Below are 57,671 nucleotides of genomic sequence, written 5' to 3' on the forward strand. Positions count from 1 at the left end.
TGCTGATCGCCGCGCGGCCGCGGATCTCGCGCGGCTTGCTCGGCGGATTGTTGCGGTCGATCACCCGCACCAGCGCGTCGTCGGTGTAGAAGCTCGACAAGAGCTTGCCGTCCCGGCCTTCGATCGCCTTCTTGATCGCCGCGCCGTCTACGTTTCCTGTCTTGGTCAGCATGTCATCCTCCATATGCCCGTCTTCGATCGGGCGGTTGACGTGGGAGCTGCCCGGCATTCGCCGGGCAGGATTTCGTTCACTGCGACTTGGCTTTGACTGCCGCGAACAGGTCGTCGGTCTGCTTCTTGAAGGTGGCGAGATCGACCTGGCTGCCGTTGAGCATCGTCGACCAGTGGCGCACGATCGCCGCCATCGCCACGGCCTCCTTGATCTCCTCGTCGCTGGCGCCGTTGGCCTTGGCCGCCAGCGTGTGGAAATAGATGCAGTACTGGCAGGGGATCTGCGAGGCGACCGCCAGACCCATCAGCTCCTTGGTCTTGCCGTTGAGCGCGGTGTTGGGGTTGAGCTGGACGCCCTTGATCTCGGCCCAGGCGCCGGCAACGGCGACGTCGGGAAGCGTCTTGAACATGTCGGGCACCGAGCCGAGCGTGGCCTGGATGTCCTTGTAGGCGGCAGTGGCCGACGCGTCTTCGRCATGCGCCGAACTTACGGCCAGCAATGCGCCCGCGGCAAATGCCAGCAATCCGATCTTGCGACTGAGTTTCAGCATTTCATCCTCCATTCGCAGTGCCGTCACGGCGACATCGCCCGGCCTGCATGGGAAGAATTCGTACTGCTTGCGGCGCTCCGGGCGCTTCCCCCGAAAGCGCCATGGCTTTCATGGCCCGTCCGGGCCAGCATGCCTCGCCGAAAAAGCCGCCGCCGCCGCCCGCGACGGCAGGTCGAGCTTGAGCAGGATGTTGGCGACGTGCCGCTTGACCGTATGCTCGCTGAGGCTGAGCTCGGCGGCGATCGCGGCATTGCTCTTGCCGTCGGCGATCAGGTTCACCACCTCGCTTTCCCGCGCCGTCAGCGCCATCGGCTCGGCCGGCCTTCCCTTGGGCCGGCAGGCCGGCTCCAGATGCTGCTCCGACGTCGCCAGAACCACCGGCACAGGCTCATCCAGCTCATCGAGGCTGACGCGGCCAGCATCGACGAAATGCAGGCCGGAGCCCACCGCGAGATCGGCGACCAGCCGCGAAGCCAGGATGTCGCCGCGCCGCGCATGGGCGGCGAGCTGCATGGTCACCCGCGCGGTCAGCCCGACCGGCTGGCCGCGCGTTTCGATCTCGCCGACATGCGCGCCTTGCGCGCTCGCCACGCCGATCTGCTGCGCCGCCTCGCGCAGCGCCGCGGCGCAGCGTATGGCGCGCGCCGGTCCGTCGAAGCGCGACACCATCAATTCACCATGCGTGCCGGCCGCGCGTCCGCCGTGGCGCCCGACCAAAAGCCGCCAGGTTTCCTGGAAGCRCTGGCTGCGCTCGCTCCACATGCGGTCGCCGAGCTTGGCCGTGTCATAGATCCGCGTCACCAGCAGCGCCGCCAGCACGCGCTCGGTGTCGGCTACCGCAGGTTCCCCGGTGAGACATTCCTCGATCAGGTCGGCCACGCGATCGACATCGCCGGTCCAGATCGGATGATCGCGCCCCGCTATCTCGACCAGCCGGGCATGCGGGATCTTCTTTGCAAGGAAGCGGCTGGCGTCGGGGTCGACCCGCGCGTCGTTGCGGCGATGGATGAGCAGCGTCGGCGCGCTGATCATCGCCAGGATATCGCGCACGTCGACATCGGCGTTCATGCGGGCAAGCGCTGCCGCGGCCGTCGGGCTGGCCGACAATCGCTCGAACCGGGCCCACCATTGGGCGAAATGAGCGTCGTCGACCCGGCCCGGCGCGAAATTGGGCAAGGTCGCGCCAGTGCCCCACGATGTCTCCGCCATCTCGATGAAGGCTTCCAGACGCTCCGGCGGCATCACCCATCTGTGGAAATGCGCATAGCCGCCATAAAGCACGAGCGCCCGCGTCCGCTCCGGATAGGTGGCGGCGAACAGCATCGCCATCGGCGCGCCTTCCGAGGCGCCGAGGATCGCCGCCCGGCCGCTGCCGGCGGCGTCCATCACCGCGCGCACGTCGTCCATGCGGGTCTCCAGACTGGGCAGGAGGCGGCTGTCGACGCGGTCGGAAAGCCCGGTGCCGCGCTTGTCGAACAGGATCAGCCGCGAGAAGGCGGAAAGCCGTTTCAACAGGCGGCTGTAGCCTTCGTCTTCCCAATGCAGATCGAGATTGGAGATGAAGCCCGGCACGAAGACCAGGTCGAACGCACCCTGGCCGACCACCTGATAGGCGATCCGCACCTCTCCGCTGCGCGCGTATCTGGTCTCGATCGGCCTCACGCAAACTACCCGCCCGGCCAGACGATTTCCTGTCGCCGACCATAGCAGAAATGGTCCGTCTAAGGCAGAAGAACTTTAGAAAGCGGGAATATAAGACGTTCGGCGAACGGGAGTTTGTCCGGCCTATTTCCGGGGCGTGGCGCCTGCGGCCTCGGCAGGTCTGACGTAACCCAGGTCCGCATCGGCCTGCTGCGGCGTCTGCGGCCGCTTGATCTTGGGCGAGGCGGCAAGCACCAGCTCGTCGAAATCCTCCGCGTCGCCGTCGAGCAGCTCGAAGAACTGACGCCGCATCCTGGGCTCCCAGAACTTGTTGATGTGCTCGGCAACGCCGGCGATGCCTTCCTCGCGCGGCTTCGAGTGGAAAAAGGTGGCGATCTGGTTGGCCATACGCACCAGCTTTTCCTTGGTGCTGGCGATGTGGTCTTCGTCATGCGACATGCTTGGCAACTCCGGAAACCACCCGTTCGGGGTGGGTGAAAATATCGAAATCGTCCCCGCGCACCAGTGCCACCAGCGTCATGCCGGCGGCCTCTGCCGTGCGGATGGCGAGCGCGGTCGGCGCCGAGACCGCCATGATGATCGAAGCACCAATGGCCGCTGTCTTCTGCACCATCTCGACCGAGACGCGCGAGGTCACCACGACGGCGCCGCTGGCGCCATCGATGCCGGCCTTGGCCAGCGCGCCGGCAAGCTTGTCGAGCGCATTGTGGCGGCCGACATCCTCACGCGCCATCACGATGCCTTTGCCTGGGACGTAGAAGCCGGCGGCGTGCACCGCGCCGGTCTCGATGTGCAGCGGCTGCTGCTTCGACAGGAGCTTGACCGAACGGATGACGTCTTCGGCCTCAAGCGTAAGTTTCGACGCGCCGACCACGTCGACCGAGCGCATCGCCTCCTCGATGGATTCGATGCCGCACAAGCCGCAGCCGACGGGCCCGGCCAGTCGCCGCCGCCGCGCCTGGAAGCGCGTGTTGGCCTGGTCCTTCAGCCGGATCTGGATATCGATGCCGGCTCCGAGCTCCTCGACCTCGATCGCCTCGATCTCCGCCGGGTCGGCGATGATGCCTTCGGTCAGCGAGAAGCCGAGCGCGAAATCCTCGAAATCCGCCGGGCTTGCCATCATCACCGCATGGGTGGTGCCGGCAAAGGAGAACGCCACCGGCGTCTCTTCCGGCACCATGCGGGCCGCGGCAACGGTGCCGCCGGCGCGATGCGCCAGCCGCGATATTTGCGTCGTCGCTTTGCGGCGCGCGGCCAAGACTACTCCGCCGCCGCCAGCGGGGCGATCCGACGGCTCTGCCTGGCCTGTTCGTTATAGTCCTTCTGCCAGTCGGTCGGGCCGTTGGACGGCGCCACCTGCACGGCGGTGACCTTGTATTCCGGACAGTTGGTCGCCCAGTCCGAGAAGTCGGTGGTGATCACGTTGGCCTGCGTGTCCGGATGGTGGAACGTCGTGTAGACGACGCCGGGTGAGACGCGGTCGGTGATCAGCGCGCGCAGCGTCGTTTCGCCGGAGCGGCTCGCCAGCCGCACCCAGTCGCCGTCGCGGACGCCGCGGACCTCGGCGTCATGCGGATGGATCTCCAGCCGGTCCTCGGCATGCCAGGCAATGTTTCCGGTGCGCCTTGTCTGCGCGCCGACATTGTACTGGGACAGGATACGTCCTGTGGTGAGCAGCAGCGGATAGCGCGGGCCGGTCCGCTCGTCCGTCGCCACATATTCGGTGCGGATGAACTTGCCCTTGCCGCGCACGAAGCCGTCGACATGCATGATCGGCGTGCCGAGCGGCGCCTTCTCATTGCAGGGCCACTGCACCGAGCCGACGCGATCGAGCAGCTCGAACGAGACGCCGGCAAAGCTCGGCGTCGTCTTGGCGATTTCGTCCATGATCTGCGACGGATGCGTGTAGTTCCAGTCGAGCCCGATGGCCCGGGCAAGCTCTTGCGTCGCTTCCCAGTCGGCGTAGCGCGCCTTCGGCTCCAGTACCTTGCGCACCATGTTGATGCGGCGCTCGGCATTGGTGAAGGTGCCGTCCTTCTCGAGGAAGGTCGAGCCCGGCAGGAAGACATGAGCGTAGTTCGCCGTCTCGTTGAGGAAGAGGTCGTGCACGACCACGCATTCCATCGCGGCGAGGCCGCCAGCGACATGCTTGGTGTCCGGATCGGACTGCAGGATGTCCTCGCCCTGGATGTAGATGCCCTTGAACGAGCCGTCGACGGCGGCGTCCAGCATGTTGGGAATGCGCAGGCCGGGCTCTTCGTCCAGCTTCACGCCCCACAGGCTCTCATAGATGTCGCGCACCGCGTCGCCCGAGATGTGGCGGTAGCCCGGCAGCTCATGCGGGAACGAGCCCATGTCGCAGGAGCCCTGCACATTGTTCTGGCCGCGCAGCGGGTTCACGCCGACGCCCGGACGGCCGATGTTGCCAGTGGCCATCGCGAGATTGGCGATCGCCATCACCGTGGTCGATCCCTGGCTGTGCTCGGTGACGCCGAGGCCGTAATAGATCGCGCCGTTGCCGCCCTTGGCGTAGAGCCGCGCGGCACCCCGGATGGCTTCCGGGTCGACGCCGGACAGCTTGCCGACAACCTCGGGGCTGTTTTCCGGCAGCGCGACGAAGGATGCCCAGTCCTGGAACTCGGCCCAGTCGCAGCGCTCACGGATGAAGGCTTCATTGTAGAGCCCCTCGGTGACGATGACATGCGCCAGCGCCGTCAGCACCGCCACATTGGTGCCGGGCTTCAGCGGAAGGTGGTAGTCCGCCTCGACATGCGCCGACTTGACCATCTCGGTGCGCCGCGGATCGAGCACGATCAGCTTGGCGCCCTGGCGCAGCCGCTTCTTCAGCCGCGAGGCGAACACCGGATGTGCGGAAGCCGGATTGGCGCCGATGATAACGGCGACATCGGTGTATTCGACGGAGTCGAAATCCTGCGTGCCGGCCGAAGTACCGTAGGTCTGGCCGAGCCCGTAACCGGTCGGCGAGTGGCAGACGCGGGCGCAGGTGTCGACATTGTTGTTGCGGAAGCCCTGCCGCACCAGCTTCTGAACGAGATAGGTCTCCTCGTTCGTGCAGCGCGAGGAGGTGATGCCGCCGATCGCGGTGCGTCCATACTGATACTGGATGCGGCGGAATTCCTTCGCCGTGTGCGCGATCGCCTCTTCCCACGACACTTCGCGCCACGGATCGGTGATCTTCTCGCGGATCATCGGCGACAGGATGCGGTCCTTGTGGGTGGCGTAGCCATAGGCGAAACGGCCCTTGACGCAGGAATGGCCGTGGTTTGCCTGGCCGTCCTTGTAGGGCATCATGCGGATGACCTCGTCATCCTTCACCTCGGCCTTGAACGAGCAGCCGACGCCGCAATAGGCGCAGGTGGTGACGGCCGAGCGCTCCGGCATGCCCTTTTCGAGCACCGTCTTCTCGCGCAGCGCGTCGGTCGGGCAGGCCTGCACGCAGGCGCCGCAGGAGACACATTCGGAAGCGATGAAATCCTCATGCATCCCGGCGACCATGCGCGATTCGAAGCCGCGGCCCTCGATGGTCAGCGCGAAGGTGCCCTGCACCTCTTCGCAAGCGCGCACGCAGCGCGAGCAGACGATGCACTGTGCCGGGTCGTAGGTGAAATAGGGGTTGGATTCGTCGCGGGCGATATAGTCGACGGCCAAGGAGCCGTGGCCGGGCGCGACGCCATTCTCCTGCTTGACGTGGTTGCGGCCCTCGACGCCGTAGCGGTTCTCGGTAAGACCGACCGACTTCGCCACCGCGTCGAACTCGCTGGCGCCGGTGCCGGCCTTCTCGTTCCAGCCGGTCGGATGGTCGGAGACGTAGAGCTCCATGACGCCGCGGCGGATGGCATCGAGCCGGTCCGACTGCGTGCGCACCACGATGCCCTCCGCAACGGGCGTCGTGCAGGAGGCCGGCGTGCCGCCGCGCCCTTCGATCTCGACCAGGCAGACGCGGCAGGAGCCGAAGGAGTCCAGCATGTCGGTGGCGCAGAGCTTCGGGATCTCGATCCCGCCTTCCATCGCCGCGCGCATGATCGACGTGCCCTCAGGCACCGTGATGCTCTGCCCGTCGACGGTGAGCGTGACCTGCTTCGTCGCCTTCGACTCCGGTGTTCCGTAGTCGATCTCTTCGATGAGTGTCGGGAAGTCGGCCTTGATGTTCATCTGCCAGCTCCTATTCAGCCGCCACGCGCGCCGGCGCGGGCTTGAAATCCTCGGGGAAGTGCGTGATCGAACTCATCACCGGATAGGGCGTGAAGCCGCCCAGCGCGCAGAGCGATCCGAACTTCATCGTGTTGCAGAGGTCAGTGACCAGGGCGAGGTTCTTCTCCGCCTCGATGCCCGCGGCGACCTTGTCCAGGACCTCCACGCCGCGCGTCGAGCCGATCCGGCAGGGCGTGCACTTGCCGCAGCTTTCGATGGCGCAGAACTCCATGGCGAAGCGCGCCTGCTTCAGCATGTCGGCCGTCTCGTCGAATACGGTGATGCCGGCATGGCCGATCAGTCCGTCGCGCTTGGCGAATTCCTCGTAATCGAAGGGCGTGTCGAACAAAGCGCGCGGGAAATAGGCGCCGAGCGGTCCTCCGACCTGCACCGCCTTCACCGGACGGCCCGAAGCCGTGCCGCCGCCGATCTCGTCGACGATCTCGCCGAGCGTCAGGCCGAAGGCCGTCTCGAACAGGCCGCCATTTTTGACATTGCCCGCGATCTGGATCGGGATCGTGCCGCGAGAGCGGCCCATGCCGAAATCCTTGTAGTAGGCCGCGCCCTTGTCCATGATGATCGGCACCGAGGCCAGGCTGATTACATTGTTGATCACCGTCGGCTTGCCGAACAACCCTTGGATGGCCGGCAGCGGCGGCTTGGCGCGCACGACGCCGCGCTTGCCTTCGAGGCTGTTCAAGAGCGAGGTTTCCTCGCCGCAGACATAGGCGCCGGCGCCGACGCGGATTTCCATGTCGAAGGCGTTGGGCGAACCCAGCACATTGACGCCGAGCACGCCCGCCTGGCGCGCGATCGCGACGGCCCTGTTCATCGTCGCCACCGCATGCGGATATTCCGAGCGGATATAGACGAAACCCTTGGTCGCACCGGTGGCGATGCCGGCGATCGCCATGCCTTCGATCAGCACGAAGGGATCGCCTTCCATGATCATGCGGTCGGCGAAAGTGGCGCTGTCGCCCTCGTCGGCGTTGCAGACGATGTATTTCTGCGCGCCCGCCGTATCCAGCACCGTCTTCCACTTGATGCCGGTCGGGAAGCCGGCGCCGCCGCGACCGCGCAGGCCCGACTCGGTCACCTGCTTGACGATTTCGGCCGGCGCCATGGCGACGGCGTTCTGCAGGCCGCGCAAACCGCCCAGCGACTTGTAGGCGTCGAGCGACAGCGGGTCGTTGATGCCGCAGCGTGCGAAGGTCAGGCGCGTCTGCTTGGCGAAGAAGGGGATCTTGTCGGGCGCGCCCAGCCAGCGCTTGTGGTGGCCGCCCTTGAGGAAGCCGCTGTCGAACAGGCTTTTGACGTCGGACGGCTTGACCGGGCCATAGGCGACGCGGCCCGTCTCGGTGGCCACCTCGACCATCGGCTCCAGGAAATAGGCGCCGCGCGAGCCGTTGCGCACGATCTTGGCCTCGACGCCGCGTTCCTTGAGCTCGGCTTCGATCGCCCTGGCGACCTTATCGGCGCCGAGCGCGATGGCGCCGGAATCGCAGGGGATATAGATGCGCGGGATCATGAACGCACCTCCGCGACGATCTCTTCGATCTTCTCGTCATCGAGCCGGCCGATGACTTCGCCGTCGAGCATCGCCGACGGCGAGCAGGCGCAAAGCCCGAGGCAATAGACCGGCTCCAGTGTAACCGATCCGTCGCGGGCGGTCTCGTGGAAATCGATGCCGAGCAACTGCTTGACCTTGGCCGCGACGGCGTCCGAGCCCATCGACTGGCAGGCTTCCGCCTGGCAGAGCTTCAGCACGTGCCGTCCGGCAGGCTTGGCGCGGAAATCGTGGTAGAAGCTGACCACGCCGTGCACCTCGGCCCGGGAAAGGTTCAGCCCATCGGCGATCACCGGCAGAGCGTCCTTCGGAACGTGCCCGAACTCTTCCTGTATGCTGTGCAGGATCGGCAGCAGCGGGCCTTCGAGGCCCTTCATCTCGTCAACGATCGCCGCCGTGCGCGACGCGATCTCGGTACTTGCGGCCTGCATGGTCACGCAGCGCCCTCCCTGGTCGTGGCGGCCAATGTATGTCACCCCTGGATATAGAGCGTTTTCGGGGCAACGACATGCATAGGGCGCAATATCGCTAAGTCCTTACGAAATCAGAGGAAACCCCTGAAATCAATAAAGCGCTCCCGTCGCTTGATAGAAATTTTCTATCAAAATGCGGCGGCTCGCATTGTCTAGCCTAGCGATGGGCGCGGAAATCGTCCGCCAGCGCCATCGCCTCGTCCAGAAGCGCCTGCACCAGCGGCGTGTGCGGCTCGCGTGGCGCCGCCACCAGCCCGACCGTGTGGCTGGCATCCGGCTCGACGATGGGGATCGCCCGGATGGGCTCGGAAAAGCCGAATGTTTCCGCAAGGTTGAGCGGCATGATTGACGACCATTTGCCGGTACGGATATGCGAGAACAGCACGATCATCGAATTGGATTCCAGCGTCGGCCGCACCTGCACGCCGGCTTCCGCCAGATGCTGGTCGATGATGCGGCGGTTCTGCATGTCCGGCGTAAGAAGACAGAGCGGCAGATGGCTGATCTCGGCCCACGTCACTTTGTCGCGGTCAAAATAGGGGTTCCCGACCGCCGTGATCAGCTGATAGCGCTCGTCATAGAGCGGCACGCTGGTGACGCGTCCGAGCGGCTCGTTGTCGAGATAGGTGATGCCGGCGTCGACATCGAAATTGCCGAGCAGCGACAGCACCTCGATCGAGGTGCGCGACAGCACCGAGAAGGTGACGCCCGGGTGCTTTTCGCGGAACGGCGTGGTCAGCCGCGCCACCATGGCCAGCGCCGTCGGTATCGCGGCGATGCGGATGCGCCCGGACAGGCCGTGGCGCGCCGCCCGCATCTCCTCGCGCATGGTCCTTGTATCGCCGACGATGCGACGCGCCCAGCCCAGCACCTGCTTGCCTTCCGGCGTCAGGCCCTGGAAGCGCGAACCGCGCAGCACCAGCATGACGCCGAGCTGCTCCTCGAGCTGCTTGATGCCGGCCGACAAGGTCGGCTGGGTGACGCCGCACACCTCCGCGGCCCGGCCGAAATGCTCCTCCTTGGCCAAGGCGATAAAGAATTCCAGCTTGTCGATCATGCCATCCGGTCCGCGGCGTTCGCCCCAAGGTCGGGGAAATCGCATCGCTTCGCAAGACATACGCGCAATCGGATCTCGTCCACATTTTTGAGCCGGCTATCTGTTTTCCCGCGCCGCGCATGGCGCTATGTGGGGGTAGGGCGGATTGAGGAGGACGACGTGCTGGGTTGGTTTCGCAAGCTCTTGCCGCGCGAGGATCGCTTCTTCGATCTGTTCGAGCGGCATTCGCGCACCGTGGTCGGCGGCGCCGAGGCCCTCGAGCAGCTGCTCAGCGGCAACGACATCGACCGCTGGTGCCAGAAGATCATCGATCTCGAAAACGAGGCTGACGGCATCACCGCCGAGGTCCTGCTTGCCGTCAGGCGCTCCTTCATCACGCCATTCGATCGCGGCGACATCAAGGACCTGATCCAATCGATGGATGACGCCATCGACATGATGCACAAAACCGTCAAGACGGTGAAATTGTTCGAGGTCAGGGAGTTCGATCCACTGATGCGAGAAATGGGCGGCGTCATCGTCCAGGCTGCCCGGTTGGTCGCGGAGGCGATCCCGCTGTTGGGCAAGGTGGGCGCGAACGCCGCGCGTCTCAACGCCATCGCCGAGGAGGTGATGCGCGTCGAGGGCCGCGCCGACGACCTGCACGAGCAGGGCCTGAAAGACCTGTTCAAGCGTCACGGCCGCGGCGACGCCATGGCATATCTGATCGGCTCGGAGATTTATGGCCAGCTGGAGAAAGTGGTCGACCGGTTCGAGGATGTCGCCAATGAGATCAGCGGCATCGTCATCGAGAACGTTTAGGCGATGGAAGCAACGATCGCGTTCCCCCTGCTGGTCGGCCTCGTCGCCGTGGCGTTGTTCTTCGATTTCCTCAACGGCCTGCACGATGCCGCCAACTCGATCGCGACCATCGTCTCCACCCGGGTGCTCAGGCCGCATTACGCGGTGTTCTGGGCGGCATTCTTCAATTTCATCGCCTTCCTGTTCTTCGGCCTGCATGTCGCTGAGACGGTGGGAAAGGGCATCGTCGACGCCAGCATCGTCACGCCGGCGGTAATCTTCTCGGCACTTGTCGGGGCCATCGTCTGGAACATCGTCACCTGGGTCGCCGGCATTCCGTCGAGCAGCTCGCACGCGCTGATCGGCGGACTGGTCGGCGCGGGCGTCGCCAAGGCCGGAACCGGCGCCATCGTCTGGTCCGGGCTCGGCAAGACGGTCGCGGCCATCGTGCTTTCGCCGGCGACCGGATTCGTGCTGGCGCTCGTCCTTGTGGCCATCGTCTCCTGGCTGTTCGTGCGCCAGACGCCGTTTGCCGTCGACAACACCTTTCGCGTGCTGCAGTTCTTTTCCGCCTCGCTCTATTCTCTGGGGCATGGCGGCAACGACGCGCAGAAGACCATGGGCATCATAGCCGTGCTGCTCTATTCGCAAGGCGCGCTCGGCCCCGCTTTCTATGTGCCGCTATGGGTGGTCCTCACCTGCCAGTCGGCGCTGGCGCTGGGTACGCTGTTCGGCGGCTGGCGCATCGTCCACACCATGGGCTCGAAGATCACGCGGCTGAACCCCATGCAGGGTTTTTGCGCCGAGACCGGCGGCGCCATCACGCTGTTCGCCGCCACATGGCTTGGTGTCCCGGTCTCGACCACGCACACCATCACCGGCGCCATCATCGGCGTGGGCGCCGCCCGCCGCGTCTCGGCCGTGCGCTGGGGTATCGCCGGAAACATCGTCGTCGCCTGGGTGATCACCTTGCCGGCGACGGCGGCGATTTCGGCGTTGACCTATCTCGCGACGCGACTGGCCGCATGACGCGGCCCGGGTCGCCGCCGCGTCACTATTCGCCCACCAGGTTCAGGATATTGCCGTCCGGATCCTTGAACCAGGCGACCTTCATGCCTTGACCGACATGGATGTCGCCCTCCAGAGTCAGTCCAGGCATTTCGTAGTGCTCGAAACTGACGCCCTTCGATCTCAGCGACTTGACGATCGGCTCGATCCCGTCGCCTACCGCCCACGTCACAGCCGTCGCCTTGTTGGTGCCGGCGAACTGCGAATGATAGACGTTGATGACTGTGTCGCCGCTTTTATAGACGACCAGCTCGCCGCCCATGTCGTCAACTTGTTTGAGGCCGAGCGTTCCTTCGTAGAACGCCTTGGCCTTCTCCAGGTCCTTCACCGCGAGATTGGCTGTCGCATTGCTGTTTTGGAGCATGACGGTCTCCTTCACAGATTGTCGTGGTGACAGTGGAGATAGCGCGGGCGGGTCGTTTGGCCATGGCCAGGCTCGAAGCTCGATCCCGATGCAAATCCGACGTGAGCCGTCGCTTTCCGGGGCACGCTCGGCGGGCCATTGCGCCACGGCTTGGTTCCGCCGGCAAACTGCACTATCTGGAACGCCAAAGCCCCGAGGAAATATCATGACCGTTACCAAGGAATCCGTCGTCGAGCGCCTGAAGACGGTGAACGGGCCGGACTTCACCGGCAACATCGTCGATCTCGGCATGGTTTCGGAGATTTTCATCGCCGATTCCAAGGTCTTCTTCTCGATCACCGTCCCAGCCGCGCGCGCCCAGGAGCTGGAGCCGCTGCGCGCCGCCGCCGAGCGCGCGGTGAAGGCCATCCCCGGCGTCGCCAGCGCCGTCGTCGCGCTGACCGCCGAGAAAAAGGGCGGCGGCATGGAGGCGCCGGTTCCGGCGCGCCCGGCGCCCCCGCGACCCGCAACGCCGCAGCCGGCACCGCAACGTCCCGCGCCGCACGCGCCCGCATCGCAGAGCCACGGCAAGCGCGGCGTGCCCGGCATCGACGTCATCATCGCCGTCGCCTCCGGCAAGGGCGGCGTCGGCAAGTCGACCACCGCGGTTAATCTCGCTCTCGGCCTCGCCGCCAACGGGCTGAAGGTCGGCGTGCTCGATGCCGATATCTACGGCCCGTCCATGCCCCGGCTGCTCAACATCCACGGCCGGCCGCAGACCGTCGACGGCAAGGTGCTGAAGCCGATGCAGAATTACGGCCTCAAGGTGATGTCGATGGGCTTCCTCGTCGACGAGGAGACGCCGATGATCTGGCGCGGCCCGATGGTGATGTCGGCGCTGACGCAGATGCTGCGCGAGGTCGAATGGGGCCCGCTCGACGTGCTGGTGGTCGACATGCCGCCCGGCACCGGCGACGCCCAGCTCACCATGGCCCAGCAGGTGCCGCTCGCCGGCGCCGTCATCGTCTCGACGCCGCAGGACCTGGCGCTGATCGACGCTCGCAAGGGCCTCAACATGTTCAAGAAAGTCGACGTGCCGCTGCTCGGCATCGTCGAGAATATGAGCTATTTCCTCGCCCCCGACACCGGCAAGCGCTACGATATTTTCGGCCATGGCGGCGCGCGCCGCGAGGCTGAGCGCCTCGGCGTCACCTTCCTCGGCGAGGTGCCGCTGGAAATGGGTATCCGCGAAAGCTCGGACGCGGGCGCGCCGGTCGTCGCCTCCAAGCCCGAGGGCGCGGAGGCGAAAATCTACCGCGACATCGCCGCGAAGGTCTGGGAGCGGGTCCAGCAAGAGCGCGGTGCGGCCGAAGCCGCCGTGCCGAGCATCGTGTTCGAATAGCCTTCGGTCAGGCGCCGACCTTCTCGCCAAACGTCGAGAAGAACTGCCCGGCGAGCTTCTTCGACGTCGATTCGATCAGACGGCTGCCGAGCTGCGCGATCTTGCCGCCGACCTCGGCCTTGGCTGCATATTTAAGCACCGTCGAGTCCGGCCCGTCGGCGGTCAGCGTCACGTCGGCGCCGCCTTTGGCGAAGCCGGCAATGCCGCCCTTGCCTTCGCCCTGGATGGTGTAGGAATGCGGCGGCTTGAGGTTCTTCAGCGTCACTTCGCCGTTGAAGGTCGCCTTGATCGGTCCGATCTTGAGCACCACGGTCGCCGCCATCTCGGTGGCCGAATTCATCTCCAGGCTCTGGCAACCGGGAATGGCTTCCTTCAGGATCTCCGGGTCGTTGAGGGCTTCCCACACTTTCTCGACGGGTGCGGCGATCCGCTCCTCGCCTTCGATCACCAAAGCCATCAAGACCTCCCCGATTTGCTGATGCCGATTGGTCGTAGCGCGTGGGCCGAAACAAGTCTATCGCACCAAAGTCCGGGTTCGGGCGGCGCCTGCCTCTTGCTTGCGCTCGCGCGTTGTCATATCGATTTGTCATACAAATACGGAGACCACCATGGCAGGCGCCCCCACCAAGAAGAAGAAATTTCGCTCGCAGGAGTGGTTCGACAATCCAGACAATCCCGGCATGACAGCGCTCTATCTCGAGCGCTACCTCAACTACGGCCTGACGCGCGCCGAACTGATGTCGGGCAAGCCACTGATCGGCATCGCGCAGACCGGTTCCGACCTCTCGCCCTGTAACCGGCATCACCTCGAGCTCGCCAAGCGCGTGCGCGAAGGCATCGTCTCGATGGGCGGCATCCCCTTCGAGTTCCCGTGCCATCCGATCCAGGAGACCGGCAAGCGCCCGACAGCCGCGCTCGACCGCAACCTGGCCTATCTCAGCCTCGTCGAGGTGCTCTACGGCTATCCGCTCGACGGCGTCGTGCTCACCATCGGCTGCGACAAGACCACGCCCGCGCTCTTGATGGCGGCGGCCACCGTCAACATTCCGGCAATCGCGCTGTCGGTCGGCCCGATGCTCAACGGCTGGCACAAGGGCAAGCGCACAGGCTCCGGCACCATCGTCTGGGAATCCCGGCAACGGCTCTCGGCCGGCGAGATCAACTATGACGAGTTCATGGACATTGTCGCCTCCTCGGCGCCGTCGACCGGCTACTGCAACACCATGGGCACCGCCACCACGATGAATTCGCTGGCCGAGGCGCTCGGCATGCAGCTCCCCGGTTCGGCCGCCATTCCAGCGCCCTATCGCGAGCGCGGCCAGATCGCCTACGAGACCGGCAAGCGCATCGTCGACATGGTGCACGAGGACCTGAAGCCGTCCGACATCATGACGCGCCAGGCCTTCGAGAACGCCATCGTCGTCAACTCTGCCATCGGCGGTTCAACCAATGCGCCGATCCACTTGAACGCGATTGCCCGCCACCTCGGCGTGCCGCTCGACAATGACGACTGGCAGAAGATCGGCCTCAACATTCCGCTCCTCGTCAACCTGCAGCCGACAGGCGAGTATCTCGGCGAGGACTACCACCACGCCGGCGGCGTGCCGGCGGTCGTCGCCGAATTGATGAAGGCCGGGCTCCTGCCGCATCCGGGCGCAGTCACCGCCAACGGTAAGACGATGGGCGACAATTGCAAGGACGCCGTCAACGAGAACCACGACGTCATCCGCAGCGCCGACAAGCCGCTCAAGGCCAATGCCGGCTTCATCAACCTCAAGGGCAATCTGTTCGATTCCGCGATCATGAAGACCAGCGGCATCTCGCCGGAATTCCGCGAGCGCTACCTCTCCAACCCGAACGATCCGGAAGCCTTCGAGGGAAATGCCATCGTCTTCGACGGACCGGAGGATTACCACGCCCGCATCGACGATCCGGCGCAGGGCATCGACGAGCACACCATCCTGTTCATGCGCGGCGCCGGCCCGGTCGGCTATCCGGGCGGCGCCGAGGTGGTCAACATGCAGCCGCCGGCCTACCTCATCAAGAAGGGCATCCATTCGCTGGCCTGTATTGGCGACGGCCGCCAGTCCGGCACCTCCGGCTCGCCGTCGATCCTCAACGCCTCGCCGGAAGCCGCGATCGGCGGCGGCCTGGCGCTGCTCAAGACCGGCGACCGCGTCCGCATCGATTTGAAGAAGGGCACGGCCAACATTCTCGTCAGCGACGAGGAGATTGCCAAACGGCGCGCCGCGCTGCAGGGCAATGGCGGCTATCACTACCCCAAGCACCAGACACCGTGGCAGGAGATCCAGCGCGGCATGGTCGACCAGTTCTCGGCCGGCATGGTGCTGAAGCCGGCGGTGAAGTACCAGGACGTCGCCCATACCAGCGGCGTGCCGCGCGACAATCACTGAGCATGTAGCCGGCTAAATCATGAGGGCGGCTTGCCGATGGCAGGCCGCCCTTTTTCGTGCCCTTGTTTCGGCTACGTTCAACGCACAGATAAGGTCGATCCCGGCAGGCTGCGAAGGGTAGAGACTATTTTGGCGAAACGGCATTCTTCCCTGGGCTTCCTCGGCATGTTCGGCCGCTCCAGCGATCTGCGCCAGCTCGACGAGGCGCTGCGCGCGGCCGATCTGCACCCGGCCCTGGTGCCGGAGGGCGTGAAACTCACCATCGTCAATCTGATGAACGACCGCTGGCCCGATGAGCCGCCGGCACAAGCCTATCATTCCGTGGCGCAGCTCTGCGGCTATTGCGTCGCCGGGCCGCAGGTGTTCGAGCAGGCCAATGGTCGCGAGCCGACCTTGGCGGTCGAGCGCCGCATCGAGGCGGCGCTGGAGGCCGGCGACAGTTTCGACGCGCAGATCGTGCTGATGACGCTGCATGCCAAGCTGATCAACGCCGAGGTCGTCGAGCGCTACGGGCTGAGTGTGGAGTAATCAGCCGCCCATCTTGCTGCGCGGCAGCTTGATCATCTCGCCGAAGCGGGCGCGCAATTTGTCGTCGAGAACACGCGAGACGTGGCGCGGGAAACGCTCGGCAAGCACGCGCTTCTTCTCCGCGATCGCCCGCGACAGGATATCAGGCCGGCCCTTTTCGTTCCATTCCTTGGGCGAGAACCGGTCGCCGACGGCGGGATAGAAATACTCGGTCTGCATCAGCTTCAGCGTCTGATCGTTGCCGAGATAGTGTCCGGGACCCTTGAGGCAGACATCGGCGATGGTGTCGATCGACAGCGCGTCGTCGGTCACCTCGATGCCGCGCACGCAGCGCAGGCAATGTCCGAGCATGTCGTTGTCGATGATCAGGCTTTCGAGGCAGAAGCCGAGCAGCGAGGCATGCATGCCCGCCGATTCATAGACCAGGTTCAGGCCGGACAGGCCCGCCATGACATTGGTGATGCCCTTCTCGTAGCCGGCCTGGATGTCGGGCAGCTTGGAGTCCGACATGCCGGCGGCAGACCCGCCGGGCAGGTCGTAATATTGCGCCATCTGCGCGCAGGCCGCGGTCAGCACCGCCTGCTCGGCCGAGCCGCCGGACATGGCGCCGGTGCGGAGGTCCGAGACGAACGGCCAGGTGCCGAAGATCGCCGGATGTCCGGGCTTGATGGCGTTGACATAGACCAGTCCCATCAGCACTTCGGCCACCGCCTGCACGACGGCGCCGGCAATCGCGGCAGGTGCCGTGGCGCCGGCCTGGCCGGCCGACAAAAGCAGGATCGGAATGCCGCCTTCGACGCAGGCCTCGAGAACGCCGCAGGCATCCTCGGCGAACTTCATCGGCGGCACCACGAAGCAGTTCGAATTCGACACGAATGGCCGCGCGCGGAAATTCTCCTCGCCGCCGGCGATCGCATAGAGCATTTCCAGCGCCGGCTTGACGTTCTCGCGCACGGTGAACGAGGTGCCGACATGCTTGGACGTTCCCATCACGCAGGCATAGAGCGTGTTGAAATCCATATCGAGCGGATCGGGGATGTCGCGCGGCACCATGGTGCGCTGGAAGAAATGGATGTTGTCCAGCCCATCGACGATGCGCGCGGCATCGTAGAGATCCTGCAGCAGCGACTCGCGATACTCGCGCTTCTCGACATCGACCAGATGCACCGCGGCGCCCGCCGTGCCGAAATGCACGCGCTTGCCCTGGATCGTCATGTCGTGCTTCGGATCCTGGCCGTAGAGGGTGAAGTTGCGTGCAGCCTTCTTGATCGTGTCCAGCACCAGCGCGCGCGGCAGCCGGATGCGGCCATCGTCGCCATAGGTGCCGCCGACCCGGGTCAGCGCCTCGATGCAGGACGGAATGGCATTGGCGAAGCCGACCGTCTCCAGGAGGGTCAGCACCGCTTCGTGGATGCGCTCCTGGTCGTTCTGGCTCAATGGGCCATAGCTGCCGCCTTCAAGCCCCGGCCGCACCGGACGGATATCGTCTGCCAAGGGCGCCGCCCGCATCGCGCGGCGCGCTTCGCGCCCGCCGGATCGCCGCGAACGCTGGTCCGACGACGATTCCTGCTTCTCGAGAGCCACTGACATGGAAGCACTCCACCTTTTGTCTAAACTGCGAGGCGGCACGCGGCGGTTGGTCCACCATCGTCTGCCTCGTCCCCTTCTGGCCCCGACTATGCCGCCGGCATTGGTACAGCCTATGGGCCAAGCAATCCCGTCGAATATGCCAGGATCCTAAAGCAACGGGGTGTGTGCCAAAACAAAAAGAGCCGGCGCGGCGCCGGCTCTTTTTAGGAAATCAGTGGCGATCAGGCGGCAGCGGGCCTACGGCCGGCGGCGGTGGCGAGTTCGCGGATGCCCGGCTCGATATGCTGCAGCGAGATCGAGGAGATGCCCAAGCGCATGAAACGAGAGGGCTTTTCGCTGCGATCGAAGAACCGGTCGCCGGGTTCGATGATGACGCTGCGCGAAGCGGCCGCTTCCGCCAGGCCACGGGAATCGGTGCCGCGCGGCCCTTCCAGCCAGAGCGAGGTGCCGCCCGCCGAGTCGGTCGAGCGCCATTCTGGCAGGAAAGCGGAAATCGCATGGACCAGACGCTTGCGCCGCTCGTCGAAGGCAGCGGAGAGCCTGCGCACCAGCGCCTCGTGGTGGCCGAGCGACAGGAACAGCGCCACCGCGCGCTGGTTGTTCGCCGGCGGGTGCCTCAGCATGAAGCGGCGCAGCGCGCGAAGCTCGGCGATCAGTCCCGCCGAGGCCACGATGTAGCCAAGCCTCAGGCCCGGAGCGAGCGTCTTCGACATCGAGCCGACATAGATGACGCGGCCGGAGCGGTCGAGGCTCTTCAGCGCCTGCTGCGGCGCCTCGTCGAGCAACTGGCTGTCATAGCCGTCCTCGATGATGATCTGGTTGTTGCGGTTGGCRCGCGCCAGAAGGTCCTGCCGCCGCTCCGCCGACAAGGGCACCATGGTCGGGCAGTGGTGGCTGGGCGTGACGAAGACGAAGCCGGAATCGCTCGGGATCGACGAAGTCACGATGCCCGACTGATCGACCGGAACCGGCTGGATATCGGCGCCGGCCAGCCGGAAGATCGAGCGGGCGTCGGGATAGCCGGGGTCCTCCATCGCCACTTTCGAGCCCTTGGTCATCAACAGCGAAGCGAGCATGTAGAGCGCGTTCTGCGCGCCCAGCGTCACGATGATCTCGTCCGGATTGGCGAAGATGCCGCGCCGCGGCAGGAGCCTGGCCTGGATCTGCTCGATCAGCAGCGGATCGTCGCGATCCACCATGTCGGACGCCCAGTTGCGGATCTCCAGCACCGCCAGTGCCATGCGGTTGCACTCGCGCCATTCGGCGGTTGGAAACAGCGCCGGATCGAACTGGCCGTAGACGAACGGATAGGAGGACTTGATCCAGTTGTCGTGCTTGGCCGGCGGCGGCATGTCGCTTGCGGCGATCTGCCGGCGCGCCTTCCAGTCGATCTCATTCTGCTGGTCCGGCGCCTTCTGGTGCGGCTTTGCGGGGGTGGCCAGCACGTCAGGGTTGACGAAATGGCCGCGCCGCTCGCGCGCCACCAGGAAACCCTGGTCGACCAGTTGCTGGAAGGCGAGCACCACTGTGCCGCGGGCAACCCCAAGTTTTTCCGCGAGAATTCGGCACGACGGCAGCGGCATCGAGGCGGCGATCTGTCGGTCGAGAATGGCCGCGACGATCGCTTGGCGGATTTGCGCCTGGAGGGTTTGGCCGGATTCAGCCGAAATTCGGAACAGACCGGACCATATGGCCGTGTCATTGCGCTGTGGCATGGGAAATCTTCCTCGGATGGCCAGCTGTTTTCACTTGGCTGGACCAGTGGAGTGTATGGGTGGCATAAGGGGTTGCGCCAATCAATTTTTCTGATCGCTGGGATTTATGCCAGTGATCTATCAGGGCGCGATGCGAAGCATCGTCGCCCGCGACGCGCAGCGTCGTCGCCCGCGATGTAAGCGCGACGCTCAGCATCGTCGCGGCACCAACCCAAGGCGCGACGCGCAGCCTCGTAGCCCCGGCGCACGGCACCTTCACCATCCAACACTCCCCTCATCAAAGCGTGATGCAGTGCGGCAAAGCCGCGCTTGAACGAAATGGAAATCGGCTAGATAGAATGACGCGCCGACACGCGCCGGAAACATCCGGCCTGCTAAAATGGTCTAAAAACCCGCCAGGAGCCCGCCAGTGGACCAGCCAACCTTCGACAAGCAACTTGCCGCCTTGCGCGACCAGCGCGCGGCGGCCAAGGGCTCGATGCGCGAGGCCTTCGCCGCCGATCCCAGGCGCTTCGAGACATTTTCCGCCACCGATGGCGATCTTCTGCTCGACTGGTCGAAATGCGCGGTCGACGCAAATACGATGACGATGCTGGAAAAGCTCGCGGATGCGGCCGATCTTGCGGGACGCCGCGCCGCCATGTTCGAAGGCAAGAAGATCAACATCACCGAGAACCGCGCCGTGCTGCACATCGCGCTGCGCAACCTGACCGGCAAGAGCGTGATCGTCGACGGCCAGGACACCAAGGCCGACGTGATCGCCGTGCTCGACGCCATGGGCGCCTTCGCCGACGCCATCCGCTCCGGCAAGGCGCTAGGTGCCACCGGCAAGAAGATCACCGACATCGTCAACATCGGCATCGGCGGTTCGGACCTCGGCCCGGCGATGGTGACGCTGGCGCTTGCGCCCTATCATGACGGGCCGCGCGCGCATTATGTCTCCAATGTCGACGGCGCCCATATCCATGACACGCTGAAGGGCCTGTCTGCGGAAACCACGCTGTTCATCGTCGCCTCCAAGACCTTCACCACCGTCGAGACGATGACGAATGCCGAGACGGCGCGCGACTGGGTTCAGAAGGCGCTGGGTAAGGAAGCGGTCGGCAAGCATTTCGCCGCCGTCTCGACCGCCCTCGACCTGGTTGCGAAGTTCGGCATCGAGCAGGACCGCGTCTTCGGCTTCTGGGACTGGGTCGGCGGCCGCTACTCGGTCTGGAGCGCCATCGGCCTGCCGGTGATGATTTCCGTCGGCCCGCGCAACTTCCGCGCTTTCCTAGACGGCGCGCATGAGATGGACGAGCATTTCCGCTCGGCACCCATGCAGAAGAACCTGCCGGTGCTGCTGGGGCTGATCGGCTGGTGGCATCGCGTCGTCTGCAAATATCCGGCCCGCGCCGTCATCCCTTACGATCAGCGCCTGTCGCGTCTGCCCGCCTATCTACAGCAGCTCGATATGGAATCGAACGGCAAGAGCGTCACGCTGGACGGCGCCGCCGTCGCCACGCCGACCGGCCCGCTGGTCTGGGGCGAGCCCGGCACCAACGGCCAGCATGCCTTCTTCCAGCTCCTGCATCAGGGCACCGACTTCATCCCGGTCGAGTTCCTCGCCGCGGCGATAGGCCACGAGCCCGAGCTGAAGCACCAGCATGATCTCCTGCTCGCCAACTGCCTGGCGCAGTCGGAGGCCTTCATGAAGGGGCRCACGCTGGAAGAGGCGCGCGCGCAGATGCTGGCCAAGGGCATGAARCCGGCCGATGTCGACCGCATCGCGCCGCACCGCGTCTTCTCCGGCAACCGCCCGTCGCTCACCATCCTCTACCGCAAGCTCGATCCGCGCACATTGGGCCGCATAATCGCTCTCTATGAGCATCGCGTCTTCGTCGAAGGCACGCTGTTCAACATCAATTCCTTCGACCAATGGGGCGTCGAACTCGGCAAGGAACTGGCGACAGGTCTGCTGCCTGTCGTTGAGGGCAAGGAGACTGCCGCAAAACGCGACGCCTCGACTGCCGGACTGGTGGCTCATATCCACCAATTGCGTGGCGTGGAGTAAAAGGATTGGCGGATATCAAGGGAATATTGTTCGACAAGGACGGCACGCTTGTCGACTTCAACGCGACCTGGCTCGGCATAGCCGACTTCATGGCGATGGACGCCGCCGAGGGCGACCGCTGGAAGGCCGACCGGCTGCTGGCGGCCGCAGGCTTCGACTTCGCCACCAAGCGCTTCAAGCCCGATTCGATCTTCGCGTCCGGCTCGAACATGGACGTGGTCGAGCTCTGGTTCCCGCGTCTGTCCGACGAGGATCAGCTGTTGGCCGTTTCGCGCTTCAACGAGATCACCTCTGTGCAGGGCTCCTCGATGGCGGTAGCGCTTCCCGGCATCATCGATTCGCTGCGCACGCTGCATAAGCAGTCCTACCGCCTGGGCGTCGCCACCAATGATTCCACCAGCGGCGCCGAGAAGACGCTCGCCACGCTCGGTGTCGCGCAGCTCTTCGAAGCCGCCTTTGGCTATGATGCGGTGGCGAGTCCGAAGCCGGCGCCGGATACGGTCGTCGCCTTCTGCGATCTGACCGGGTTGAAGCCGGGCGAGATCGCCATGGTCGGCGACAACCGCCATGACCTCGAAATGGCGCGCGCCKGCGGCTGCGGCCTGGCGGTGGGCGTGCTCTCCGGCACCGGCACGCGCGATTCGCTGGCGCCGATGGCGGACGTCGTTCTGGACTCGGTCGCCGACCTGCCGGATTTCCTTGCCGCGCGGGTGAACGTGCCGGCGGGCTAGACCGGTCGCCGCCTCAGGAAAAACGCCTCAATCCGGCATTCTCCGATGTGAGTGCTTCTTGGCGCGGTTGCCGCAGCTGTTCATGTCGCACCAGCGTCGCGAACCGTTTTTCGTGCGATCGATAAAAAGCCAGCGGCAATCTTCCGGCGGGCATTGTTTGAGACGCGATAATTCGTCGCCGCGAAGCAGATCGAGGGCCGCCCACGCGATTGCTCCGGTGATGCGGTTGGCGCCTCGGAAATGCAAGGACACCGGCGATCCAGCGAGCGCTCCGGTCCTGAGTGCTTCGGCTGCATATGTTCGGATGGTGTCGAGCGCAGCAGCAGGAGGTTCGCCGCCATGAGCGATTGCCGAGCCGGCGTCGCTCACAGCCGCGCGAAGGGTGAGAACGTCTTTGACCAACCCCTTGTGGTCGGCCGAACGAAGAGCGAAATCATCGTCGATCAGGCCCGTTTGCCTTGACCACGCCAGGATGTCCGCCGCCGTCGCGAGATGGTCGACTTCCCGGTCGGTGCCGCGCCGACTGATGGTGTTGGCGAAGTCAAGGGCCAGATTGCCTGCGATACGATGAGGAAGTGACATTGGCGATCGCTTTCAATTCCTCGTTGGGTCGGCGCTGTCGCGTCTGGACAGCGCCAATCCTGCCGCTACCAGCAACAGCGCGGCGCCGCCGATCTCGGCCGCGCCAACCTTTTCGCCGAAGAGCCAAACGCCCACGGCCAGCGCAACGATGGGCGAGATGAAAGCGTAAAGCCCGGCACGGGCGGTGCCCCATTTTTCAAGCAGACGCAGATAGATCGTGTAGGCCACGATGGTTCCGAGAAGGGAGAGGAACAACAGGCTGGCCGCGGCGGGAGCAACATCGATCCTTGCCGGCAGGGTCGCCGATAAGTCGCCCAAAAGGAACGACACAGCGATCAGCGCCGCGCCGCCGAGAACGGCATGGATCGCCGTGAGCGTCAGAGGCTTGATCGGGCCGATCAGCGGCCGTGCGATGACGCTCCCCACGCAGTAGCACGCCGTGCCGGCCACGATCGCGGCAAGCCCCAGCCCGTTTCGGGATTCCTGCTCGACAAGGCGCGTCCAGAAGAGGCCTAGGAGACCCGTGCAGCCAAGCACCAGCGCCAGGCAGTGCCGCCAGGTCGGCCGCTCTTCTCCGAGCACGACCGCCAAGCCAAACAGAAGCACCGGGACCAGGGCGAGATTGACCAGGCCGGACAGGCCGGACGGGACCGTTTGCATGCCCCAGAACAGCAGGCCGTAGGTTCCCGCATTCGTCAGCAGGGCCGATATGATGACACGCATCGGTCGGCCTTCGGCAAAGGCCGACAAGGCCCCATGTGTCCAAAATGCCAGGATCCCCGCAGTCAGCAGATAACGCAGACCCGCCAGAAGGATCGGGGGAACGCCCGCATCGAGGCCGATCTTGATCGCCGCCCAGGTCAGTCCCCAGATCAGCGCCATGAGGCCGAACAGACCGAGATTGCTCATCGTGGCGATCTCAGCGCAGATCCTGATCGTCGACGAGGATGCGGTGGATCTCGATGCGTTCGGGCAGTTCCATCAGAAATTCGGCGTCCCGGTCCAGGTGATGGACTTTGATCGGGTCGCCTTTGGTGAAAGCGGTCATAGCCTCGATGTCGGGCCAGTAGGAGATTGTCGTGAACCAGGTCTCCTCTTCCCGGTCTTCTCGAAAGAGTTGGACGCCGAGCGCCACCTGCTGAAGCGGAGGAATTCCCTCTGCCTTCAAATAGGGTTCGTAGCTGTTCGCGACGTCACGACGGGTTCGGCCGCGCCAGATGCGTGCGATGGTTGGCTTCGTGACCATATTCGTCTCCTTAGGTTCTGGATTTCGTAGGGAGCCGCCTTACGGGCAGCGTTCGCGAGAGGAAGTCGCRCACGAGCCGCAGGGCTTCCTCGAAATGTGTTTCCAACAGCCAATGGCCGGCATCATCGAGGATATGGAGTTCTGCATCCGGGAGATCGCGCCGATAGGCGAGCGCCGACTGCTCGGGCATATAGCTGTCCTGCGGCCCCCACACGATCAGCGTCGGCGGCTGTTGGTCGCGCAGATAGGATTGGTATCGCGGGAACCATTCGAGGTTCTGTTCGAGCTTCTCCATCAACTGGACCGACACCGTCTTTCGGATCGGCGTATTCATCAGCGGCCAATGAAGCTTCCACAGATCGGGAGGGACGCGGCTGGCGACGTCCTCGGAGACCTCGCCGATGAACTCCTTGCGGAATCCCTCCTCGCTCACCGCTTCTTCGAGCGGACGATGCCGCGCGGCGGATTTGTCCGCCCACCACGCTTTGATCGTGTCGTATTTCGGCCCGAGGACGTCCTCGTAGATGTCGCCGTTCTGGATGATCAGCGCCGCGATCCTGTCCGGATGCGCTATCGCGTGGCGGAGGCCGATCTGAGAACCGTAGTCGTGAAGCCAGAGCGCGTAGCGATCCAGCTGCAGCGCATCGGCAACGTCAGCGAGAACATCGGCATAGGCGTTGAAATCATAGTCGAACTCCGTGGGATCCGGTGTGTCGCTGTAGCCGAATCCAGGCCAGTCGAATGCTACTGTCCGCCAGCGATCGGCCAGGCCCGGCATAAGGCGCCTGAACTGGTAAGACGAGCACGGGTAGCCATGCGGCAAAAGAAGGACAGGAGCATCGGGCGGCCCCGCTTCCCGCATGAATATTGTGTGATCACCGATTTTCGTTCGACGGTGACTTGTGTCGTTGATTTTCATGGTCGCTCCGTCTTTTCGTCCCATCGGTTAGAACTGGTAAAACGGATTTAGCTGGTTCTTGTTCCGAGCTTCGCTCGCGGAACGACAACTGAGAAAGTGCCGTATGAGCCCTAGCCTTCGATATGAGGCGAGGGCGGATTACTGGACTTTTTAACAGGCGTTTGTCGGGACAAGGGTGAACACCGCGCTGGGCCTGGGATCGCTGCCGCCGTTTCCGCCGACATCCGGCACGTGATATTCACCGAGCAGGCAAAGCCGAGGTCTCGGCAGCCAGGCGCGGCCCGGATCGCCGACCAGCACATCGATGCCGGCGGCGAGGCATCGATCGAGGAACGGCATCATTCGCCGCCCGACATCCTGGGCGTAAAAGACGTCGCCCGCGAGCACCAGCTCGACTGCCGGCGGCGGGCCGGCGGTGACGTCCTCATCGCGTATCTCGATGGCGACGCCATTGGCTTGCGCATTGAGGCGCAGCGCCACCACACCGTTGCGGTCGATCTCCGACGCGATCACCGCGCGCGCTCCCGCCTTTGCCGCGGCGATGCCGACCAGCCCCGAGCCGGCGCCGAGGTCGAGCACCCGCTTGCCGGCGACGATCGACGGCCTGTCGAGGACATAGCGCGCCAGCACCGCGCCGCCGGCCCAGGCATAGGCCCAATAGGGCGGCTGCGGCTCAGGCAGGCTTTCGCCGCCGCTGTCGTCGTCCGGTTCCAGYAGCCGCCGCAGTCCGCTGCCGGGATGCGCCTGATAGAGCCGGACCTCCGGCACTGACGGCACCGGCGCCAGCCGCATGTTCGCCTTGATGAAGTCCGCCGGATCGAGCCGCTTGCCTCGCTCCCGTGTCTTGCCGGCGGAATGATCGGTCAAGCCTGGTCCCGCAGCGCCCGCCGCAGGATCTTGCCGACCGGCGTCTTCGGCAGTTCGGTGCGGAATTCGATGAATTTCGGTCGCTTGTAGCCGGTCAGGTTCTCGCGGCAATAGGCCATCAGGGTCTCGACGGTGAGCGCCGCGTCCTTCTTGACCACGAACAATTTAGGCACTTCGCCGGAATGCTCGTCCGGCACGCCGATGGCCGCGACTTCCAGCACGCCCGGGTGATGCGCCACCACCTCTTCCAACTCGTTCGGATAGACGTTGAAGCCGGAAACCAGGATCATGTCCTTCTTGCGGTCGACAATCTTGGTGTAGCCGCGCTCGTCCATGAAGCCCATGTCGCCGGATTTGAAGAAACCGTCCTTGGTCATCACCTTGGCGGTCTCGTCGGGCCGGTTCCAGTAGCCGGCCATCACCTGCGGGCCGCGGATGCAGATCTCGCCCACTTCGCCGAGCGGCACGTTGTTGCCGTCGTCGTCGCGGATGGCGATTTCCGTCGAAGGCAGCGGCAGGCCGATAGTGCCGGTGAAGTCGGCCGAGCTGAACTTGTTGGCGGTCGCCACCGGCGAGGTTTCGGACAGCCCGTAGCCTTCGCTCACCGGACAGCCGGTCAGCGCCTTCCAGCGTTCGGCGACGCCCTTCTGCACCGCCATGCCGCCGCCCAGCGTCAGGATCAGCGGCTTGAAGTCGAGCTTGCGGAATTCCTCATTGTTGAGCAACGCGTTGAACAGCGTGTTGAGGCCCGGGAAGATGTGCATCGGGTATTTCGCCAATTCCTTGACGAAGCCCGGAATGTCGCGCGGGTTGGGGATCAGCACGTTCTGCGCGCCCTGCTGCATGCCCATCAGCGCGTTCACCGTCAGCGCGAAGATGTGATAGAGCGGCAGCGCGCAGATGAAGTTGAGATGCGCCGGCTTGGGCTTCACCGTGTAGGCGTCCTCCACCCACAGCGAATTCTGYGCGACGTTCGAAAGCACGTTGCGATGCAAAAGCACTGCGCCCTTCGAGACACCGGTGGTGCCCCCCGTATATTGCAGGAAGGCGATGTCGTCGGCCGAGACCGTGGGCGGCTTGAAGGCGATGGTCGCGCCGGTCTTGAGCACGGCGTTGAACTTGACATGGCCGGGCAGTGACCATGCCGGCACCATCTTCTTCACCCGCCGCACGACGAGGTTGACGATGGCGCCCTTGAGGCCGCCCAGCATGTCGCCCATGGCGGCGACAATGACGTGCTTGACCGGCGTCCTTGCGATCACCGCCTGCAGCGTGCCGGCGAAATTCTCGAGGATGACGATCGCCTGCGCGCCCGAATCCTTCAGCTGGTGTTCCAGTTCGCGCGGCGTGTAGAGCGGGTTGATGTTCACCACCGTGTAACCGGCGCGCAGGATGCCCATCATCGCCACCGGATATTGCAGCACGTTAGGCATCATCAGCGCCACGCGCGCGCCCTTCTCCAGGCCTCTCGCCTGCAGATAGGCGCCGAACGCCGCCGACAGCCGCTCGAGCTCGGCATAGGTGATCGACTTGCCCATGCACACGAAGGCCGGCCGCCCGGCGAATTGCTTGCAGGCGCCGACCAGGAACTCGCCGATGGACTTGTAGGGCAGGGCGCCGATCTCGGCTGGCATGTTCTTGGGATAGCTTTTCAGCCACGGCTTTTCCGGCAGGCCGGCCGTGAGTTCGGTGATGGCCTTCGGCAAGCCCTTCGAGGCAGGCTTGGCGGCCTCCGCTTTTGCGGTGGCCGGCTTGTCCTTTTTGGCGGCCGCGGCCTTGGTCTTTGCCGCTGCTGGTTTGGCGGCTGCCTTGGCAGGCGCCGCCTTGGCGGCCGTCTTCCTCTTCGGCGCGGCGGCCGCCTTCTGAGCCTTGGGCGCATCGCTTTCGGCGGCGGTCTTGGCCTTTGCTTTCGCCGGGGCTGTCGTCTTGGATGCTTTTGCCAACTGTCTCTCCCTGTCGCCTTCTTGTCTGGCGCCGCCTCCGAAAGAAGCGTCCCTCCACGCCGGTTCGGATTTCCGGGAAATCCCGCCCATCGTCTATGTATTGCCTCTATCCGCGACCGTGCAAGCCTTGCCCCTGCGGCAACACGGGGAAAGATTTGCCGCCGAATTCCCGTGCTTCGATCGCCTTCCGTATCGTGCCTGGGCGGCGGGGCGAACTTGGGCAGGGAGGCCTCGCGCCGCCATTTCGAAAGATGGCCAATCAATAAAAAATTTCCATCATTAACAATGTCGTGAGAAGAAAAAACTACTCGTTTTTTCCGATATTTGAGCAAAGGATAGATTCTTTTCCTGCTTCCCATGGGGCACGCAAACGAGGTGTTCCAAAGGCGAAGAAACGGTGCTTATATGCGCCCTTCGCGAGCCTGATAGAGGGGCTTGAGAGAACATCAGGGAGTGCTCAATGAAAAAGACAATGGCTTTTGCAGCCGCGTTGCTGGCTGCAAGCGTCCTCAGCGGCATGGCCAGTGCCAAGACGCTTGTTTATTGCTCGGAAGCGTCGCCGGCCAATTTCGATCCCGGTACGACGACCGGCGGTAACGACTTCGACGCGTCTTCGCGCACCGTCTATTCGCGACTGGTCGAATTCAAGCACGGTGGCACCGAGATCGAGCCCGGTCTTGCCGACAAGTGGGAAATTTCCGACGACGGCCTGGTCTATACTTTCCATCTGCATCCGGGCGTGAAGTTCCAGACCACCGACTATTTCAAGCCGACGCGCGACCTCAACGCCGATGACGTCGTCTTCTCCTTCGATCGCCAGTTCAACAAGCAGAATCCATGGAACGGCGACAAGTATCTGCCGAACCTCACCTGGGACTATTACACCGGCATGGACATGCCGAAATATGTCGCCAAGTGGGAGAAAGTCGACGACCTCACCGTCAAGCTGACGCTGACCGAGCCGAACGCGCCGATGCTGGCCAATCTCGGCATGGACTTCGCTTCGATCGTGTCGAAGGAATATGCCGATCAGCTCGAGAAGGAAGGCAAGATGGCCGACTTCTCGACCAAGCCGGTCGGCACCGGTCCGTTCCAGTTCGTCGACTACCAGCTGGATTCGGTCATCCGCTACGCGGCCAACCCCGACTACTTCAAGGGCAAGGAAAAGATCGACGATCTCGTCTTCGCCATCACGCCTGACGCGACCGCCCGCATCCAGAAGGTGCTGGCTGGCGAGTGCGACGTGACGGTCTATCCGAACCCGGCCGACATCGCCACCATCAAGGCCAACAAGGACGTGACCCTGATGGATCAGGCCGGCCTGAACATCGGCTATATGAGCTACAACACCACGATCCCGCCGCTCGACAAGCCGGAAGTGCGCCATGCGCTCAACCAGGCGATCGACCGGGAGGCGCTGATCAAGTCGCTGTTCCAGGATGCCGGCGCCACGCCGGCCGAAAACCTGATCCCGCCGACCATGTGGTCGTGGAACAAGGATGTGAAGACCGACGCCTACAATCCGGAAGCGGCCAAGAAGGTGCTCGAGGCTGCCGGGCTGAAGGAGATCCAGCTCTGGGCTTCCGACCGCGCCCGTCCGTACAATCCTAACTTCCAGCGCGCCGCCGAGCTGATCCAGGCCGACTGGGCCAAGGTCGGCGTCAAGGCCAACATCGTCAACTACGAGTGGACGAAGTACCGCGAGGAAGGCAAGAAGAAGGATCGTCCCGGCGCCTTCCAGGTCGGCTGGACCGGCGACAATGGCGACCCGGACAATTTCTTCGCCACCCTCTTCGCCTGCTCGGCCATCGGCGTCTCGAACTATTCGAGCTGGTGCGACAAGGACTTCGAGGACCTGATCCAGAAGGCCAAGAAGACCAGCGACCAGGCCGAGCGCACCAAGCTCTATGAGCAGGCGCAGGTGATCTTCGCGAAGGAAGCGCCCGCCTTCCTGCTGGCGCACAGCCAGGTTTACGCGGTCGTTCGCAACAACGTCACCGGCTTCAAGATGGACCCGCTCGGCATTCACCGTTTCGACGGTGTTGACAAGTCCGAGTAATATTTGCGAACGGGGCGGCGCGAATTCGCGCCGCCCCGTTTCGACTTGACGATGCTCCGATATCTTCTCAACAAAATCGCCCTCCTGATCCCGACCCTGGTCGGCATCACCATCTGCGCCTTCGCCTTTGTCCGTCTGCTGCCCGGCGATCCGATCCTCGCCATGGCCGGCGAACATGGCGTCGCCCCCGCCCGCTACGAAGAGCTCAAGGAACAGTTCGGCTACAATCTGCCGATCTGGCAGCAGTACGCGCGCTATGTCGGCGAGGTCGCCACCGGCGATTTCGGCGTCTCCATCTCGTCCAAGCGGCCGGTCCTCGAGGAGTTCAAGACGCTCTTCCCGGCGACGTTGGAACTGTCCTTCTTCGCCATGGTCTTCGCCATGGTCATCGGCATTCCCGCCGGCATCTTCGCCGCCGTCAAGCGCGGCTCATGGTTCGACCAGTCGCTTATGGGTACCGCGCTTGTCGGCTATTCGATGCCGATCTTCTGGTGGGGCCTGCTGCTCATCATCTTCTTTTCCGGCTATCTCGGCTGGACGCCGGTGTCGGGCCGCATCGGCCTGCAGTTCTTCTTCAAGCCGATCACCGGCTTCATGACCATCGACAGCCTGCTTTACGGCAAATGGGACGCGTTCCGCTCCGCGCTCAGCCACCTGGTGCTGCCGTCGATCGTGCTCGGCACCATTCCGCTGGCGGTGATCGCGCGCCAGACGCGCTCGGCCATGCTCGAGGTGCTGGGCGAGGATTATGTCCGCACCGCCCGCGCCAAGGGGCTTTCGGCGGCCCGCGTCATCGGCGTGCACGCGCTGCGCAACGCGCTGATCCCGGTCGTCACCACGATCGGCCTGCAGGTCGGCACGCTGCTCGCGGGCGCCATCCTCACCGAGACCATCTTCGCCTGGCCGGGCATCGGCAAATGGATGGTCGATTCCATCTTCAAGCGCGACTATGTCGTCGTGCAGTCGGGTTTGCTTTTGATCGCGCTCATCGTCATGGCGGTGAACCTCATCGTCGATGTGCTCTATGCCGTCATCAACCCGCGCATCAGGGCAGCGTAGATGAGCCAGACCGAAATCGCCCCGATGGCCGCCGGCAGCCCGGATCGTCTCACCGGCCTGAAAACCTTCTGGCACTATTTCTCCGTGAACCGCGGCGCCGTCATCGGCCTGTTCGTGTTCATCCTTCTGGTGCTCGCAGCACTTTTCGCGCCGCTGCTCGCGCCTTACGCGCCCGACATTCAGGACAAGGCCGCGTTCCTCAGGCCGCCCGCCTGGCAGGAAGGCGGCTCGACGCAATATCTGCTCGGCACCGACCCGGTCGGCCGCGACATCCTCTCGCGCCTGCTCTATGGCGCCCGCTTCTCGCTGCTGATCGGCGCGGTGGTGGTCACGCTCGCGCTCACCGGCGGCATCACGCTCGGTCTGCTCGCCGGTTATTTCCGCGGCTGGGTCGACGTCGCGATCATGCGCGTCATGGACCTGATCCTGGCCTTCCCGTCGCTGCTCTTGGCGCTGGTCCTGGTCACCATCCTCGGTCCGGGTCTGTTCAATGCGATGCTGGCGATCGCGTTGGTGCTGCAGCCGCATTTCGCGCGCCTGGTGCGCGCCGCCGTGATGGCCGAGAAGAGCCGCGAATATGTCGTGGCGGCGAAGGTCGCGGGCGCCGGACATCTGCGTTTGATGCTCGCCACCATCCTGCCCAACTGCCTGGCGCCGCTGATCGTCCAGGGCACGCTGTCCTTCTCCAACGCCATTCTCGAAGCGGCCGCTCTCGGCTTCCTCGGCCTCGGCGCGCAGCCGCCGACGCCGGAATGGGGCACGATGCTTGCCTCGGCGCGCGAGTTCATCCTGCGCGCCTGGTGGGTGGTGACCTTCCCGGGCCTCGCCATCCTCATCACCGTGCTTGCCATCAACCTGATCGGCGACGGCCTGCGCGACGCGCTCGATCCCAAGCTCAGGAGGTCGTGATGGCGCTGCTCGACATCCAGAACCTCGTCGTCGAATTCCAGACCGCGTCCGGCCCGTTCCGCGCCGTCGACGGCGTCTCGCTTCATGTCGACGAGCGCGAGGTGCTCGCCATCGTCGGCGAATCCGGCTCCGGCAAGTCGGTCTCGATGCTGGCCGTGATGGGCCTCCTGCCATGGACGGCCACCGTCACCGCCGACCGCATGACCTTCAACGGCCGCGACCTGTTGAAGATCAGCCCGGCCGATCGCCGCAAGATCATCGGCAAGGACATCGCCATGATCTTCCAGGAACCGATCGCCAGCCTCAATCCCTGCTTCACCGTCGGCTTCCAGATCGAGGAAGTGCTGCGCTTCCATATGGGCATGGACAAGGCCCAGCGCCGGGCGCGCGCCATCGAGCTTTTCAAGCAGGTCGGCATCCCCGATCCGGCTGACCGGCTCAATTCCTTCCCGCATCAGATGTCGGGCGGCCAGTGCCAGCGCGTCATGATCGCGATGGCGATCGCCTGCAATCCGAAGCTCCTGATCGCCGACGAGCCGACCACGGCGCTCGACGTCACCATCCAGAAACAGATTCTCGATCTGCTGGTCTCGCTGCAGGCCAAATATGGCATGGGCCTGATCATGATCACCCACAATATGGGCGTGGTGGCCGAGACCGCCGACCGCGTCATCGTCCAGTACAAGGGCCGCAAGATGGAAGAGGCCGACGTGCTGTCGCTGTTTGAATCGCCGAAGAGCAACTACACGCGCGCGCTGCTCTCGGCCCTGCCGGAAAACGCCGTCGGCAACCGGCTGCCGACCGTCTCCGACATGCTGTTCGAGGCGGCGCCCTCCGGAGCCGGTGCATGACCAAGGTCGTCGAAGGCAAGGACATCAAGCGCGACTATCACGTCGGCGGCGGCCTGTTCCGCGGCGCGCGCACCGTGCATGCGGTGAAGGGCGTCTCCTTCAGCGTCGAGAAGGGCAAGACGCTGGCGATCGTCGGCGAGTCCGGCTGCGGCAAGTCCACGCTCGCCCGCATCATCACGCTGATCGATCCGGCCACCTCCGGCGAGCTCTTCATCGACGGCAACAAGGTCGACATCGCCAGGGACGGGCTGACCAAGGAAATGCGCCGCAAGGTGCAGATCGTGTTCCAGAACCCTTATGGTTCGCTCAATCCGCGCCAGAAGATCGGCGACGTGCTCGGCGAGCCGCTCCTGATCAACACCGACAAGCCGGCCGAGGAGCGGCGCGACCTGGCGATGAAGATGCTGAAGAAGGTCGGCCTCGGACCCGAGCATTACAATCGCTATCCGCACATGTTCTCCGGCGGCCAGCGCCAGCGCATCGCCATTGCCCGGGCGCTGATGCTGAATCCGAGCCTCTTGGTGCTGGACGAACCGGTCTCGGCGCTCGACCTCTCGGTGCAGGCGCAGGTGCTCAATCTGCTCGCCGACCTCCAGGACGAGTTCCAACTGACCTATGTCTTCATCAGCCACGACCTCTCGGTGGTGCGCTACATCGCCGACGACGTGATGGTCATGTATTTCGGCGAAGCGGTCGAATACGGTCCGCGCGACGAGGTCTTCTCCGACCCCAAGCACGCCTACACCAAGACGCTGTTCGCCGCGACGCCGCGCGCCGACATCGCCAGCATCAAAGCGAGGCTGGCGAAGAAGAAGGCGGCCTGACGCAAGGCGTCAGGCGCCGCTCCATTACGACAGCTTCGCGATGATCGCCCGCAGCGCTTCGCCAAACCGGCGCACTTCCTCGACCGTGTTGTAATGCACCAGCGAGGCGCGGATGGCGCCGCTGTCCATCGACAGGTTCAGCCGCTTCATCAGTCGCGGCGCATACATATGCCCGTCGCGGATGCCGATCTGCATCGCCGCCATCTCATCGACGATGCGCTGCGGCGAAAGCTTGCCGATGTTGAAGCAGAAGGTCGGCACGCGCTCGTGGATGCGCGCCTCGTCGGCGACGCCGTAGATCGTGGCGCCGCAATCCTTCAGCACCTTCATCATCTCGCGCGCCAGCATAAGCTCGTAGTCGCGGATGGCGTTCATGCCGGCGACGATGTTGTCGCGGCGCGAGCGGTTGTTCTGGGCTAAGAAGTTGCGGCCCACCGATTCCAGGTAGCGCACCGCCGCGTCCATGCCGGAGACGTTTTCGTAGATGAAGGTGCCGGCCTCGACCTTGTAGGGCGGCTCGTCCGGAATGAAATCCTCGCGGAAGGTCGGCAGCCGCTTCAGCGTGTCGAAGCGGCCCCACAGGAAGCCCATATGCGGCGAGAAATTCTTGTAGCCGGAGCAGACTAGGTAATCGCAGTCCCAGGCCTGCACGTCGATCAGTCCGTGCGGTCCGTAATGCACGCAGTCCAAAAACACTTCGGCGCCGGCCGCATGCGCGATCCTGGCCACCGAGGCGACGTCGACGATCGAGCCGATCGAATGCGCCGTCACCGTGCAGGCGACGAGCCGGGTGCGGTCCGACATCAGCGGCTTGAGGTCGTCGACATGCAGATTGCCGTCCTCGCGCATGCGCCACCATTTCAACYTGGCACCGGCGGATTCCAGCGCCAGCCAGGTGGCGATGTTGGCGTCATGGTCCATGTCGGTGACGACGATCTCATCGCGCTCTTGAAGCATCTGGCCGATGCCGAGGCTGACCAGGCGGATGAACGAGGTGGCGTTCATGCCGAAGCAGATTTCGGAGGGGCTGTAGGCGTTGATCAGGAGCGCGACGCTTGTCCGGGCTTCGGCGACCGACTGGTCGACCATGACGCTGCGGCCGTAGCGCCCGCCGCGCTGCACATTGTGCCCGACCAGATGGTTGGTCACCGCATCGAGCACGCTTTGCGGGATCTGCGCGCCGGCGGCATTGTCCATGAAGATGAAGTCGCCGGCCTGGCTGAGCGCCGGGAACATCGCGCGGATCTTTTCGACCGGGAACGAGGCGGCGCCGTCCTGCGCTTTCGAAACATGGTGCTGGTTCACGAGGCGTCTCCTTCAGGTCATCGATTCAGGTGGGGGATCAGTGCGCGGCGCGGGCCTTGCCGCGCTCTTCGAGGTAGCCGACCAGCCGCACCAGCGGCCACAGGAAGGCGAGGTAGATGATCGCGGCGCCGATCAGCGGCGTCGGGTTGGCCATCAGCGCCTGCGCGTCTGTCGCCTGCTTCAATAGGTCCGGCATCGCCACGACCGAGGCGAGCGCGGTGTCCTTGAAGACGGAGACGCAATTGCTGGTCAGCGGCGGGATGACGACACGGATCGCCTGCGGCAGGACAACCTTGCGCATGGCGACCCAGAAGGGCAGGCCGAGCGCTGCCGCCGCTTCGAACTGGCCTTCTGGGATGTTCTGGATGCCGGCGCGGCACACTTCAGCGGTGAAGGCGGCAAGCACCAGCGACAGCGCAAGTGCTGCCGACACGAAGGACGAGAGCCGAATGCCGACGAAGGGCAGGGCATAATAGATCAGGATCAGCACCACCAGGATCGGCAGCGCGCGGAAGATGTCAATATAGAGCGTCGCCAGCCGCCTCAACGGCTTCGGCGCGTAGAGCCGCACCAGGCAGATCGCCAGTCCGGCGATGGTGCCGAAGACGATTGCGGCGCAGCCGAGCAGGATGGTGTTGCCCAATCCGCGGATGAGGATCGGAAAGGATCGGACGAGGATGCCCCAGTTGAAGAAGGTGTCGATCAGTTCCATCGGCTCACCATGAAGGCAATGCCAAGCCCACCGCCTTCGCGGGCCTGAAGGGTGGAAGCGTGAGCGCCGGTCTGGCCGGCGCTCACGCGGCGACATTTCGCGGGATTATTGCGGGATCGGACCCGGCGTCACGGTGCTGGTTCCGGCTTCCGGGTCGACGCCGAACCACTTCTTGTGGATCGCGGCCATGGTGCCGTCCTTCTTCATGGCGGTGATCGCGTCATTGACCTTCTCGAGCAGCGGATGGCCCTTCTTGGTCATCATCGCGAAGCGCTCGCCGGTCGGGATGCGCACCAGGATCTTCAGCGCCGGCATCTGCTTGATGGCGAAGAGGAAGCCGGCGAGCTCGCCGGCGCGGCCGTCGATGCGGCCGTTCTGCACGTCCAGCAGAAGGTCCTGCTGGGCGTTGTAGCTCTTGGTCTCGGCGACGCCGAGCTTGGCGGCGTTTTCCTTCATATAGGCTTCGCCGGTCGAGCCGGCGATGACGCCGATGGTCGTGCCCTTGAGGTCGTCGAGCGACTTGATGGCGGAATCCGCCTTGCCGACGATGGTGCCGTCGCTGTCGTAATAGGCTTGAGTGAAGCCCTGGTTCTGCAGCCGCTCCTTGGTCACCGAGATCGAGGACACGGCGAAATCGATGCGGCCGGAAGCGGTCGCCGCGAACAGCGCCTGGAAGCCCAAATCCTGGAACTCGACATCGGCGCCGATGCGCTTGGCGACGTCGTTGGCGACGTCGATCTCAAAACCCTCGAAGCCGCCGGAATCGGTCTTGTATTCCCACGGCGGGTTGGCCGGATAGGCCCCCACCATGATCTTGTCGGCAAAGGCGGGCGCCGCGAAGGCCACGCCCGCGGCAATCATCACCCCAATCAGTCCTAGACGTTTCAACATCTTGCTTCCCTCTGGTTCGGTTCCTCTTCCGCTTCTTCCGGCGCCAGCTCCCAGGCGCCGCAGGCGAGGCGGTGCCTGCAATCAGGATGCGCGGCGATGCCGCGAACCGATATGGTCCTGGAGTCTGGCGATCAGCGCATCGACCGCCGCTTCCGTGGTGACAATGCCGGGCGACAGCCTGAGCGTCGTGCCGCGCGCGTCGCAGTAGAGGCGCTCGTTGCGCAGCGAAGCGACAATTTTCGCCGCCTCGACGCCTTGCGGCAAGCCGAGCATGACGCTGCCGCCGCGCTCGCCGGCGTCGAGCGGCGAACGCAGCGCCCAGCCATTGTCGAGCGCCGCGCCGATGATGCGCTCGACGAGCGCGGCGTTCTGCGCGCGGATGGYGTCGATGCCTGTCTTTTCCACCCACTCCAGCCCGGGCAGCGACGCGATGCTTGCGAGGATCGCCGGCGTGCCATGATCGAAGCGGCGCGCGTCGTCGGCATAGGCGAAGGCGTCGAGATCCCAGGAGAACGGGTTCGGCTGGCTAAACCAGCCGCGCAGCTCCGGCCGGCAGGTCGCAAGCAATTCCGGCGCGACCTGCAATATCCCGGCACCGGAAGAACCGCACAGCCATTTGAGCGATGTCGAGACGACGAAATCGACCGGCGTCGCGGCAACCGAAAACGGCGCAACGCCGATGCCTTGCGTGACGTCGACACCGACAATGCTGCCCATGGCGCGGCCATGCGCGGCGAGCCGCTCGACATCGCAGCGATGCGAGGCCGTCGAGGTGACGAAGGTGATGAGCGCGAGCCCGACATCGTCTTGCCAGCGGGCAATGAAATCCTCATCGCGCACCCAGCTTTCGCCCGGCGGCAGCGGCACGGTGTCGAGCGTGAAGCCGAAGCGCTCGGCCAGGCCCGCGAGCAGGAAATGCAGGCTCGGGAAGCAATCGCCGGCAACCAGCAGGCGTTTTCCCGCCAGGCGCTCCGCCGGAAGCCCGCCGATCAGGCTGTAGAGCGCGGCAGTGACATTCTCGGCTGTGGTCAGCGTACCCTTCGGCGCCTCGATCAGCCGCGTCCAGGCGTCGATGAAGCGTTGCCGTGCGGCCAGCGCGGCCGGCCACTGGCCGTCGTCCTCCGCCGACCAGATGGCGGAAAATTCCGCCAGCGCGGCGGCCATCGCCTCGGCCTTGCCGGGGAAAGTGCCGATCGAATGATAGAGAAAATAGCCGGACATTTGCTGTCTCTCGCTCCCTTGTGATCATGTGATCACAAATCCAGGAAGGGATCAATCCTTTAAGGCTGAAGAAAGTCGGCGGGAGTGGTCAAAAAGGGCTACTGCTTGGTCCAGTGCGACTGCGACGGGACCGTTTCCGCGCTTCGGTTACCGCCGTTGAAAAAAATCAGGACGCTTTGCCGAAAGCGGCGAAATCGACTGCCTTGGGCTCGGGCACGTCGGGACAGATCGTGCGCAGCGTCGCTTGAGTCGCCGTGATGTCGGCCACGACCTCGTCGCGGGCGCGCGGAAAATCCTTGTCCCTGATGGCCGCGATGATCGCGGCGTGACGTCCAGAGGGTTCCATCGTGCCGGCGCGCATCAGCGGCGCGACATGGTTGGACAACAGCCGCATATAGGGGCCGAAGCGCAGCCACAGCGTCTCGATCAACTGGAACAGCACGTCGGAGCCGGAAGCGCGATAGATGGTGAAGTGGAACTGCTGGTTCTTGGCGATCAGCTCGTAGATGCTGCCGTCACGGCCGATCGCCTGCTGGTCGTCGGTGACCCTCTGCAAGGAAGCGACATCGGCCGCGGTCAGGCGCGGCGCGCCGAGCTCGGCGGCGAGCCCCTCGACGGCGAGCCGGGCCCGGCAGAGGTCATCGAGCCGCGCCCGCGTCACCACCGGCACGCAGGCCGAGCCATTCTGCGAGATCTCCAGCGCGTTCTCCGCCGCCAGCCGCCGCAGGGCCTCGCGCACCGGCATGTTCGAGGTGCCGAAGGCCTCGGCCAGCGAGGCGATGGTCAGCACTTGCCCGGGATCGAAACTGCCGACCATCAAGGCATGGCGAAGCTGCTGATAGACGCCATCCTGGACGGTGATGCGTCCCGATACGGGTTCGAAGCCCAGAGCCACGCTTTTGCTTTCCTTGGATACCGGCAAAGTCTATGTGCGAAGACATCCCCGCCGAAGCGGGCGTGATCATCTGATCATAGATTGCGGCAGTAGCCAAGCGGGCTGCGGTTTGGTCTCAGGCGTTCGATCGATATCCGCTATCTCACTCCGGAATGACCGCCGTCGCCTGGATCTCCACCTTGGCGCGGTCCTCGACCAGCGCCACCACCTGCATGGCGGCCATCGCCGGAAAATGCCGGCCGATGACGTCGCGGTAGGCCTCGCCGATCCCCTTCAGGTTGGCGAGATATTCGGCCTTGTCGGTGAAGTACCAGGTCATGGAGGTGATGTGCCGCGGCTCGCCGCCGGCTTCGGCCAGCACCGCGACGACATTGGCGAGCGTCTGGCGCACCTGGCCGACGAAGTCGTCGGTCTCGAACTGGCATTGCCCGTTCCAGCCCACCTGGCCGCCGACGAACACCAGCCGCCCTTGCGCGGCCACGCCATTGGCGTAGCCGACCGGTTTGGCCCAGCCTTCCGGCTGCAGGATCGTGTGCATGTCTAGCCTCCCCCTTGGTTGAAATGCGGTCCGCAAGGCATGGTGTCAGACGGCGCCCATCACCTGCCTGGCGATGACCACCTTCTGCACGTCGGAAGCGCCCTCATAGATGCGCAGCGCCCGGATCTCGCGATAGAGGCTCTCGACGATGTGGCCCTTGCGCACGCCGTCGCCGCCATGCAGCTRCACCGCCTTGTCGATCACCTCCTGCGCCTTGTCGGTGGCGAACAGCTTGGCCATCGCCGCTTCGCGGGTGACACGGGCGGCGCCCATGTCCTTGGTCCAGGCGGCGCGGTAGATCAGGAGCGCGGCGGCGTCGACATCCAGCGCCATGTCGGCGATATGGCCCTGCACCATCTGCAACTCGGCCATCGGCGCGCCGAACAGTTTGCGTTCGGCGGCCCTGCTGACGCTCTCGTCCAGCGCACGCCGCGCGAAACCGAGTGCCGCCGCGCCCACCGTCGAGCGGAAGACGTCGAGCACCGACATGGCCATGCGGAAACCGTCGCCCGGCTTGCCGATCTGGGCGGAAGCCGGAACGCGGACATTGTCGAAGGAGAGCCGCGCCAGCGGATGCGGCGCGATCACCTCGAGCCGTTCGGCAATGGCAAGGCCCTCGGCGTCGCCCGGCACGATGAAGGCGGAGATCCCCTTGGCGCCCGGTGCCTCGCCGGTGCGGGCGAAGACGACATAGAGGTCGGCGATGCCGCCGTTGGAGATCCAGGTCTTCTCGCCGGAAAGCACATAGAAGTCGCCGTCGCGGACCGCTGTCATTTCCATGTTGGCGACATCGGATCCCGAGCGTGGCTCTGACAGCGCAAAGGCGGAAATCGCCTGGCCGGCTCGCGTCTTTTCCAGCCAGCGCTGCTGCTCCGGCGTGCCGAACAGCGTGATTGCTCCAGTACCGAGCCCCTGCATGGCGAAGGCGAAATCGGCGAGCCCGTCATGGCGGGCCAGCGTCTCGCGGGTGATGCATAGCGTGCGCACGTCGAGCGGGCCGGGATTGGCGGGGTCGAGCGCTGTCGGCTTCAGCCAACCGTCGCGGCCGAGTTTCGCCACCAGCTCGCGGCAGGCGGCGTCGACGTCGTGATGGTCGACGGGCAGGTTCTTTGCGCACCAGCTGTCGAGGCGTTCAGCGAGCTGGCGGTGGCGGTCTTCGAAGAAGGGCCAGTTGAGGAAGGAACGGTCAGGCATGGGCGCCTCCGCTTTGCTTCAAACGTCGAGCTCTACGGCGCCCCCCTCTGGCCTGCCGGCCATCTCCCCCACAAGGGGGGAGATTGGCAGTTTCGGCGCCGCCGCTTCTCCTGCGGCGCTGGAGATTGGCGAAAGCCGAGATGACAGCTGATCTCCCCCCTTGTGGGGGAGATGTCCGGCAGGACAGAGGGGGGCGCTGTCCCGCCAGCGTCTCCATCAACGCAACCATCCTCAATTCCCCTCGAACACCGGTTTTTCCTTCGCCACGAACGCGTTATACGCCCGCTCGAAGTCGCCGGTCTGCATGCAGATCGCCTGCGCCTGCGCTTCCGCCTCGATCGCCTGGTCGAGACCCATCGACCATTCCTGGTTGAGCTGCGTCTTGGTGATGCCATGGGCGAAGGTCGGCCCGGAAACGATGCGCGCCGCCGTGTCGAGCGCGTCGGCTTCCAGTGCCGCCGCATCGACCAGGCGGTTGTAGAAGCCCCAGCGCTCGCCCTCAGTGGCGCTCATCGTGCGGCCTGTGTAGAGCAACTCGGCGGCGCGGCCCTGGCCGATGATGCGCGGCAGGATCGCGCAGGCGCCCATATCGCAGCCGGCGAGGCCGACGCGGGTGAACAGGAAGGCGGTCTTGGCTTCGGGCGTGGCGATGCGGATGTCGGAAGCCATGGCGATGATCGCGCCGGCGCCGACCGCCACGCCGTCGACCGCGGAAATGATCGGCTTGCCGCAATTGAGCATCGCCTTGACGAAGTCGCCGGTCATGCGCGTGAAGGCGAGCAACTGCTTCATGTCCATCTTGACCAGCGGCCCGATGATGTCGTGGACATCGCCGCCCGAGCAGAAATTGCCGCCATTGGGCAGGAACACCGCCGCGTCGACATCCTCGGCATAGACCAGGTCGCGGAACGTGTCGCGCAACTCCGCGTAGCTGTCGAAGGTCAGCGGATTCTTGCGCTCGGGACGGTCGAGCCGGATCTTCGCGATCTTGCCTTCGACATCCCAAAGGAAGTGTTTCGGCTTGAGCTTGGCGATAGTGCTCATTCGCGTCCCTCCCAGTTGCTGCGGAACGATTTCAGCATGCCGGTCAGCCGGCGCGCCTCGTCCTCGCTGACGGTGCCGAGCAGTTCGCCGACCCAATTCTCATGCGCCGCGGCGATCGCGGCGAAGGATCTCGAGCCTTCCTCGGTCAGCCGCACCATCGAGGTGCGGCGGTCGCCGTTGCGCCGCGCCCGCGTCACCAGGCCTTCGGAAACCAGCCGGTCGACGATGCCAGTGACGTTGCCGTTCGACACCAGCAGGAAGCGCGACAGGTCGCTCATCAGCATGCCTTCCGGCGATCGGTAGAGCGCCGCCATCACGTCGAAGCGCGGCAGCGTGGTGTCGAACTCCTTCTTCAGCCGCTCGCGCAGCTCGGCCTCGATGGTGCGCGAGGCGCGCAGCAGGCGGATCCACAGCCGCAGCCTCTCCTTGCCCGGCCCGGTTGAGGTCGGTCCCGCTACCATGTCTCGCCTCCCGAAACCGAAATCGCCTGTCCGGTGATCGATCGCGCGGCATCGCTGCACAGCCAAAGCACCGCCGAGGCGATTTCCTCCGGCTGGACGAAACGCCCTTGCGGGTTCGTCGCCGCGAGGTTCGCGCGCGCCTCGTCGGCGGAACGTCCCGTCTTCTCGACGATGCGCTGAACGGATTCTTCCAGCATCTCGGTCTCGACGAAGCCCGGGCAGACGGCGTTGACGGTAACGCCCGACTTGGCGGTCTCGGCGGCCAAAGCCCGCATCAGTCCGACGACGCCGTGCTTGGCGGCGACGTAAGGCGCGACATAAGCGTAGCCCTTCAAGCCGGCAGTGGAGGCGACGAAGACAATGCGTCCGACCTTCCGTGCCAGCATGCCGGCCAGCGCCGGCTTCACCGTCAGGAAGGCGCCGGTGAGATTGACGTCGAGCGTACGCTGCCAGTCCGCAAGCGCGGTCTTGTGCGCCGGCGCGCTGCCCGCCATGCCGGCATTGGCGACGACGATATCGAACGGCCCGCGCGCGGCTTCGGCCTTCTCGTGGAGGGCCGCCATCTCAGTCTCGTTTGTGACGTCGGCGGCGAGCCAAGAGATGCGGCTATTCTCCTTCGCGACCTCGGCCAGCGCCGCTTCGCGCCGCCCGCAGATGGTGACGTTCACGCCGGCTTTCGCCAGCGCAAACGCGATCGCCTTGCCGACGCCGGAGCCGCCGCCCGTAACCAGCGCGTGCTTGCCGGCAATTGCCCGCGCGGCGCTCATACTTTGAGCCCCGCTGCAGCTTCGCGCTCGGCCAGCCGGTAGATCTGGTCGCGTCCGCGCAAATAAGGATCCGGCCATTTGACGCCGCGGTCGCCAAGTGTGACCGCCGCATGCAGCGTCCAGTAGGGATCGGTAAGATGCGGCCTGGCCAGCGCCACCAGATCGGCGCGGCCGGCCATCAGGATCGAGTTGGCATGGTCTGGTTCGTAGATGTTGCCGACAGCCATCGTCGCCATGCCGACCTCGTTGCGGATACGGTCGGAGAATGGCGTCTGGAACATGCGGCCGTAGACCGGCTTGGCGGCGATGGTGGTCTGCCCGGCCGACACGTCGCAGAGATCGACGCCCGCCTGATGGAGTAGCCTGGCGATCTCGACCGCATCGGCCGGCGTGACGCCTTCGATCCCCACCCAGTCATTGGCCGAGATGCGCATCGAGATCGGCTTCTCGGCCGGCCACACAGCGCGCACCGCATGGAAGATCTCCAGCGGATAGCGCATGCGGTTTTCCAGCGAGCCGCCATACTCGTCGGTGCGGCGGTTGGTCAGCGGCGTGATGAAGGCCGACAGCAGATAGCCATGCGCGGCATGGATCTCCAGCATGTCGAAGCCGCAGCGCGCGGCCATCTCAGCCGAAGCGACGAACTGGTCGCGAACCATGTCCATGTCGACGCGGTCCATCGCCTTCGGCACCTGGTTCTGCGGCGACCACGGCACGGCCGAGGGCGCCATCACCGGCCAGTTGCCCGAGATGAGCGGCACGTCGGTTCCTTCCCAGCCGAGGCGGGTCGAGCCCTTGGCGCCGGAATGGCCGATCTGGGCGCAGATTTTCGCTTCAGTCTCGGCGTGGACGAAATCGACCAGCCGCTTCCAGGCGACTTCGTGCTCCGGCTTGTAGAAGCCTGGGCATCCGGGCGTGATGCGCCCCTCGGGGCTGACGCAGGTCATCTCGATATAGAGGAGGCCGGCGCCGCCCTTGGCGCGCTCGGCATAGTGAGAAAAATGCCAGTCGGTCGGGCATCCGTCGACGGCCTTGTACTGCGCCATCGGCGACACGACGATGCGGTTGGTGAGCGCCATGTCGCGCAGCTTGAACGGCGCGAACATCGGCGCGCGGCGTAAGCTGTTGCCGCCCGCGCCGGCCTTGCGCTGGAACCATTCCTCGGCGTTCGCCAGCCATTCGGCATCGCGCAGGCGAAGGTTCTCGTGGCTGATGCGCTGCGAGCGGGTGAGCAGCGAATAGTTGAACTGAACTGGATCAAGCCCGAGATATCGTTCGACTTCCTCGAACCATTCCAGCGAATTGCGCGCCGCCGATTGCAGCTTCAGCACCTCGGTGCGCCGCGCATCCTCATATTTGCGGAAGGCCGCCTCCAGATCGGGCTCGGCTTCGACATAATCCGCGAGCGCCACCGCGCTTTCCAGCGCCAGCTTGGTGCCGGAGCCGATCGAGAAATGCGCCGATGCCGCGGCATCGCCCATCAGCGCCAGGTTCTTGTAGGACCAGCGCTCGCACAGCACGCGTGGGAAGTTGATCCAGGCCGAACCACGGATGTGGTTGGCGTTGGTCATCAGCGGATGACCGCCGAGATGCTTTGCAAAAATGCGCTCGCAGACCGCGATCGATTCCTGCTGCGTCATCTGGCCGAAGCCGAAAGCGTTCCAGGTCTGCTCGCTGCATTCGACGATGAAGGTCGCGGTCTCGCTGTCGAACTGGTAGGCATGCGCCCACACCCAGCCATGCTCCGTCTTCTCGAAGATGAAGGTGAAGGCATCGTCGAATTTCTGCGTGGTGCCCAGCCACACGAACTTGCATTTGCGGGTGTCGATGTCCGGCTTGAAGACGTCCGCGAAGGCCGCGCGCGACTTCGAGTTCAGCCCGTCGGCGGCGACCACCAGGTCGTGCGTTTCCATGAAAGGTTTCGGGTCGGAAATCTCGGTCTCGAACATCATCTTGATGCCGAGCTCGCGGGCGCGCCGCTGCAACAGGATCAACAGCCGCTTGCGGCCGATGCCGCAGAAGCCGTGGCCGGAAGACACCGTGCGCACGCCGTCATGGATGACGGCGATGTCGTCCCAATAGGCGAAATGCTTCTTGATCCAGACGGCGCTGACCGGGTCGTTCCTGGTCAGGTTCTCCAGCGTCTCCGCCGACAGCACCACGCCCCAGCCGAACGTGTCGTCCGGGCGGTTGCGCTCATAGACAGTCACCTCATGCGCGGCGTCGCGCAGTTTCAGCGAGATGGCAAAGTAGAGTCCGGCCGGTCCGCCGCCGAGAACCGCAACCTTCATGTCTTGCGATCTCCTCTAGAGCAATTCCAGGAAAAGTGCGTAGCGGTTTTCCGTCCGGAATTGCGTAAACTCCATAAGGTCTCGGGAGCCGCCGGCAAAGGCCGGCGATCCCAACTCTCAGTATCGCGCCGCGCGGCAATTATTTCAAGCTTGAAGTTTTATAATTGAATGATCGCCGCCGATGCGTTTGGTTCGTCACTTGGCCGGGTCCTTCGGGCTCCACAGCACCGTCTCGGCGCCCTTTTCGTAGGCCATGCCTTCGGGGTAGCTGATCGCCTCCAGCTGCAGCCCCCACGGCGCCTGGAAATAGAGGATGGTCTGGCCGGCGGCCGGGCCTTCCTTCACCGGCAACGRTCCCATCCTGGTCTTCACGCCCTTGCCCTCGAGATAGGCCTTCGCCGCGGCGACGTCGTCTACATAGAAGGCGATATGATAGCCGCCGATATCGCTGTTCTTGGGCGTTGCGTCCTTCTGGTCAGGTGCTGTGTATTTGAACAGCTCGATGTTCGATCCGTAGCCGCAACGGATCTGAGTGATCTCCTCGATCACCGCCTTCGGATCGACGCCGAGCAGGTCTTGCATGAAAGTGCCCTTGTCGTCGGCGAACGGCCCGAAGGACATCGCCTTCTTGCAGCCGACGATAGTGGTGAAGAAATCGACGGCCTGCTTCATGTCGGGCACGGTGATGCCGGTATGGTCGTGCCCGCGCATGCCGGGGATCGAATCCGCTGAAGCCGCTCCCATTGCACCAAACAAAGAGGCCGCGAAGACCGCCGCCTGGATTGCGTATTTCATGTCACCCTCCATTGGCGGGCCGACTTGTCCTGGCGCACATCCGAGGCCCGCTGGTCGGCGTGCGAATATCGAAACTCAATTCATGCTGGCACCTTCGGCCGCAGCCAGTCCGGATCGATCTCGGGGAGCGGAATGGCGGCGAGCAGGTCGCGCGTGTAGGCCTCCTTCGGGTTGTCGAACAGTGCGTCCGTGGCGCTGGCCTCCACGATCCTGCCCTCGCGCATGACGATGACCTGCTGGCAAAGCCGCCGGATCACCGAAAGGTCATGRCTGATGAAGGCGACCGTCAGGCCCATCTCGGCCGCCAGTTTCTCCAGCAGAGTCAGGATCTGCGCCTGCGTCGAGACGTCGAGGCCGGAGACGATCTCGTCGGCCAGCACGAATTTCGGCGACAGCGCGAGCGCCCGCGCGATGCCGACGCGCTGGCGCTGGCCGCCCGACAATTCGTGGCGGTAGCGGCTGGCGAAGCTCTGCGGCAGGCCGACGCGCTGCAAGGCTTCAGCAACACGCTCCTTCAGCCGGTCGCCCAGCCCGTTCTGCCTCAAGGGCGCGGCGATGATGTTGAAGATCGTATGGCGCGGATTGAGCGACGACATCGGGTCCTGGAAGATCATCTGCAAGTCGCGGCGCAGCGGCCTGAGCTCTCCCTCCGAAAGATGGCCGATGTCGCGCTCCTCGAAGCTGATCGAGCCGGCGCTCGGCTCGAGCAGCCTGACCAGCGAGCGTCCGAGCGTCGACTTGCCGGAACCGGATTCCCCGACGATGCCGGTGACCGATCCCTTGGGCAGGTCGAAATCGAGCCCTTTCAGGATTTCCGCCAGCGGCGCGCGGCCGATCAACGGCTTGCGCGTCATGTCGGGCAGCGCCACCTTCAGGCCCCGCACGGAAAACAGCGGCTCAGCCATGGCTTGGCCTCCAGTCCTTGTCGGCAGCCGCGATCTCAGTCGCCAATCCGGCAAGCACGCTCTCGTCCACCGGCTTCAGCGAGGCATACGGATCGGTGTAGCGCGGCGTCGCCGCGATCAGTGCTTTYGTGTAAGCGTGCTGCGGCGCCTCGAAGAGCTGCGCGGTCTCGGCCTCCTCGACCACCTTGCCGGCATAGAGCACCGACACTTTCTGGCTGATCTTGGCGACGACGCCGAGATCGTGGGTGACGAACAGGATCGCCGTGCCGTGGTCGCGCTGCAACTGCGCGATCAGCCGCAGGATCTGCTTCTGCACGGTCACGTCCAGCGCCGTCGTCGGCTCGTCGGCGACGATCAGCCTCGGCTCCGCCGCGAAGGCCGCCGCGATCAGCACGCGCTGCCGCATGCCGCCGGAGAGCTCGTGAGGATAGCTCTTCAGCACGCGCTCAGGATCGCGGATCTGCACCTCGTCGAGCAATTGGCGGATGCGTGTGTCGGCCCGCTCGCCGCTCCAGCCGAGGATGCGCACCAGCCGGTCGGTCATCTGCGCGCCGACGCGGCGCGACGGGTTGAGCGCGGTCAGCGGATCCTGCGGGATGAGCGCCGTGCGGGCACCGATCAAAGTGCGCCGCGCCTTGACATCGAGACGGCCGAGATCCTCGCCCTCGATCAGCATCTCGCCTTCGACGACCCGCACGCTTTTCGGCAGCACGCCGAGCACCGCCTTGCCGATCATCGTCTTGCCGGCGCCGCTTTCGCCGACCAGCGCGCGGACTTCACCCGGCTGGACTGTGAGCGAGACCGAGCGCAGCACGCGCTGGCCGTTGGGCAGCACGGCGCTGAGTTCGCGAATGTCGAGGCACGCGCTCATCGCAGCACCGGATCGAAACGCGCCTTCAGCGCTTCGCCGAACTGGCTGAAGGAAAGCACGGTGAGGATCAGCGTGATCAGCGGGAACACCAGCACCCACCAGGCCTGATGGATCGACAGCCGGCCCTCGGCGATGATGCTGCCCCAGGTCGGGTCGTCGGTCGAGATCGACAGGTTGACGAAGGAGAGGATCGCCTCGACGATCACGGCGATGCCCATTTCGAGCGACAGCAGCGCCACCACCGACGGCAGCACATTGGGCAGCACTTCACGCAGCATGATGCCGATGCGGCCATAGCCGGCGATGCGCGCGCTCTCGACATAATCCATGCGCGCCTGGCTCATCGCCTCGGCGCGGATCACCCGGCAGAAGCGCGTCCAGTCGATGATCGCGATGGCGAGGATCACGGAGCTGAGGCCCGTGCCCAGCACCGCGACCAGAAGGATCGCGAACAGCACTGGCGGGAAGGCCATCCAGACATCGACGACGCGCGAGATGATGCGGTCGGCCCAGCCCCCGAAATAGCCGGCGATCAGCCCCAATGCCGAACCGATGAGGCAGGCGGATGTCGCGGCGGCGAAGGCGACGATGAAGGCGATGCGTCCGCCGAAGATCAGCCGCGAGAGAAGATCGCGACCCAGGCTGTCGGTGCCCAGCCAATAGCCGGGCTCGGCGCCATCCAGCCAGAAGGGCGGCAGGCGCTCCAGCATCAGGTCCTGCGCCAGCGGGTCCTGCGGCGCGATCAGCGGCGCGAAGATCGCCGCGAGCAGCGCCAGCAGAAGCCAGCCGCCGGCCAGCCACAGCCGCGGGCTTGAGGCTCGTCGGGCGATGCGCGCCTCATCCATGACGCAGTCTCGGATTGAGCAGCGCATACATCATGTCGACGGCAAGGTTGATCAGCACGAAGAGCAGCGCGAACACCAGCACGATGCCCTGGATCAGCGGCAGGTCGCGGTTGATGACGGCGTCGATTGCCATGTTGCCGAGCCCCTCATAGGAAAACAGCCGCTCGACGATGACGGTGCCGCCGATGAGCAAGGTGAACTGCACGCCGACCAGCGTCAACGTCGGCAGCGCCGCATTCTTCAGCGCCTCGCGCAGGATCACCTGAGTTTCCGAAAAACCTTTCACCCGGGCGAGCACGACATAGTCGAGGTCCAGCACTTCCTTCAGCGACTGTTTCAAGAGCTGCGCGATGATCGCCGCCAGCGGCAGCGCCAAGGCAACGGCCGGCATCAGCATGTGCTTGATGAGGTCCCAGGTGAGGTCGAAGCGGAGTCTCAAGATACTCTCGACCAGATAGAACTGGGTGATGAAAGGCAGGTCCAGCTGCGGCGAGACGCGGCCGGAAATGTCGAAGACGGGCACCAGCACGCCGAAGAGCAGGATCAGCACCAGGCCCCAGAGGAAATCGGGGATGGAGAGTGTCGCGCCGCTGGCAATGTCGATGCCGGCTTCGAGCGCCGTGCCGCGTGAGCGCGCGCCGAGGATTGCTGCGGTGGCGCCGATCGCCACCGCCATCAGCAGTGCCACGGTCGCAAGCTCCAGCGTTGCCGGCAGCCGGTTGGAGACAAGGCCAAGCACGTCCTGGCGCAGCGATATCGAGGTGCCGAAATCGCCATGCAGCACGCCGGCGAGCCAGATGAAGAACTGCTGCACGATCGACTTGTCCAGCCCGTAGAGCGCACGCAGCCGCGCAATGTCGTCATTGCTGGCGCCGGGCGGCAGCATCATGGCGATCGGGTCGCCGGGCGCGACGCGGATGACGACGAAGACGACGATGGCGACGCCGAACAGCGTCACCAGCATCGTCAACAGACGAACGAAGAATCTCTGCAGCAGCATGCTCGCTGAGCCTAATGCACTCGGCCCCTCACCCGGCCTCCGCTTCGCTCGGCCGACCTCTCCCCGAGGGGAGAGGAGCTTGCCGGCGTTGCCCCAGTCTCTTCTCCCCAACGGGGAGAAGGTGGCCCGAAGGGCCGGATGAGGGGGCCTGCGACGTTGAAGGAGGCGCGCTAGCGCGCCTCCTCGATTCGGTCAGGCGGCCGGCGTCATCAGCGCCGGCAACAGCGCGCCGGACACGTGCTGCACGACATTGACCTTCTTCGAGTGCACGATCGGCTGCGCATACTGCATCAGCGGCAGCACATAAGCCTGCTCGGCGATGTACTTGTCGACGGCCTTCCAGCCGGCGATGCGCTTGGCCTCGTCCTTCTCGCCCCACAGCGGGTTGATCATGTCGATCAGGTCCTGGCTGTCCCACACCGAATGCGGGCTCGGGCCGTACATGGCAAAGCCCGTCGAGGTGGTCGGGTCGCCGATCGAGTTGCCCCAATTGTAGAAGGCGGCCGGCGCCAGCTTGTCGGCGGCGCGCAGCTCGTAGTGCTTGGCGATCTCGTAGACCTCGATTTTGGCCTCGATGCCGACCTTGCGCCACATGCCGACGATCGCCTGGATCATCTCATAGTCCTTGGGCTTGAAGCCCTTGGTCGTCTGTATCGTGAATTTCACCGGCTTTTCCGGCGAGTAGCCGGATGCGGCGAGCAGTTCCTTGGCCTTGTCCGGATTGTGCTCGACCTTGATCGACGGATCGAAGGCCGCGTATTCCGGCGTCTCCAGCGTTGCGATCGGCAGGCCGTAGCCGCGCAGCAAGCGCTTGACCAGAAGCTCCTTGTCCACCGCCATCACCGCCGCCTGGCGGACATTCTTGTCCAGCATCGCCTCGATGTCGTTGAAGAAGATCATGCCGATGTCGGAGACGTTCTTGATCGAGCCGGCCAGCCCGTCCTTGGCGATCAGCCGGTCATATTCCTCATAGGGGATTTCGAGCGTCACCTGCGAGGAGCCGGATTCGATCTCGGCAACGCGGCTCGCCGCGTCGGTGACGAATTTGATCGTCACATTCTCGAAGGCCGGCTTCGTGCCCCAGTAATGCGGGTTGGCCTTCAGCCGCAGGAAGGCGTTGCGCTCGAATTTGTCGACCATATACGGCCCGGTGCCGATCGGCGCCTTCTCGAAGCCTTCCGCGCCGACCTTCTCGTAGTAGGCCTTGGGCAGGATGTAGCCCGTCAGGAACGACATCCATTTGAAATAGACCGGGTCGAACTGCACGACGTCGCCGGTGATCTTGTTGCCGTCGATCTTGAAATTGTTGACGTTCTTCCAGACGAACTGGATCGGGTTGCCGGTCTTCTCGTCGCCGGCCCGCTGCAGCGACCACACCACGTCCTCCGCCGTGAAGGGCGAGCCGTCATGCCATTTCACGCCGTCGCGAACCGTCATCATCACCTTGGTGCGGTCGTCGTTCCAGCCCCATTCGGTGAGCAGGCCCGGCGTGAAGGAAAGGTCCGGCTTCTGGCCGATGATCTGGTCGAACACCGACTGATAGAGGCCCTGGATGGTCGGGTTGACGGCCGAGGGGCCGGTCGTCGGGTCCCAGGAGGGCAGGTTGACGTTGTAGGCGATGGTGAGTTCGTCCGCCGCCTTGGCCGCCCTCGGCAGGCCGAGCGTCGCGGCACCGATCGCCGCGGCGCCATACCCAAGCAAGTCACGTCTGTTGATGGTCATGGTCGTTCCCCTTGTTGGTTGTCATTTGTCCGCGCGGCGTTTTTTCATTCGGGTGGTGGGCAACCGCGCCTTGTCCATCCCGGAATCTCTTTGGCTCAACCTCCTCCCAGCTGTTGGGCGAGCATGAAGCCGGAGCCTGCGCCCGTCCCGGCGCCGGGCCATGTCGCGGCGCCGGTGAGGAAGAGGTTCGAGACCGGCGTGGTCCAGCGCGCGAAGCCGCGCGCCGGACGGAAGAGGAAATTCTGCGCCAGATGGTGGCTGCCGCAGACCTGGTCGCCGCCGACGAGGTTCGGGTTCTCGCGCTCGAGGTCGAGCGGCGAGAAGGTCGCGCGGCCAAGGATCTTGCTGCGCAGCCCGGGCGCATAGCTCTCGATGATATCGAGCACCCGTTCGGCATAGGCGTCCTTGACCGCGTCCCAGTGCGCCGGCGCGATCTTACCCGCGGCATCGCCGAGGATCTGCGCCGGCAGCATGCGCACCTGCACCCACAGCACATGCTTGCCTTGCGGGGCGCGCGACGGATCGACGGCCGTCGGCTGACCGACCACGAGCACGGGCTGATCGGGCAGCAGGCCGGCGATTGCCTGCTGGTAGACGCGCGACATGGCGTCGAGCGACGGCGCCAGATGCACATAGGCGAATTGCCGAAGCTCGGCGCCGGCGCTCCAGCCCGGTAGGTCGTCCATCGCCAGATGGATCATCATCGTGCCCGGCGCATGCCGGAATTTTTTCATCGCYGCGTCGAAGCCGGCGTCGCCCGAGCCATTGGGCAGCAGCTTGCCGKGGAGCGCTTTCGGCGCGACGCTGGCAATGACGGCCCTGGTCGCGACATGGGTTTCGCCGGATGCCAGCCTGACCCCGGTCGCCTTGCCGCCGGAAACCATGATCTCGGCGATTTCCGCGCCGGTCGTGATCTTGCCGCCGGCCGCCGTCACCATGCCGGCCAGGGCACGGATGATGGTGTCGGCGCCGCCCTTGCCCAGCACCATGCCGAAACTCTGGTTGGCCATCGATTCCAGATAGGGGAACACGGCGCCCCCGGCGATGTCGGGCGCGAAGTCGAGATGCATGCCCCAGGCCGCGAGCGTCGTGCGCACATGCGGCGTCTCGAAATTCTCCTCGAGCCACGCGCGCGGCGATGACAGCAGCAACCGAGCCGTGTCGAGCGCGCCAGCGATGCCCTTCTTGCGCCACAGGGTCCAGCCTGTACCGGCCAGCGCTCTTGCGCTCATCGGTGAACCCAGCAGGCGGAACAGGTGCTCGGCCTCGCCTGGGAAGGCGCCGACCAGCCTGCGCCATGCGGCTGCGTCCGCCGCTGAGAAGGCGGCCAGCCGCGACGCCGTCTTTTCGAGATCGTTGCTGACGCCGAACCATGTCCCGTCCGGGAAGGCGCTGGCGAAACAGTCGGCGACGGGCGCGAACTCCAGCCCGTGGCTTTTCAATTCATTTGCATATTTCCGGTGGAAGGCCGAGCCGGCGAACAGGCTCAAATTCATCGCGCCGAAATCGTGCCGGAAGCCGGGGAGCGTGTATTCGGCGGTCCGCACCGCGCCGCCGATCATCTCGCTGCGCTCGAAAATCGCTATTTTCCAGCCCTTGAGCGCCAAATGCGCGGCGCATGCCAGACTGTTGTGGCCCGCCCCGACAAAGATGGCGTCGAACTCGCTCACGCCCCGCCCCAAAATGCTTTATGCTTAAAGATAATTGCAGATGCATATGTTTTCGTCTAGTAGGTATATTAAGGGCCGCAACGAGCCTTGATCATCAGAGACAAGAGGGAACAAAGACCATGGATACGCAGAAACTCCTCGGCGAGGTCGCCGGCCAGTTGCTCTCGGGCGCCATCAAGGTGGTCGACCTGACGGCGCCGCTCGGACCGAACACGCCGCTGATCAAGCTGCCGCCGGAGCTCGCCGTCGACACGCCGAAGGTCGAGATCCATGAGATTTCCAAATACGACAAGAACGGTCCGTGGTGGGCCTGGAACTGGCTGAAGCTCGGCGAGCATTCGGGCACGCATTTCGACGCGCCGCAGCACTGGATCACCGGCAAGGACTATCCGGACGGCGCCACCGACACCATTCCGGCGCAGAATTTCATCGGCCCGGTCAACGTCATCGACTGCTCGGCGGAAGCCGCGGCGGACCACGATTTCCTGCTCACCGTCGACCACATCAAGGCCTGGGAAGCCAAGCACGGCGCCATCAATCCCGGCGAGTGGGTGGTGATGCGCACCGACTGGTACAAGCGTAACGGTTCGGAAGCCGAGTTCCTCAACGCCAACGAGACCGGCCCGCACACGCCCGGCCCGACGGCGGAAGCCATCCAGTTCCTGATCAGCAAGGATATCAAGGGCTGGGGTTCGGAGACGATCGGCACGGATGCCGGTAAAGCAGGAGGGATGGAGCCGCCGTTCCCGGCGCACACGCTGATGCACAAGGCCAACCGCTATGGCCTCGCCAGCCTGTGCAACCTCGACCAGCTGCCGCCGAAGGGTGCGATCCTGATCGCCGCTCCGCTCAAGATCGAGCGCGGCACCGGCAGCCCGATCCGCGCGCTGGCGCTGGTGCCTCGGGGTTAAAGCCAAGGCCACGACGATGAGCGACGTCGATCACATCATCGTCGGCAGCGGCATCAACGCCCTGGTCTGCGCGGCCATGCTTGGCGCCAAGGGCGCCAAGGTGCTCGTGCTCGAGCGCAACGACCGCATCGGCGGCTGCATGCGCACCGAGGAGGTCACTGCGCCCGGCTTCGTCCATGACGTGATGGCCACGACCTTCGTGCTGTTCATCACCTCGCCGGCTTTTGCCGCGCTCGGCAAGGACCTCGCGCGGCACGGGCTGGAGTTCTGCCACACCGCCACGCCGACAGGCGTGCTCACGCCCGACGGCAGCCATGCCGTCATAACCACCGACCGCCCAGCCAACATCGCGGCGCTGAACGCAATTGCCTCGGGCGATGGCGACCGTCACGGCACCGATGTCGGCGGCATCGAGCGCAATGCCGGGCTGCTGTTCGGCCTGCTCGGCGGCGCGCTCTGGTCCTATCCGACGACAAAGCTTATCGCCGGCGAGGCCTGGCGGCGCGGCCCGCGCGATCTTGCCGCCTTCATGGGTGAGGCGCTGGTGCCCGCGCGCGGCTGGCTGGAAACGACTTACGCGTCCGAACTCGTCCGCGCGCTCTGGGCGCCCTGGGTGCTGCATGCCGGGCTAGGCCCTGAAGACGCCTTTTCCGGCCAGATCGCCAGGGTCATCGCTTTCGCGCTGGAGGCGGCCGGCGCGCCGATCGTCAAGGGCGGCGCCAGGAACCTGCTCGCCGCCTTCGAGGCGCTGATCAAGGAACGCGGCGGCGAAATCCGCGTCAACGCCGATGCCGCCTCGATCGTTCAGACCGGCGGCCGCGCCACCGGCGTGCGTCTGGCCTCCGGTGAAACGCTGACAGTGGGAAAGAGCGTCATCTGCTCGGTCACGCCGACGCAGCTCTATGGCCGCCTGCTCGGCAAGGATGCGCCGGAGGTGGCAACAAAAGCCACGCAGTCCTATCGCTACGGCAAAGGCAACTTCCAGATCCACTACGCCCTGAACAAGCCGCCCGCATGGCGCGGCGAGGGCCTCGATAAGGTGGCGCTGCTGCATCTGACGCCGGGGCTCGACGGCGTCTCCAAAGCCTGCAACGAGGCGGTGCGCGGCCTGCTGCCGGAAATTCCGACCATCTGCGTCGGCCAGCCGCACGCGCTCGACCCGTCACGCTGCCCGGAGGGTAAGGCGATCCTGTGGCTGCAACTGCCCGAGGCACCGCGCGTTATCAAGGGCGATGCAGCGGGACAGTTGGAGACACCGGCCGACGGCCGCTGGAGCGACGCATTGCGCGAAGCCTATGCCGACCGCGTCGAGGCGATCCTTGCCAGCCACATCGAGGGTTTTCACGACACCATCATCGCGCGCCGCGCCTATTCGCCGGCCGATCTCGAAACGATGAACATCAATCTGGTCGGCGGCGATCCCTATGGCGGCTCGTCCACCATCGACCAATCCTTCCTGTGGCGGCCGTTCAAGGCGAGCCGCAACCACGAGACCGGCATCAAGGGCCTCTATCACATCGGCGCCTCGACCCATCCCGGCGCAGGCCTCGGCGGCGGCTCCGGCTTCCTTCTGGCGGGGAAGCTGTGATGGAACAGAAGCTCGCGGAAAGGCGCCAGCGCATCTCGACCCTCGGCCAGATCGGCCTGCAGCAATTCGCGCCCTATCTGATGAACCGCATCATGGGCCGCTACAACGCCACTTTGCGTGACGACTTCCGCAAGCAGGGCCTGACCATTTCGCAGGTGCGGACACTCGCCGTGCTCTCGGTTACCGACGGTGTCACCGTCAACGATCTCTCGGTCTACACGGTGATCGAGCAATCGACCTTGAGCCGCACGCTCGACACGCTCGAAGGCCAGGGCCTGGTGCGGCGCGAGCAGGGCGTCACCGACAGCCGCATCCGCCATGTGTTCCTGACCGACGACGGCCGAGCGCTCTTCACCCGCGCCTGGCCGGCCATGCACGACGCCTTCGAGGCGATGTTCGACGGTGTCGACGACGCCGAATATGCGGCGCTGATCGCGATCCTGCAGAAGATGCTGAAGAACATCCGCAAGCACGAGATTTGAGTTGATGTACGCGCCGCCCGCCCAAAGGCAACGGGAAGGCGGCAACGGAAGGAGGCAGAGATGGCCGAACGGTCTTTTGCCAAGGAAGTCGAGAAGCTGAGGCTTGGCGCCGGCGAGGAATTCGCGGGCGAAGGCATTCTCGCCATCACCAAGGCGCTGCTGCAATGCGGCGTCGGCTATGTCGGCGGCTACCAGGGCGCGCCGATCAGCCATCTGATGGATGTGCTGGCCGACGCGCAGGACATCCTGGGCGAGCTCGGCGTGCATTTCGAGGCGAGCGCTTCCGAAGCGACTGCCACCGCCATGCTGGCCGCGTCCGTGCACTACCCGATCCGCGGTGCCGCCACCTTCAAGTCGACCGTCGGCACCAATGTCGCTTCCGATGCCTTGGCCAATCTCGCGTCCGGGGGCGTCACCGGCGGCGCGCTGATCATCGTCGGCGAGGATTATGGCGAGGGCTCCTCCATCATGCAGGAGCGCAGCCACGCCTTCGCCATGAAGAGCCAGGTCTGGCTGCTCGACCCGCGTCCGAACCTGCCGTCGATCGTCAAGGCGGTCGAGGACGGCTTCGAGCTGTCGGAGGCCTCCAACACGCCGGTCATGCTGCAGGTGCRCATCCGCTGCTGCCACGTCCACGGTCACTTCACCGCCAAGGACAACAAGCGCCCGCCAATGTCTGTCGCCGATGCGCTGTCAGCGCCGCGCCGCGACACCGGCCGCATCGTGCTGCCGCCAGCCTCCTTCCTGCATGAGAAGGAGAAGGTCGCCAAGCGCTGGCCGGCGGCGGTCGATTTCATCAAGAGCCGCAAGATCAACGAGATGTTCGGCTCCGACCACGGCTCGGTCGGCATCGTCATGCAGGGCGGCATGTACAATTCCGTCATCCGCGCGTTGCAGCGGCTCGGCCTTGCCGACACCTATGGCGACACCGACGTGCCGCTCTATGTGCTGAACGCCGTCTACCCGCTGGTCGACGACGAGTTCCTCGCCTTCTGCGAGGGCAAGCAGGCGGTGCTGGTCGTCGAGGAAGGCCAGCCCAATTACATCGAGCAGGCCTTTGCCGCGATGCTGCACAAGGCCGGGCGCGGCACCAGGCTGGTCGGCAAGGAGCATCTGCCGATGGCCGGCGAATACACTGGACAGGTGATGCTCGACGGCATCGGCTCCTTCCTGCGCGCCAATGCCCCGCATCTTTTGCCGGGCGAAGTCCGCGCGCCGAACAAGCTGGGCGAGGGCGTCGATACCGCCGATCTCATCAATGTCGTGCCCGGCCGGCCGCCGGGCTTCTGCGTCGGCTGTCCGGAGCGGCCGATCTTCGCTGCGACGAAGCTGGTCGAGCAGGAGCTCGGCAAGCATCACATCGCTTCCGACATCGGCTGCCATCTGTTCTCGATCATGCCGCCCTTCGAGCTCGGCGCCACCACCATGGGCTACGGGCTCGGGCCGGCCTCCGCCTCCGCCTTCAATTCGCCGGAAGCAAAACGCCGCTCGATCTCCTTCGTCGGCGACGGCGGTTTCTGGCACAACGGCCTGACCTCCTCCATCGGCAACGCCGTCTTCAACAAAAATGACGGCGTCATCGTCATCGTCGACAATTTCTACTCGGCCGCCACCGGCGGCCAGGACATACTGTCGTCGCGCGCCAACAACCGCACCAAGTCGACGAAACATCCGATCGACGAAGCGGTGAAGGGCATGGGCGTCAAATGGCTGCGCCATATCGACCGCACCTATGATGTCAGCAAGATGCGCGACACGTTGCGCGACGCGCTGACCACCGAGGAGAAGGGGCCGAAGGTCATTGTCGCCTCGTCCGAATGCATGCTGAACCGCCAGCGCCGCGAGAAGCCGCTGGTCGACAAGGCGATCAAGGGTGGCGAGCGGGTGGTGAAGCCCAAGTTCGGCGTCGACGAGGACATCTGCACCGGCGACCACGCCTGCATGCGCCTCTCCGGCTGCCCGTCGCTGTCGGTGAAGACGCTCGACG

The 57,671-nt window shown here is 64.9% G+C and carries 54 protein-coding genes (2 of these 54 cut by a window edge); 16 read left to right on the forward strand and 38 right to left on the reverse strand.

What is annotated here, in order from left to right; genetic code table 11:
- From LCM4577_RS04070 to LCM4577_RS04110, 9 genes are all read right to left on the reverse strand, one after another.
- On the reverse strand, positions 1-172 hold the 5' end (the start) of the coding sequence (locus LCM4577_RS04070) for a nuclear transport factor 2 family protein (RefSeq protein WP_040986271.1). It extends 191 nt beyond the left edge of the window; only the first 172 of its 363 coding nucleotides appear in the window; its start codon is at positions 170-172; the stop codon falls past the left edge of the window.
- Between the two features lie 76 nt (positions 173-248).
- A complete protein-coding gene (locus LCM4577_RS04075; RefSeq protein WP_071069722.1) occupies positions 249-722 on the reverse strand; it encodes a carboxymuconolactone decarboxylase family protein in 474 nt (157 codons plus the stop codon).
- 108 nt (positions 723-830) lie between these two features.
- Positions 831-2,384 (reverse strand): alpha/beta fold hydrolase, encoded by a 1,554-nt coding sequence (locus tag LCM4577_RS04080; protein WP_071069724.1) that lies wholly within the window; start codon positions 2,382-2,384, stop codon positions 831-833.
- 123 nt (positions 2,385-2,507) lie between these two features.
- Positions 2,508-2,822, reverse strand: a complete 315-nt coding sequence (locus LCM4577_RS04085; protein WP_040986080.1) for a formate dehydrogenase subunit delta — start codon at positions 2,820-2,822, stop codon at positions 2,508-2,510.
- A complete protein-coding gene (fdhD, locus tag LCM4577_RS04090; RefSeq protein ID WP_071069726.1) occupies positions 2,812-3,642 on the reverse strand; it encodes a formate dehydrogenase accessory sulfurtransferase FdhD in 831 nt (276 codons plus the stop codon). Before fdhD ends, LCM4577_RS04085 begins: the two co-directional genes overlap by 11 nt.
- Positions 3,643-3,644: 2 nt before the next feature.
- Entirely contained in the window at positions 3,645-6,557 is a 2,913-nt protein-coding gene (fdhF, locus tag LCM4577_RS04095) for a formate dehydrogenase subunit alpha (protein WP_071069728.1), read from the reverse strand.
- Between the two features lie 10 nt (positions 6,558-6,567).
- Positions 6,568-8,124, reverse strand: a complete 1,557-nt coding sequence (locus tag LCM4577_RS04100; RefSeq protein WP_071069730.1) for an NADH-quinone oxidoreductase subunit NuoF — start codon at positions 8,122-8,124, stop codon at positions 6,568-6,570.
- A complete protein-coding gene (locus LCM4577_RS04105) occupies positions 8,121-8,600 on the reverse strand; it encodes a formate dehydrogenase subunit gamma (RefSeq protein WP_071036356.1) in 480 nt (159 codons plus the stop codon). The genes LCM4577_RS04100 and LCM4577_RS04105 overlap by 4 nt, the downstream gene beginning before the upstream one ends.
- A gap of 193 nt (positions 8,601-8,793) precedes the next feature.
- Entirely contained in the window at positions 8,794-9,693 is a 900-nt protein-coding gene (locus tag LCM4577_RS04110; protein WP_040986075.1) for a LysR family transcriptional regulator, read from the reverse strand.
- A gap of 159 nt (positions 9,694-9,852) precedes the next feature.
- Between LCM4577_RS04110 and LCM4577_RS04115 the strand changes: the two genes are divergently transcribed.
- Complete coding sequence (locus LCM4577_RS04115) at positions 9,853-10,494, forward strand: DUF47 domain-containing protein (protein ID WP_041001445.1); 642 nt, start codon at positions 9,853-9,855, stop codon at positions 10,492-10,494.
- Positions 10,495-10,497: 3 nt separating this feature from the next.
- A complete protein-coding gene (locus LCM4577_RS04120; RefSeq protein WP_040986073.1) occupies positions 10,498-11,502 on the forward strand; it encodes an inorganic phosphate transporter in 1,005 nt (334 codons plus the stop codon).
- Positions 11,503-11,527: 25 nt separating this feature from the next.
- Here the strand turns inward: LCM4577_RS04120 and LCM4577_RS04125 are convergent, their stop codons facing one another.
- A complete protein-coding gene (locus tag LCM4577_RS04125; RefSeq protein WP_071069732.1) occupies positions 11,528-11,905 on the reverse strand; it encodes a VOC family protein in 378 nt (125 codons plus the stop codon).
- Positions 11,906-12,110: 205 nt separating this feature from the next.
- Between LCM4577_RS04125 and LCM4577_RS04130 the strand changes: the two genes are divergently transcribed.
- Positions 12,111-13,286 carry an Mrp/NBP35 family ATP-binding protein gene (locus LCM4577_RS04130; RefSeq protein WP_071069734.1) on the forward strand — a complete coding sequence of 392 codons (1,176 nt, stop codon included), beginning with the start codon at positions 12,111-12,113 and terminating at the stop codon, positions 13,284-13,286.
- A gap of 7 nt (positions 13,287-13,293) precedes the next feature.
- On the opposite strand, the gene LCM4577_RS04135 is transcribed toward LCM4577_RS04130, so the two are convergent.
- Positions 13,294-13,743, reverse strand: a complete 450-nt coding sequence (locus LCM4577_RS04135; protein WP_040986070.1) for a carbon monoxide dehydrogenase subunit G — start codon at positions 13,741-13,743, stop codon at positions 13,294-13,296.
- Between the two features lie 151 nt (positions 13,744-13,894).
- Between LCM4577_RS04135 and LCM4577_RS04140 the strand changes: the two genes are divergently transcribed.
- Together LCM4577_RS04140 and LCM4577_RS04145 are read left to right on the forward strand one after the other, a co-directional pair.
- The gene (locus LCM4577_RS04140) at positions 13,895-15,700 is read left to right on the forward strand and encodes an IlvD/Edd family dehydratase (RefSeq protein WP_040986069.1); all 1,806 of its coding nucleotides are present in this window, start codon (positions 13,895-13,897) and stop codon (positions 15,698-15,700) included.
- 129 nt (positions 15,701-15,829) lie between these two features.
- Positions 15,830-16,228, forward strand: coding sequence for a hypothetical protein (locus tag LCM4577_RS04145; protein ID WP_116389964.1), 399 nt, complete (start codon positions 15,830-15,832; stop codon positions 16,226-16,228).
- Here LCM4577_RS04145 and LCM4577_RS04150 read toward each other — a convergent pair whose 3' ends face one another.
- The 3 genes from LCM4577_RS04150 to LCM4577_RS04160 form a co-directional block, all read right to left on the reverse strand.
- Positions 16,229-17,818 (reverse strand): trimethylamine methyltransferase family protein, encoded by a 1,590-nt coding sequence (locus LCM4577_RS04150; RefSeq protein ID WP_071069735.1) that lies wholly within the window; start codon positions 17,816-17,818, stop codon positions 16,229-16,231.
- 221 nt (positions 17,819-18,039) lie between these two features.
- Positions 18,040-19,533: a PLP-dependent aminotransferase family protein gene (locus LCM4577_RS04155; protein WP_040986066.1), complete on the reverse strand. Its 1,494-nt coding sequence runs from the start codon at positions 19,531-19,533 to the stop codon at positions 18,040-18,042.
- Entirely contained in the window at positions 19,517-19,795 is a 279-nt protein-coding gene (locus LCM4577_RS04160; protein WP_131803419.1) for a hypothetical protein, read from the reverse strand. Before LCM4577_RS04160 ends, LCM4577_RS04155 begins: the two co-directional genes overlap by 17 nt.
- A 147-nt stretch (positions 19,796-19,942) precedes the next feature.
- Here LCM4577_RS04160 and pgi point away from each other — a divergent pair, with 147 nt between their 5' ends.
- Positions 19,943-21,586 carry a glucose-6-phosphate isomerase gene (gene pgi / locus LCM4577_RS04165; protein ID WP_071069738.1) on the forward strand — a complete coding sequence of 548 codons (1,644 nt, stop codon included), beginning with the start codon at positions 19,943-19,945 and terminating at the stop codon, positions 21,584-21,586.
- Between the two features lie 5 nt (positions 21,587-21,591).
- Positions 21,592-22,317: an HAD family hydrolase gene (locus LCM4577_RS04170; protein WP_071069740.1), complete on the forward strand. Its 726-nt coding sequence runs from the start codon at positions 21,592-21,594 to the stop codon at positions 22,315-22,317.
- A 27-nt stretch (positions 22,318-22,344) separates the two neighbouring features.
- Here the strand turns inward: LCM4577_RS04170 and LCM4577_RS04175 are convergent, their stop codons facing one another.
- The 6 genes from LCM4577_RS04175 to LCM4577_RS04200 all read right to left on the reverse strand — a co-directional run bounded on the left by LCM4577_RS04175 (position 22,345) and on the right by LCM4577_RS04200 (position 27,874).
- Entirely contained in the window at positions 22,345-22,899 is a 555-nt protein-coding gene (locus LCM4577_RS04175) for an ABATE domain-containing protein (protein WP_071069742.1), read from the reverse strand.
- A gap of 12 nt (positions 22,900-22,911) precedes the next feature.
- Entirely contained in the window at positions 22,912-23,808 is an 897-nt protein-coding gene (locus LCM4577_RS04180; protein ID WP_083354623.1) for a DMT family transporter, read from the reverse strand.
- 10 nt (positions 23,809-23,818) lie between these two features.
- Complete coding sequence (locus LCM4577_RS04185; protein ID WP_040986062.1) at positions 23,819-24,145, reverse strand: hypothetical protein; 327 nt, start codon at positions 24,143-24,145, stop codon at positions 23,819-23,821.
- Between the two features lie 10 nt (positions 24,146-24,155).
- Positions 24,156-25,064 carry an alpha/beta fold hydrolase gene (locus LCM4577_RS04190; protein ID WP_071069744.1) on the reverse strand — a complete coding sequence of 303 codons (909 nt, stop codon included), beginning with the start codon at positions 25,062-25,064 and terminating at the stop codon, positions 24,156-24,158.
- 150 nt (positions 25,065-25,214) lie between these two features.
- Complete coding sequence (locus LCM4577_RS04195) at positions 25,215-25,856, reverse strand: 50S ribosomal protein L11 methyltransferase (protein ID WP_083354636.1); 642 nt, start codon at positions 25,854-25,856, stop codon at positions 25,215-25,217.
- Between the two features lie 71 nt (positions 25,857-25,927).
- Entirely contained in the window at positions 25,928-27,874 is a 1,947-nt protein-coding gene (locus LCM4577_RS04200; RefSeq protein ID WP_071069747.1) for a long-chain fatty acid--CoA ligase, read from the reverse strand.
- Positions 27,875-28,334: 460 nt separating this feature from the next.
- Between LCM4577_RS04200 and LCM4577_RS04205 the strand changes: the two genes are divergently transcribed.
- From LCM4577_RS04205 to LCM4577_RS04225, 5 genes are read left to right on the forward strand one after another with little or no spacing between them, the layout of a single operon-like run.
- Positions 28,335-29,933, forward strand: coding sequence for an ABC transporter substrate-binding protein (locus tag LCM4577_RS04205; RefSeq protein ID WP_040986059.1), 1,599 nt, complete (start codon positions 28,335-28,337; stop codon positions 29,931-29,933).
- Between the two features lie 51 nt (positions 29,934-29,984).
- Positions 29,985-30,992 (forward strand): ABC transporter permease subunit, encoded by a 1,008-nt coding sequence (locus LCM4577_RS04210; RefSeq protein WP_040986058.1) that lies wholly within the window; start codon positions 29,985-29,987, stop codon positions 30,990-30,992.
- Entirely contained in the window at positions 30,993-31,901 is a 909-nt protein-coding gene (locus tag LCM4577_RS04215) for an ABC transporter permease subunit (protein ID WP_040986057.1), read from the forward strand. It abuts the gene before it with no gap.
- Positions 31,901-32,752 (forward strand): ABC transporter ATP-binding protein, encoded by an 852-nt coding sequence (locus LCM4577_RS04220; RefSeq protein ID WP_083354624.1) that lies wholly within the window; start codon positions 31,901-31,903, stop codon positions 32,750-32,752. The genes LCM4577_RS04215 and LCM4577_RS04220 overlap by 1 nt, the downstream gene beginning before the upstream one ends.
- Positions 32,749-33,576 carry a dipeptide ABC transporter ATP-binding protein gene (locus tag LCM4577_RS04225; RefSeq protein ID WP_040986056.1) on the forward strand — a complete coding sequence of 276 codons (828 nt, stop codon included), beginning with the start codon at positions 32,749-32,751 and terminating at the stop codon, positions 33,574-33,576. Before LCM4577_RS04220 ends, LCM4577_RS04225 begins: the two co-directional genes overlap by 4 nt.
- A gap of 24 nt (positions 33,577-33,600) precedes the next feature.
- Here LCM4577_RS04225 and LCM4577_RS04230 read toward each other — a convergent pair whose 3' ends face one another.
- From LCM4577_RS04230 to LCM4577_RS04315, 18 genes are all read right to left on the reverse strand, one after another.
- Positions 33,601-34,881 carry a cysteine desulfurase-like protein gene (locus LCM4577_RS04230; RefSeq protein WP_071069749.1) on the reverse strand — a complete coding sequence of 427 codons (1,281 nt, stop codon included), beginning with the start codon at positions 34,879-34,881 and terminating at the stop codon, positions 33,601-33,603.
- A 37-nt stretch (positions 34,882-34,918) separates the two neighbouring features.
- On the reverse strand, positions 34,919-35,593 hold the full coding sequence (locus tag LCM4577_RS04235) for an amino acid ABC transporter permease (RefSeq protein WP_071069751.1): 675 nt from the start codon (positions 35,591-35,593) through the stop codon (positions 34,919-34,921).
- Positions 35,594-35,698: 105 nt separating this feature from the next.
- A complete protein-coding gene (locus LCM4577_RS04240; RefSeq protein ID WP_071069753.1) occupies positions 35,699-36,484 on the reverse strand; it encodes an ABC transporter substrate-binding protein in 786 nt (261 codons plus the stop codon).
- Positions 36,485-36,565: 81 nt separating this feature from the next.
- Positions 36,566-37,705, reverse strand: a complete 1,140-nt coding sequence (locus tag LCM4577_RS04245; RefSeq protein WP_071069755.1) for an aminotransferase class V-fold PLP-dependent enzyme — start codon at positions 37,703-37,705, stop codon at positions 36,566-36,568.
- Positions 37,706-37,871: 166 nt separating this feature from the next.
- Complete coding sequence (locus LCM4577_RS04250; RefSeq protein WP_071069761.1) at positions 37,872-38,600, reverse strand: GntR family transcriptional regulator; 729 nt, start codon at positions 38,598-38,600, stop codon at positions 37,872-37,874.
- Positions 38,601-38,742: 142 nt separating this feature from the next.
- The gene (locus LCM4577_RS04255) at positions 38,743-39,138 is read right to left on the reverse strand and encodes a RidA family protein (protein ID WP_071036339.1); all 396 of its coding nucleotides are present in this window, start codon (positions 39,136-39,138) and stop codon (positions 38,743-38,745) included.
- A gap of 45 nt (positions 39,139-39,183) precedes the next feature.
- Positions 39,184-40,332, reverse strand: coding sequence for an acyl-CoA dehydrogenase family protein (locus tag LCM4577_RS04260; protein WP_071069763.1), 1,149 nt, complete (start codon positions 40,330-40,332; stop codon positions 39,184-39,186).
- A 231-nt stretch (positions 40,333-40,563) separates the two neighbouring features.
- Complete coding sequence (locus LCM4577_RS04265; RefSeq protein ID WP_071069765.1) at positions 40,564-41,376, reverse strand: enoyl-CoA hydratase family protein; 813 nt, start codon at positions 41,374-41,376, stop codon at positions 40,564-40,566.
- Positions 41,373-41,837: a MarR family winged helix-turn-helix transcriptional regulator gene (locus tag LCM4577_RS04270; protein ID WP_071069767.1), complete on the reverse strand. Its 465-nt coding sequence runs from the start codon at positions 41,835-41,837 to the stop codon at positions 41,373-41,375. The genes LCM4577_RS04265 and LCM4577_RS04270 overlap by 4 nt, the downstream gene beginning before the upstream one ends.
- Positions 41,831-42,604 carry an SDR family NAD(P)-dependent oxidoreductase gene (locus tag LCM4577_RS04275; protein ID WP_071069768.1) on the reverse strand — a complete coding sequence of 258 codons (774 nt, stop codon included), beginning with the start codon at positions 42,602-42,604 and terminating at the stop codon, positions 41,831-41,833. The genes LCM4577_RS04270 and LCM4577_RS04275 overlap by 7 nt, the downstream gene beginning before the upstream one ends.
- The gene (locus LCM4577_RS04280; protein WP_071069771.1) at positions 42,601-44,895 is read right to left on the reverse strand and encodes a bifunctional salicylyl-CoA 5-hydroxylase/oxidoreductase; all 2,295 of its coding nucleotides are present in this window, start codon (positions 44,893-44,895) and stop codon (positions 42,601-42,603) included. Before LCM4577_RS04280 ends, LCM4577_RS04275 begins: the two co-directional genes overlap by 4 nt.
- A 195-nt stretch (positions 44,896-45,090) precedes the next feature.
- Positions 45,091-45,690: a VOC family protein gene (locus tag LCM4577_RS04285; RefSeq protein WP_071069773.1), complete on the reverse strand. Its 600-nt coding sequence runs from the start codon at positions 45,688-45,690 to the stop codon at positions 45,091-45,093.
- A gap of 80 nt (positions 45,691-45,770) precedes the next feature.
- Positions 45,771-46,595, reverse strand: a complete 825-nt coding sequence (locus LCM4577_RS04290; protein ID WP_071069775.1) for an ATP-binding cassette domain-containing protein — start codon at positions 46,593-46,595, stop codon at positions 45,771-45,773.
- Positions 46,588-47,466 carry an ABC transporter ATP-binding protein gene (locus tag LCM4577_RS04295; protein ID WP_071069777.1) on the reverse strand — a complete coding sequence of 293 codons (879 nt, stop codon included), beginning with the start codon at positions 47,464-47,466 and terminating at the stop codon, positions 46,588-46,590. The genes LCM4577_RS04290 and LCM4577_RS04295 overlap by 8 nt, the downstream gene beginning before the upstream one ends.
- On the reverse strand, positions 47,463-48,311 hold the full coding sequence (locus tag LCM4577_RS04300; protein WP_041001491.1) for an ABC transporter permease: 849 nt from the start codon (positions 48,309-48,311) through the stop codon (positions 47,463-47,465). The genes LCM4577_RS04295 and LCM4577_RS04300 overlap by 4 nt, the downstream gene beginning before the upstream one ends.
- The gene (locus LCM4577_RS04305) at positions 48,304-49,311 is read right to left on the reverse strand and encodes an ABC transporter permease (RefSeq protein WP_071069779.1); all 1,008 of its coding nucleotides are present in this window, start codon (positions 49,309-49,311) and stop codon (positions 48,304-48,306) included. The genes LCM4577_RS04300 and LCM4577_RS04305 overlap by 8 nt, the downstream gene beginning before the upstream one ends.
- Before the next feature lie 192 nt (positions 49,312-49,503).
- Positions 49,504-51,033 (reverse strand): ABC transporter substrate-binding protein, encoded by a 1,530-nt coding sequence (locus LCM4577_RS04310; protein WP_040986040.1) that lies wholly within the window; start codon positions 51,031-51,033, stop codon positions 49,504-49,506.
- A 95-nt stretch (positions 51,034-51,128) separates the two neighbouring features.
- On the reverse strand, positions 51,129-52,703 hold the full coding sequence (locus LCM4577_RS04315) for an NAD(P)/FAD-dependent oxidoreductase (RefSeq protein WP_071069781.1): 1,575 nt from the start codon (positions 52,701-52,703) through the stop codon (positions 51,129-51,131).
- A 119-nt stretch (positions 52,704-52,822) separates the two neighbouring features.
- Between LCM4577_RS04315 and LCM4577_RS04320 the strand changes: the two genes are divergently transcribed.
- The 4 genes in view from LCM4577_RS04320 to LCM4577_RS04335 are tightly spaced (at most 60 nt apart) and all read left to right on the forward strand, a layout consistent with a single transcriptional unit that may run on beyond the window.
- The gene (locus LCM4577_RS04320; protein ID WP_041001497.1) at positions 52,823-53,614 is read left to right on the forward strand and encodes a cyclase family protein; all 792 of its coding nucleotides are present in this window, start codon (positions 52,823-52,825) and stop codon (positions 53,612-53,614) included.
- Between the two features lie 16 nt (positions 53,615-53,630).
- Entirely contained in the window at positions 53,631-55,202 is a 1,572-nt protein-coding gene (locus LCM4577_RS04325) for an NAD(P)/FAD-dependent oxidoreductase (RefSeq protein WP_071069782.1), read from the forward strand.
- Complete coding sequence (locus LCM4577_RS04330) at positions 55,202-55,684, forward strand: MarR family winged helix-turn-helix transcriptional regulator (protein ID WP_071069784.1); 483 nt, start codon at positions 55,202-55,204, stop codon at positions 55,682-55,684. Before LCM4577_RS04325 ends, LCM4577_RS04330 begins: the two co-directional genes overlap by 1 nt.
- A 60-nt stretch (positions 55,685-55,744) precedes the next feature.
- Positions 55,745-57,671, forward strand: partial view of an indolepyruvate ferredoxin oxidoreductase subunit alpha gene (locus LCM4577_RS04335; protein ID WP_071069786.1) — the 5' portion only. It continues 227 nt past the right edge of the window; only the first 1,927 of its 2,154 coding nucleotides appear in the window; its start codon is at positions 55,745-55,747; the stop codon falls past the right edge of the window.

The organism is Mesorhizobium sp. LCM 4577 (assembly GCF_001854795.2).
GTDB lineage: Bacteria > Pseudomonadota > Alphaproteobacteria > Rhizobiales > Rhizobiaceae > Mesorhizobium > Mesorhizobium plurifarium.

Excerpts from the sequence above, each read along its gene's own strand:
- LCM4577_RS04265 (WP_071069765.1), bottom strand. The coding sequence starts at position 41,376 with ATGAGCACTATCGCCAAGCTCAAGCCGAAACACTTCCTTTGGGATGTC.
- LCM4577_RS04110 (WP_040986075.1), bottom strand. The coding sequence starts at position 9,693 with ATGATCGACAAGCTGGAATTCTTTATCGCCTTGGCCAAGGAGGAGCAT.
- LCM4577_RS04100 (WP_071069730.1), bottom strand. The coding sequence starts at position 8,124 with ATGATCCCGCGCATCTATATCCCCTGCGATTCCGGCGCCATCGCGCTC.
- LCM4577_RS04210 (WP_040986058.1), top strand. The coding sequence starts at position 29,985 with ATGCTCCGATATCTTCTCAACAAAATCGCCCTCCTGATCCCGACCCTG.
- LCM4577_RS04280 (WP_071069771.1), bottom strand. The coding sequence starts at position 44,895 with ATGAAGGTTGCGGTTCTCGGCGGCGGACCGGCCGGACTCTACTTTGCC.
- LCM4577_RS04240 (WP_071069753.1), bottom strand. The coding sequence starts at position 36,484 with ATGTTGAAACGTCTAGGACTGATTGGGGTGATGATTGCCGCGGGCGTG.
- LCM4577_RS04330 (WP_071069784.1), top strand. The coding sequence starts at position 55,202 with ATGGAACAGAAGCTCGCGGAAAGGCGCCAGCGCATCTCGACCCTCGGC.
- LCM4577_RS04215 (WP_040986057.1), top strand. The coding sequence starts at position 30,993 with ATGAGCCAGACCGAAATCGCCCCGATGGCCGCCGGCAGCCCGGATCGT.
- LCM4577_RS04160 (WP_131803419.1), bottom strand. The coding sequence starts at position 19,795 with ATGGTGAAGGTGCCGTGCGCCGGGGCTACGAGGCTGCGCGTCGCGCCT.
- LCM4577_RS04135 (WP_040986070.1), bottom strand. The coding sequence starts at position 13,743 with ATGGCTTTGGTGATCGAAGGCGAGGAGCGGATCGCCGCACCCGTCGAG.
- LCM4577_RS04120 (WP_040986073.1), top strand. The coding sequence starts at position 10,498 with ATGGAAGCAACGATCGCGTTCCCCCTGCTGGTCGGCCTCGTCGCCGTG.
- LCM4577_RS04085 (WP_040986080.1), bottom strand. The coding sequence starts at position 2,822 with ATGTCGCATGACGAAGACCACATCGCCAGCACCAAGGAAAAGCTGGTG.
- LCM4577_RS04205 (WP_040986059.1), top strand. The coding sequence starts at position 28,335 with ATGAAAAAGACAATGGCTTTTGCAGCCGCGTTGCTGGCTGCAAGCGTC.
- LCM4577_RS04125 (WP_071069732.1), bottom strand. The coding sequence starts at position 11,905 with ATGCTCCAAAACAGCAATGCGACAGCCAATCTCGCGGTGAAGGACCTG.
- LCM4577_RS04175 (WP_071069742.1), bottom strand. The coding sequence starts at position 22,899 with ATGTCACTTCCTCATCGTATCGCAGGCAATCTGGCCCTTGACTTCGCC.
- LCM4577_RS04235 (WP_071069751.1), bottom strand. The coding sequence starts at position 35,593 with ATGGAACTGATCGACACCTTCTTCAACTGGGGCATCCTCGTCCGATCC.
- LCM4577_RS04270 (WP_071069767.1), bottom strand. The coding sequence starts at position 41,837 with ATGGTAGCGGGACCGACCTCAACCGGGCCGGGCAAGGAGAGGCTGCGG.
- LCM4577_RS04275 (WP_071069768.1), bottom strand. The coding sequence starts at position 42,604 with ATGAGCGCCGCGCGGGCAATTGCCGGCAAGCACGCGCTGGTTACGGGC.
- LCM4577_RS04255 (WP_071036339.1), bottom strand. The coding sequence starts at position 39,138 with ATGCACACGATCCTGCAGCCGGAAGGCTGGGCCAAACCGGTCGGCTAC.
- LCM4577_RS04185 (WP_040986062.1), bottom strand. The coding sequence starts at position 24,145 with ATGGTCACGAAGCCAACCATCGCACGCATCTGGCGCGGCCGAACCCGT.
- LCM4577_RS04140 (WP_040986069.1), top strand. The coding sequence starts at position 13,895 with ATGGCAGGCGCCCCCACCAAGAAGAAGAAATTTCGCTCGCAGGAGTGG.
- LCM4577_RS04310 (WP_040986040.1), bottom strand. The coding sequence starts at position 51,033 with ATGACCATCAACAGACGTGACTTGCTTGGGTATGGCGCCGCGGCGATC.
- fdhF (WP_071069728.1), bottom strand. The coding sequence starts at position 6,557 with ATGAACATCAAGGCCGACTTCCCGACACTCATCGAAGAGATCGACTAC.
- LCM4577_RS04305 (WP_071069779.1), bottom strand. The coding sequence starts at position 49,311 with ATGCTGCTGCAGAGATTCTTCGTTCGTCTGTTGACGATGCTGGTGACG.
- LCM4577_RS04225 (WP_040986056.1), top strand. The coding sequence starts at position 32,749 with ATGACCAAGGTCGTCGAAGGCAAGGACATCAAGCGCGACTATCACGTC.
- LCM4577_RS04300 (WP_041001491.1), bottom strand. The coding sequence starts at position 48,311 with ATGGATGAGGCGCGCATCGCCCGACGAGCCTCAAGCCCGCGGCTGTGG.
- LCM4577_RS04150 (WP_071069735.1), bottom strand. The coding sequence starts at position 17,818 with ATGTCAGTGGCTCTCGAGAAGCAGGAATCGTCGTCGGACCAGCGTTCG.
- LCM4577_RS04180 (WP_083354623.1), bottom strand. The coding sequence starts at position 23,808 with ATGAGCAATCTCGGTCTGTTCGGCCTCATGGCGCTGATCTGGGGACTG.
- LCM4577_RS04130 (WP_071069734.1), top strand. The coding sequence starts at position 12,111 with ATGACCGTTACCAAGGAATCCGTCGTCGAGCGCCTGAAGACGGTGAAC.
- LCM4577_RS04325 (WP_071069782.1), top strand. The coding sequence starts at position 53,631 with ATGAGCGACGTCGATCACATCATCGTCGGCAGCGGCATCAACGCCCTG.
- LCM4577_RS04320 (WP_041001497.1), top strand. The coding sequence starts at position 52,823 with ATGGATACGCAGAAACTCCTCGGCGAGGTCGCCGGCCAGTTGCTCTCG.
- LCM4577_RS04220 (WP_083354624.1), top strand. The coding sequence starts at position 31,901 with ATGGCGCTGCTCGACATCCAGAACCTCGTCGTCGAATTCCAGACCGCG.